Here is a 52,914-nt window from a genome sequence, read left to right as displayed (position 1 = left end):
CGACCGCCATCGGATCGGTGATGTTTTCGCAACGGGTCCACGACTGCACCACCCGATCGCCGGGGTGCCCGATGGTCTCGGGTTCGTCGGCCGGACGGTGATCGAGGATGCCGAGCGCACGGCAGTAATCGTCGTTGTACACCGTGTCGAAATACCGCTGCGGACCATCGGGCACCCCGGCGATCGGGTGGTGCAGTCGTGGACCCGTTGCGAAAACATCACCGATCCGATGGCGGTCGCCGGATGAGCGGGCTCATAACGCAATTCCGCAGCTTCGACATGCCCAGCCGGCTGTTGATGGTCAACCAGTTCGGCATCAACCTCGGCTTCTACATGCTGATGCCGTACCTGGCCGGCTATCTGGCCGGACCCCTCGGCCTGGCGGCGTGGGCAGTGGGCTTGGTGCTGGGCGTCCGGAACTTCTCGCAGCAGGGCATGTTCATCGTCGGCGGCACCCTGGCCGACCGGCTCGGGTACAAGCCCCTGATCGTCGCCGGCTGCCTACTGCGCACCGCGGGCTTCGTCCTGTTGGTCGTGGCGGACTCCCTTCCGGCGATGCTCATCGCCTCGGCCGCAACGGGTTTCGCCGGGGCACTGTTCAATCCCGCGGTCCGGGCGTATCTGGCCGCCGATGCCGGTGACCGGCGGGTCGAGGCCTTCGCCACGTTCAACGTGTTCTACCAGGCCGGAACCCTGCTGGGCCCGCTGGTGGGAATGGCGTTGCTGGCCTTCGATTTCCGGGTTACCGCGGCGGTGGCCGCCGCGGTCTTCGCGGTACTGACCGTGGCTCAGTTGCTGGCCCTGCCGCGACATCGGGCCGAGCCCGAGGCTGAGCGTAGTTCGGTTCTCGAGGACTGGCGAAGTGTCATCGCCAACCGTGGGTTCGTGTTGTTCGCGGTGGCGATGATCGGGTCCTACGTGTTGTCCTTCCAGGTGTATCTGGCGCTACCGCTGCACGCGGCTTCGCTGCGGCCGGGCGACGAAACCGTGTTGGTGGCAGCCGTGTTCGTGACGTCCGGTCTGATCGCCGTGGGCGGTCAGCTCCGCATCACACGGTGGTTTTCGGATCGCTGGGGGCCGCGTCGCAGCCTGGTGGTCGGCGTGCTGGTGCTCGCGGCGGCCTTCGCGCCGATGGCCGTGGTGCCCGACGGAGACCGATTCGGGACCGCCGCGGCGGTGGCCGCCCTCATCGGTTCGTCGGCGTTGCTGGCGCTCGGTTCGGCCGCGGTGTTCCCGTTCGAGATGGACACCGTTGTCGCCCTTTCGGGCGGTCGGCTGGTCGCGACCCACTACGGCTTCTACAACACCGTCGTGGGCATCGGGATCCTGCTGGGCAACCTGGCCACCGGTTCGCTGATCGGTGCGGCGCGCACCGCGGGCCTGGCCGAACTGGTGTGGCTGGGCCTCACGGCGATCGGTCTGGTGTCCGCGGTGGCGCTCTACGTGTTGATGCGCGACGGTGGGAAGTTGGCGCCGAGCGCGTCACTCACTGCATCGGGACCGTCACACCCTCCGACGGCTGGACGATCACGAAGCCGTTGCCGTGGAACGCAACCTGCAACGCTTCGCCAGAGCCCCGGCCGATCAGCGCGCCTGCCTTGAAACTGGTCTTGAGCTGAGTCTGCAGATGAGCCGACCAGGCCACCACGGCGTTGGTGTCGGCGAACGTCGGGGCCTCGGAGGCGTCGAGCACCACCGGTGGGCCGTCGGTGGTCAACGCCACCCATCCGTTGCCGCGCAGGGTGGTGTTGAACAGGCCGCCGGTGGCGATACTGCCACCGCGGACCCGCTCGATGTTCCAGTCCAGACTCGACGAGAACGCCAGCACGTTCTTGCCGCTGACCGACAGTCCGGAGTTGGACAGCTGTAGCAGGTGGACGTCGAATCCCTGATCGGCCAGGAACACGTCACCCTGTCCCTGGCAGCGCATCAGCGGCAGGCCTTCACCGGTCAGCGCCTTCTTGATGAACTTCGAGGCGCCGCCGCCCTCGAAGGCGAAGTCGACGTTGCCCTGGTAGGCGACCATGGAACCCTGGCGGGCCATGAACGGTTCGCCCAGGCGGACCCGCAGCATCTTCTTGTTCTGATTGGCGATCGGAGTCGCCTCTTTCTCGCTGAACCGGCCGTCGACCAGATCCCCACTGATCCCGGCGAATCCGTCGCCCTGCGCTTGGGCGTGGGCTTGCGCCTGTTGCGGTTGGCCCCCGAGCGGTGCCCGGCCGGGCTGTCCTTGATGGGACACCTGATCGGTCCACGAGCGCCCGTCCCACCAGCGGTATTCGTAGCGGCCTTCGGGATCGGGCAACCAGCCGGGCGGGGTGGGTCCGTTCACAATCACTCCTCGGATCGGGTTTCGGGGATCGACCCTAGTGGCAACCCGATATGCCCTGGCATTCTTGGTGCCATGGCAAAGGAAATCGACCCGATCCGTGCCCAGGGCGCTCTCGCGGTCTTGAGGCAGCACCCCGGCATGGTGCTGTTCGCGGTGTCGCCGGCGATCGTCGCGCTGGGCGCCGTGTGGTGGATCGCGGGCCCGGGTTGGGCCGGGCTGCTGCTGGTCGCGCTGGTGCTGGCCGGTGGCGCCGCGCTGCTGCTCAAGCGCAACTGAACCGCCAAGCCAGAATTTGGGGTTCGCCGGTGGTGAACGCCGTCCCATCTGCGGTGTAACGGTGTAATCATGTAATCATGACAAAACATCAACACCATCGCCGGTCCGCGAACGAGGCCGCCGAATGGTTCGCGGGCCGATTGCCCGATGCCTGGTTCGTCGACGACCCGACCGTGATCGTCGACCGTGAAGAGATCACCGTCATCGGCCGACTTCCCGACGCGGAAGAGGCCGAGACAAAGGCCCGGGCCTCCGGCCGGGCGTCGCGGTTCCGGGAAGAGACGCGTGCCGAACGGATGCGCATCGCCGACGAGGCGCAGGACCGGTTCGGCCGCAAGGTCTCCTGGGGTGTGGAGATCGGGACAGAGGACGGCGGCACCGAACGAATCCTGTTCACCCACATCGCCGTACCGGTGATGACCCGGCTCAGGCAACCCGAACGGCTGGTGCTCGACACCCTCGTCGACGCCGGCGTGGCCCGGTCGCGTTCGGACGCGTTGGCGTGGTCGGTGCGCCTGGTCGGTCAGCACACCGAGGAGTGGCTGGACAAGCTGCGCGACGCCATGAAAGCCGTCGACGATCTGCGTGCCGAAGGGCCCGGTGTCTAGATCCGCTCGACCCCGACGTAGACCGAGCCCAGCGCCGAGGTCTGCGACAACGGATCGATCGATTCGCGGTTGGCCAGCAGGTTGCGGTTCACGCCGTACGATTGCGGAGCCCCGCCGTGCTGCGGGTCGAATACTCTTGAGCCCCAGCCATGGTCGAGGACGACGACGCCGCGGCGGGGCCGGTCGCTGAGGGTGGCCGTCACCTCCAGCTGGCCGGTCGGGGAGAACACCCGCACCCGATCGCTCGCCGCGATGCCCAGGGCCGCAGCATCCTCGGGGTGCATCAGCAGCTCGTTGTCCTTGCCGCCGGGATGCAGACCCGGCACTTCGTTGAGCCACGAATTCATCGAATGGCGCCGCCGCCGGTTGCCCAGTACGAACGGAAACCCCTCCGGGGCAACAGGAGCCGCAGACTCGAGCAACTCTCGGGCGCGGACCAGGAACTGTGCCGGCGCCGCCTGAACCTTGCGGTCCGGCGTCCGCAAGGCATCGCGGAACCGGCCGAACCGCCGCGGCCCGAGCACCAGACCGTGTGGGTGCGCCTTGAGCTCGCGCCAGCGCAGCTTGTGGCCGTCGACTTTTCGCGAGGCCAGGATGATCAGCCGGTCCATCCAGTGCGGTCCGAACTCCAGGCCCGGCCACCGAGTGTGTGCCGCCAGCCATCGGGTGGCACGGACGAACCCGTTGAATCCCCTGGCGCCGAACAACGGACGGCGCATGGCCAGTGCCAGATCGGTGAAGATCCGCCACTCCTCGCGTGCATCGTCGGGCGGTTCGACGGCTCTCGCGCCGTACTGCACATATGGCTCGTCGTGCATGCCGCTGGTGAAGGCCAGTAGATCGTCACGTTCCAGCCAGTGCACCGCGGGCAGCAGCCAGTGTGCGTGCCGGTGGCTCTCGCGCTGCACCAGGTCGATGGCCACCAGAAGATCCAGCTGAGCCAGCGCGGCATCGAGCCGGCCGCCGTCCGGCCCGGAGACCACTGGGTTGCCGGAGTTGATCACCAGCGCGCGGATCTGGCCGCGTCCCGGGGTGGTGATCTCGTCAGGCAGCTCGGCCAGTGCGTGTGCTCCGGCCACCAGCTCGCGCCCGGCGAGCCGGCTGGTGTGCGGGCGGGTGGCGGCCAGCCCGGCCAGTCTCAGGGTGTCGACGTAACCCGGCTCGAAGCGGCGCCCGCCCGGGCGATCCATCCGCCCGGTGACGAGGTTGAGCACGTGGCCCAGCCATTCGGCCACGGTCCCGGCGGCGTGCAGCGAGACGCCGGTGCGGGTGATGACCATCGCCCGTGGCGCCGAGGCGAATTCACGGGCCACGCGTTCGATGGTGGCTCGGTCGATGTCGCAGCGGGCGGCCAGGTCCTCGAGGTCGGCGGCGGCGGTCAGGACGCGAAGGGGCTGCACCCCGGTGGCCAGCTCGGCACAGTCGGCGCGGTGTTCCCGCCCTTCGTCGAGGATCACCTTGACCATCGCGAGCAGCAGTGCCCAATCCTGTCCCGGTCGGACCGACAGATGCAGATCGGCGGCTTGCGCGCTCTCGGTGGCCAGCGGGTCCACCACGACGATGCGGGCCCCCTGCTTCTGCCGGGCCAACGCCCGTCGCCAGCCGCCCGGTACCGACTCCACCCAATTCCAGGCGCTGACAGCGGGATTGGCGCCGACGATCAGAAAGTAATCACAGTTGTCGACGTCGGACACCGGCACCATCAGCGGTGAGCCGTACATGGCCTCGGCGACCACGTGCAGCGCGTTCTGGTCCACCGATCCGACCGCATAGCGGTTGTACGTGCCGACCGCATCCAGCCAGGCGTTCATGAACACCAAATTGGACGAGGAGTACCCGGCGGGGTTGCCGTAATAGGCGGCCACCGCATCCGGTCCGCCGTCGTCGATGATGCGGTTCATCCGTCGGGCGATATCGCTGATCGCCTCGTCCCAGCTCGCCTCGACGTACTTGTCGCCGACCCGGCGCATCGGTGCAAGGATGCGCCGCGGATGCTCCACCACCTGGGCGGCGGTGCGACCCTTCGCGCAGAAATCACCCCAGGTGTGTGGGTTGAGTTTGTCGGCGGCGATCTTGACCGCCCGGTTGTCCTGGACGGTCACCTCGAGGCCGCAGGAGGCCAGGCAGTACCGGCAGAAGGTGTGCACGGTACTGGTCGTCATTACACCGACACTACAATTTGTAACGGCTTTGGGGAACTAAACCCGCGTCATCTCCCAATACCGGCCATGGCGGGTCATGAGCTCTTCATGGGTGCCGCGCTCGATGATCCGGCCGGCATCCATGACCAGGATCAGGTCGGCATCCCGGATCGTCGAAAGCCGGTGGGCGATGATGAAACTCGTCCGGTCCCGGCGCAGCTCGGCCATCGCGCGCTGGATCAGCAGCTCGGTGCGGGTATCCACCGCACTGGTGGCCTCGTCGAGCACCAGCACCCGCGGCCGGGCCAGCACGGCCCGGGCAATGGTGATCAACTGCTTCTCACCGGCACTGATGGCGCCGCCGTCGTCGTCGACGCGGGTGGCGTAGCCGTCCGGCAGCGTGTGCACAAACCGGTCCACGTACGCCGCCCGGGCCGCCTGGATCACCTCGTCTTCTGTCGCATCGGCCCGGCCGTAGGCGATGTTGTCGTAGATCGTGCCGCCGAACAGCCAGGTGTCCTGCAGCACCATGCCGATCGAGGACCGCAGTGACTGGCGGCTCACCGTGGAGATGTCCACGCCATCGATCAGGATGCGGCCCGAATCGACGTCATAGAACCGCATCAGCAGGTTCACGCACGTGGTCTTGCCGGCACCGGTCGGGCCGACGATCGCCACGGTGGTTCCCGGTTCGGCCACCAGCGAGAGGTCTTCGATCACCGGGGTGTCCGGCAGGTAGCCGAAGCTCACCCGGTCGAATTCCACCCGGCCGCTGCGGATCTGCAGTGCGGCAGCCGGTTCGAGGGATTGCTCGTCGGCGTCGAGCAGATCGAAAACCCGTTCCGCGCTGGCGATCCCGGACTGCAGTGTGTTGTACATCCCGGCCAGCTGGCTCAGCGGCTGGTTGAACTGCCGCACGTATTGGATGAAGGCCTGGATGCTGCCGAGCGTGATCTGGCCCGTGGCCACCTGCAGTCCGCCCACCACGGCGACGGCCACATAGCCGAGATTGCCGATGAAACTCGTCGCGGGCCCCACCAGACCCGAGAAGAACTGGGCTCCGATACTGGAGCGGTAGACCTCCTCGTTGAGCTCGTCGAAACGCTGCTGAGCGGCCTGCCGGTGCCCGAAGGTCTTGACGATGGTGAAACCGCTGTAGGTCTCCTCGACATGGGCCGCCAACCGGCCGGTGTTGCGCCACTGCGCGACGAACAACGGCTGCGACCGCCGGGTGATCCACCGGATCACCCACAGCGACAGCGGCACGGTGAGGACCGTCAGCAACGCCAGCAGCGGCGAGATGGTCAGCATCATCGCCAACACCGCGAACACCGTCAGTACCGAGGTCAACAGCTGGCTGATGGACATCGACACCGAGCCCTGGACATTGTCGATGTCGTTGGTGACCCGGCTGAGCACCTCGCCGCGTTGACGGGAATCGAAATAGGACAGCGGAAGTCGGTGCAGTTTGTCCTCGACCTCGGAACGCAACGCGATCATGGTCCGCTGCACCGCAACGTTGAGCAATCTGGCCTGTAGCCAGACCAGCACCGCGGCAAGCAGATACAGACCCAGCGCGAGGGCCAGCGTGCGGGCCACCGCGGCGAAGTCCACGCCCTGGCCCGGCACCACGTCCATGCCGGACAACAGGTCGGCGAAGGTGGTATCACCGCGGGCCCGGGCCGCAGCGACGGCCTGCTCCTTGGTCAGCCCCGCCGGCAGCTCGCGCCCGATCACCCCGTTGAACAACAGATCCGTCGCGTGTCCCAGGATCCGGGGCCCGATCACCCCGATCGCGATGCCGGCCACGCCGAGCAGCACCACCGAGATCGCCAGGCCCCGTTGCGGTATCAGGCGCTTGAGCAGCCGCAGGGCCGAACCGCGGAAGTCACGGGTGCGCTCGACCGGCGGGGCCGGGGTGCCGGACCGGCGTAGCACGGGCCCGGTCATCGTGGGTCTCCGGCCGTGATGGCTTGTGACGCCGCGAACTCGGCGTACGTGGGGCAGTCGACGAGCAGGGACTCGTGGGTGCCGACGCCGACGATGCGGCCGTCTTCGAGTACGACCACCTGATCGGCCTCGAGAACCGTCGAGATGCGTTGCGCCACGATGACGACGGTGGCGTCGGCCGACGCGTCGCGCAGCGCGGCGCGCACCCGGGCGTCGGTCTGCACGTCGAGGGCCGAGAACGCGTCGTCGCACAGGTAGATCGCGGGCCGGCGGATCACCGCGCGCGCGATCGCGAGCCGTTGCCGTTGGCCACCGGAGAAATTGATGCCGCCCTGGGCCACCGGACGGTCCAGCCCGTCAGGGTGGGCCGCGACGAACTCGTCGGCCGCGGCGATCCGCAACGCTGTCCACATCTGGGCCTCGGTGAGCTCCTGGCCCGGCGCGGCGCCGTAGCGCAGGTTCTCGGCGACGGTCCCGGAGAACAGATAACCGCGTTGGGGGACCAGGCCGATCACCGACCACAGCTGCTCCAGCTCGAGGTCCCGGACGTCCACGCCGTCGATGCGTACTGCGCCGGAGGTGACGTCGTAGAACCGGCAGATCATCGCGAGCAGGGTGGATTTGCCTGAGCCCGTGGAGCCGACCACGGCGGTGGTGGTGCCGGGGGCGATGTGCAATGAAACCTGCTGCAGCACCGGACGGTCGGCGCCGGGGTAACTGAACGATGCGTCGTCGAACACGATCTCGCCGGCCATGGACACCGGGCGCACGGGGGCCACCGGGGTGGCGATCCGCGGCTGGGCCGTCAGCACCCCGCCGATCCGCTCGGCGCACACCGACGCACGCGGGAACATCACCGCCAAGACCGTGGCCATCAACACCGACATCAGAATCTGCATGAAGTAGGCCAGAAACGCGATCAGCGAACCCACCTGCATGTGGCCCGCGTCGATCCGAAGCCCGCCGAACCAGATCAGCGCGACGCTGGAGACGTTGATCACCAGTGTGGTGGCCGGAAGCATCAGTGCCTGCCATTGCCCGGCTTCCAGCGCGGTGGTCGACAGCGCCGCGTTGGCCTCGGCGAACCGGGTTTGTTCGACCGGTTCTCGGGCGAACGCCCGGATCACCCTGATCCCCGACAGTTGATCGCGCAGTACCCGATTGATCCCGTCGATCAACCGCTGCATGCGACGGAAGATCGGCATCAGGTGTCTGATGATCCAGTAGTTGGCCAGCGCCAGCATCGGCACACTGACCAACAGCAGCCAAGACAGCCCGGCGTCCTGGTGCAGCGCCATCAGGATTCCGCCGACCGACATGATCGGCGCGGTAATCAGGATGGTGGCGGTCATCTGCAGCAGTTGTTGGATCTGCCCGACGTCGTTGGTGGTGCGGGTCAACAGCGACGGGGTGCCAAACCGGCCGGTCTCCTCGGCCGAGAACGTGATGACGTGACCGAAGATCGCCGAGCGGAGGTCGCGCCCGAAACCCATCGCCGCGCGCGAGCCGAAGAACACCGCCCCGATGGCGCACGCCACCTGCAACCCGGTGACCGCCAGCATCACCCCGCCGAGTTCGACGATGCGGCGGGTGTCGCCTTTGGCCACCCCGTCGTCGATGATGGCCGCGTTGACCGTGGGCAGGTACAGCGAGGCCAGGGTACTGATCACCTGCAGCGCCGCGACAACCGCGAGCAGCCGCCGGTACGGCCGCACGTACTGTCGCAGCAGCGCCCTGAGCATCTGGTAACTCTCGCACACCTGCCGATGTCGTCCGGCGCGCCGCCGCTGTCGTGTCGACACGACGAAAGTCCAGGTCAATAGGTATGTCTCGAACAGGCTCAGATGCTGCCGCTACAGTGCATGACGTGACTGTCCGCACGGCCACCATGCCACGAATCACCCACGCCAGAGCCTTGGCGGTCCTGGCTGCGGCCATGATTCCGGTGTTCGCCGGGTGCTCGACCGACGAGCCCGCGTCCCCAGAGGTTCCGCAAACCCAGTCACCGAGTGCCGGCGGTGACATCAAGCATGGCCCCCACTTTCCTCAGTGCGGTGGGGTGACCGATGAGACTGTCACCCAGTTGACCGAGGTCCAGGGGCTGGTCAACACCGCGACCAACTCCTCGGGGTGTCAGTGGTTGCAGGGCGGCAGCATCCTGGGACCCCACTTCTCGTTCACCTGGTTCCGGGGCAGCCCGATCGGCCGGGAACGCAAGACCGAGGAACTGTCGCGGACCAGCGTGGAGGACATCAACATCGAGGGCCACGGCGGTTTCATCGCGATCGGGGAGAACCCCCTGAAGGCCGGCGACGTCAACCTCTGTGAGATCGGAATCCAGTTCGATGACGACTTCATCGAGTGGTCGGTGAGCTTCGACCAGAAGCCGTATCCGGATCCGTGCGAGGTGGCCAAGGAGCTGACCCGCCAGTCGATTGTGAACTCCAAATGAGCGCGCACCGCCCAGTCGCAGCAGTCATGGCCGCATTGGCCCTGTTCGTCGGGCTGACCGGCTGCTCCCGCACCGTGGACGGCACCGCGGCCAAGGAAGGTGCCGGCGGCGGGCCCAGCAACAACAACTCCGAGAAGACGTATCCCAACCTTCTCAAGGAGTGCGATGTCCTGACCACGGACATCCTGGCCAAGACGGTGGGCGCGGACCCGCTGGACATCCAGAGCACGTTCGTCGGCGCGGTCTGTCGCTGGCAGGCGGCCAACCCGGGCGGGCTGGTCGACATCACCCGGTTCTGGTACGAGCAGGGCAGCCTGGACAACGAACGTCAGACCGCCGAGAAGCTGCAGTACGGGATCGAACAACGCCGCATCGCCGGCGTCGATTCGATCATCATGAAGCCCAACGGGCTCAATGGGGCCTGCGGTGTGGCCAGTGACGCGGCGGGCGTGGTGGGCTGGTGGGTCAATCCCCAGGCGCCCGGCATCGATGCCTGTCCGATGGCCACCAAGCTGATGGAACTGACGCTGGCCACCAACTCTTAGCGAGGTATGTGGAATCGGGCCAGCCTCGCGCCGCCGAGCGCGAGGGTGTCCCAGGGCCCGTCGACGTGCAGCACGACGATCGCCGAGGTCGGAAACTTCAGCGAAATGCTCTCCGCTGCAGCGATATTGGATCCATCGGACAGTCCGAGCGCGACCGCCGACATGGCCGGCTCGTGACCGATCACCAGCACTGTCGACGGCTCGCTACCGAAACGTGACGACACCCCGTTGATTTCGTCGATGACGGTACCCGGCCTGGCGTCGTAGATCCGCTCGGCGTACTGCACGGGCGCATCGATGCCGGTGCGTGCCAAGGTCTGGCGGGTCCGGGTCGCCGTCGAGCACAACACGGCGTCCACCGCGGCGACGTTGGCCCGGATCCAGTCCCCGGCCAACGCCGCCTCCCTGATGCCGCGCGCGGCCAACGGCCGGTCATGGTCGGCCACCCCGTCCGGGTAGTCGGACTTGGCATGGCGCATCAGCAGCAGGGTTCTGAACGGGCTGGTCGAGTGGGCCATCTCATCGAGGTTAGGGCATGCCGCCGCAGGTCCCCGGACTTGTCGGCGGCCAGTCCTACACTCGCCTTGCTCGGAAGATGGATTGCCGAGAAACGGACCGAGAAATGGACATGGAGGGGCCGGGGCCGATGCGTTTCCTGCACACCGCCGATTGGCAACTCGGCATGACCCGTCACTTCCTCAGCGCCGGTGACGGGGAAGCCCAGCCACGTTATGCGGCCGCCCGCCGCGAGGCGGTTTCGGCGCTCGGTGCGGTCGCGGCGGCCTCCGGTGCCGAGTTCGTCGTGGTGTCCGGGGATGTGTTCGAGCACAACCAGTTGGCTCCGCGTGAGGTCAGCGTGTCGCTGGAGGCCATGCGCGGCATCGGGGTGCCGGTGTACCTCTTGCCCGGCAACCATGATCCGCTCGACGCGGCCTCGGTCTACACCAGCGCTTTGTTCACCGCAGAGTGCCCGGACAATGTCGTGGTGCTCGATCGCGCCGGCGTGTTCGACGTGCGCCCCGGCCTGCAGATCGTGGCCGCGCCGTGGCGGTCCAAGGCGCCGACCACCGACCTGGTCGGTGATGTGCTGGCCGAGCTGCCGGCCGACGGGGTCACCCGGGTTCTGGTCGGCCACGGCGGCGTCGACATTCTCGACCCGGACAAGGGCAAGCCGTCGTTGATCCGGCTGGCCGCCGTGGAGGACGCGCTGGCCCGTGGCGCCGTCCACTATGTGGCCTTGGGCGACAAGCACTCTCGTACCGAGGTCGGCTCGACCGGCCGGGTGTGGTACTCGGGCTCGCCTGAGGTGACCAACTATGACGACATCGAATCCGACCCGGGTCATGTGCTGGTGGTCGACATCGACGAGGACGATCCACAACGCGCCGTTCGGGTCGATTCCGAACGTGTGGGCCGGTGGCGGTTCGTCACGCTGCGCCGGCCGGTGGACACCGACCGCGACATCGCCGATCTCGACATCAACCTGGACCTGTTGTCCGACAAGGAATGCACCGTGGTGCGTCTGGCGTTGACGGGCTCGCTGACCGTGACCGACAAGGCGGCGCTGGATGCCTGCCTGGAAAAGTACGCGCGGTTGTTCGCGGCGCTGACCGTGTGGGAACGACACACCGAGATCGCGGTGCTACCCGCCGACGGGGAGTTCGACGACCTCGGTATCGGCGGGTTCGCGGCGGCCGCGGTGGACGAGTTGGTGGCCACGGCGCGCTCCGAAGGCGCCGCGGCCGACGATGCCCGCGCGGCATTGGGTCTGTTGCTGCGCTTGGTGGACCGGGGGGCGGCGGCATGAAACTGCACCGCCTGGTCCTGACCAATTATCGCGGCGTCAGCCACCGTGAGATCGAGTTCCCCGACCACGGTGTGGTGGTGGTCAGTGGCGCCAACGAGATCGGCAAGTCCTCGATGATCGAGGCGCTCGATCTGCTGCTGGAGGCCAAGGACCGCTCGGGCAAGAAGGAAGTCAAGCAGGTCAAGCCCACCCACGCTGACGTCGGCGCCGAGGTCATGGCCGAAATCTCCACCGGCCCTTATCGATTCATGTACCGCAAACGCTTCCACAAGAAAGCCGAAACCCAGCTGACCGTGCTGGCGCCGGTGCGCGAGCAGCTCAGCGGCGACCAGGCGCACGAGCGGGTACTGGCCATGCTCGGCGAAACCGTGGACACCAGCCTGTGGCAGGCCCAGCGGGTGTTGCAGGCCTCTTCGACCGCCCCGGTCGACCTGTCCGGTTCGGATGCCCTGGCCCGGGCGTTGGACGTGGCGGCCGGTGAGGCGGTCACGCTGTCCGGTGACGAGCCGCTGCTGATCGAGCGCATCGACGCGGAGTATCTGCGCTACTTCACCGCCACCGGCCGGGCGACCGGCGAGTGGGCCGCGGTAACCAAGCGGCTCGCCGCCGCCGACGACGCGGTGGCGCAGTGCGCGGCCGCGGTGGCCGAGGTCGACGACGCGGTGCGCCGGCATGCCGAACTCAGTATCGAGGTCACCGGTTTGGCCACCGAGCGCGAGCAGGCCCAGGCCGCTCTCGGGACGGCCCGTAAGGCCGCCGACGAGGTCGCCGCCGTGGTGCAACGGCTCAAAGAAGCCGAGGTTGTCGCCGAGGCCGCACGGGTGGCGCAGTGTGCCGCCGCCGACGCGCTCACCGAGCGCCGACGGTTGCGCGCCGAGGTCGACGAGCGCGTGACGTCCATCGCCGAGCTGCAGGCCACGTTGGGCCTGGCCGAGGATGAAACCACCACGGCACGTGCGGTTCACGAGGCGGCCGAGGCGGCGGCCGAGCAGGCGCGGGTGGCCGCCGACGAACATGCGGACCGGGTGGAGGCGGCCCGCACCACGCTGACGCGCATGACCGACCGGGACGAAGCCGACCGGCTGGCGGCGCGGCTGAGCAAGATCGACGCCGCGGTGCGTGATCTGGACCGGGTCAATCGCGAACTGGCCGGGATATCCCTCGATGACGCCGGGATGCGGGCCATCGAGGCGGCGGCACTCGCCGTGGAGCGCGCCGCCGGGCAGGCCGAACTCGCCTCGGCGCGAATCGATCTCGTGGCAGTAGAGGGTCTCGATGTACGGGTGGACGACGCCCGGGTCACCCTGGAGGCGGGCCGGCCGTGGTCGGTCCACACCACCGCCGACACCGAGATCGATCTGCCGGGGATACTCACGGTGCGGGTGGTGCCCGGCACTCCGGCCGCGCAGACTCAGGCCCGTCTCGACGAGGCGCAGGCGACGCTGGCGGCCGCGCTGACTGCGTCCGGCACTGACGATGTGGACGTCGCCCGTGCACTGGACACCCGTCGTCGCGAACTGCTCGGCAGCCGCGACCGGCTGAGTGCCACCGTCGATGCACTCACCGGCGAGGATCAGCTGGCAGACCTACGGTCCCGGCTGGCCCGGTTGCGTGAAACCCAGCCCGACGAGGCGGCGCTGTTCGAACTGGCCGGCCCCACCGACACCGCTGCGGCCCGGGCTGAACTCGACGCCGCGGTGGCCCGGCACCGTCAGGCGGTGGCGGACAGTGAGACCAGTCGCAAGATGCTCGTCGCGGCCGCCCAGAAGCTGTCGGAGAAGTCCAACCGCCTCAGTGGGATGCGTGAGAAGCTCACTTCGGCGCAGGCGGAGTTGACGGTCTGCAAGGGACGCCTTGAGGCAGCGCGGGCCGTGGTCGCCGACGAGGCTTTGGCCATCAAGGCCCAGGCCGCCGATGACGAGGCCACTGCCACCGCCGGCCGGGTCGCTGCGCTGCGTACCGAATTGTCGGCCACCCCACCGGACTCGGTGAACGCTGCCCTGGAGGCGGCGGTGCGCCGGGCCGATCTGTCGGTTGTCCGGCACGACGCCGCGGTCGAGGGGCTGCGGGAGGTGGCCGCGCAACTCAAGGTGTACGGCACGCAAGGGCGTAAGGGGCACCTCGACGCTGCCGAGACCGAACGGGAGCACGCCCACACCGAATATCTGCGGGTACACCGCCGCGCCCGCGCCGCCGAGACGCTGCGCTCGGTGATGGCGCGGCACCGCGATGCCACCCGACAGCGCTACGCCGATCCGTTCCGCCTCGAAGTGCAACGCCTGGGCCGCTTGGTGTTCGGCGAGGACTTCGAGGTGGAGGTCGACAGCAACCTCAACATCTGCACCCGCACTGTGTCCGGACGGACCGTGCCCTACGAGTCACTGTCCGGTGGTGCCAAGGAGCAGTTGGCCATCGTGGCACGGCTGGCCGGTGCCACGATGGTGGCCAAGGAGGACAGCGTCCCGGTGATCATCGACGACGCCCTCGGTTTCACCGACCCCGACCGGTTGACCAAGATGGGTGCGGTGTTCGACGCGGTCGGCGGGGACGGCCAGGTGATCGTGTTGACCTGCAGCCCTGAGCGTTACGCCAGTGTGCAGGGCGCCCACCACATCGCCCTGACCGCCTGACCGGCCGGCCTCGACTCAGAAGTAGGCGTTGGCCGGAACTGGCGTGCCCTGCAACAGATTCTGACCGATTACCCGGGCCTTGTAAGCAACCGGGTTGTGCAGGGTGATGGTGCGGATGTTGCGCCAATGCCGGTCGAGGTTGCGCTGCCGGCTGGCCGCGCTGGCCCCGCCGAGCTCGAGCAGCCGCGTGGCCGCCTCGGGGGCGACATCGTCGAGGTGCACTTTCACCTTGGCGACCTTGAGCTGGGCCTCTTCGGCCAGACGGGCATCGGGCACGCCGTCGACCTCGGAGTCGGTGGCCGCGCCGATGGCCGCAGCCGCGTCGAGAACCGCGGCGCGGGCCACGTAGGCGGTGCTGGCCAGCACGCCGAGCTGCCGCTGCAACAAGGGATCGTCGGTGGGCCGCTCGGTCACGGCATGGCTGAAGTTGCGTTCGCGCGAACGCAACAGGGCCACACCGTCGTCGACGACATTGGCCAGAATCCCGGCCACCACCGCGTGAATGAACAGTTGCAGTGAGGCGTACTGGACCGTCGGCACCGGATCGGCATCGTAGGGGGTGTCGGAGAGCACCTCGTCGGCGGCGACCGCGACATCGGTGAACGTCGTGGTGCCGGTTCCGGTGCGGCGCTGGCCGAATCCGTCCCAGTCGTCGACCAGCCGGACGCCGTCGCGGTCGGTGGGCACCAGGACACTGGCCACCGAGTCGTGGTCGGTGGTGGCCGTCACCGTCAGATAGTCCGAGAACAGCGTCCCGGTGCTGTAGTACTTCTCGCCGTTCAGCCGGAAGCCCGAGCCCGCCGGGTCCGCCAGCAGCCGGGTGTTGAACACCAGGCTGCCGACCGCCAGGGAACCCTTCTCGCTGAACGCATTACCGAAAATCTTGCCCTCGGCGATCTTGCCCAGCCAGCGCGCCGACACCGGATCGCCTGCGGTGCGCAGCCGTTCCTCGGTGAACCAGAAGTGGGTCCGGAAGATGTGGGCCACGATCGGATCGGCCTTGGCCACGTCGATGACCGTCGAAAACAGCTGCGGCACGGTGAATCCGGCTCCGCCGAGGGACTCGGGCAGCCGCAGGGTGCCGAACCCGGCCCGTTTCAGTGCGGCGACCTGATCGAACGGATTCTCATCGTTGCGGTCACGGTCTTTGGCGCCCGAGGCGATCGAGGCCAGCAGAGCATCCCACTCCGGCGTTCCGGGCAACACGTGGGTGATTTTCTCGACGGTGGTCATGGCACCGTTGTATCCGCAGGCGCTACCCACAGGCACGCATTTGGATCAGGCCGAACCGAAGCCTCTGACCCGCATGCCGTAGAGGTAGGTGGTCAGGTACTCCTTGATGACCGGGGCCCGGACCTCCGGTGCGTCGGGGATGGTGATCAGCAGCGCGTAGAGCCCGGCGAAGAACGACGCGCCATTGTGCAGCACGTCCACCTCGTCGGGGATCTCTCCGGCCTCTTTGGCGCGCTGGAGCTCTTCGACCAACGCGACGAGCACCGGATGGTGCGCCCATTCCTCGGTGGGTGGCCGGGTGGTGGAGAAGTGCAGGGCCAGAAAGTCTTTGAACAACGGCCGGCCGAGGCGCCGTTCCAGTTTCTCGAGCATGCGCACCGATTCGGCCAGGGTGGCCCCGACGTCGTGCGGTTGGTCGAAGAAGCGGAGGAGCTCGGCGGCCATGCGGGCCTCTTCGCGCTGTTCGAGTTCCACCAGGACGTGTTCCTTGGTGGGGAAGTGGAAGAAGAACGTGCCGTGGGCGACGCCGGCGGCCGAGGCGATCGCGGCAGTATCGGCCGCGGCCATGCCCCCGCGTTTGAACTCGGCGACCGCGGCCCCGAGTAACCGTTCCCGGGTCTGCTGACCCTTGCGGCTGCGCGGTGGTGGCGACTGAGCCTTCAGCACAGCCCGATGTTACGACATTCAAAAACTGACTGTACTCAGATTGACTCTTTCCAATGTCGCCAGTGGGCGTTACGGTTTCAACAAAGACTTCTTCTGACTGAAGTCAGTTTTGGAGGTGGGGAGTGCAGATCCTGGAGCAGGTCCAAGACCTGCCGAAAGCCGGCAATATCAAGGCGCAGTGGGTGAGTTTGTGGACCGGGCCGGCGGTCGGCGTCGTCCTGCTGGCGGCGTTCGTGGCGTTCCCCGGCTTCTGGCCGCCGATGTCGCCGACGTGGAGTGCCCAGCAGGTGGCCGGGTTCTATGCCGATCACACGGCGTGGATTCGGTTCAGCCAGGTGACGTTCAACCTGTGCGGAATCCTGATCCTGCCGTTCTTCATGGTGATCGTGGTGCAGATGAAGCGCATGAAGACCCAGAGCCACGTCTTCGCGTACTGCTATCTGACCGCAGTGGTCAGCGGTGCCACCATCTTCGCGCTGTCCAACGTGTTCTTCCTGGTCGCCGCGTTCCGGCCCGGCCGTAATCCCGAGCTGGTGATGTTGCTCAACGACCTGGCCTGGATCGTGTTCGTGGCGCCGGTGGGCATGGTGGTCTCGCAGTTCGCGTTGCTCGCGGTCGCGGTCTACTTCGACAACGGGCCGGACCCGGTGTTTCCCCGTTGGGTGGGTCATTACTCGCTGGCCACCGCCATCGCCATGGTTCCGGCCGCGGGTGCGGCGGTGTTCCAGACGGGGCCGCTGGCCTGGGACGGTCTACTGTCCTTCTGGCTTCGCAACGGAGCCTTCGCGCTCTTCGTCATTGTGATGTTCTTCGTCCTGCGGCGCGCGGTGCTCCGGCAGGCCGTCCAAGAGGGCGTGACCGCCCCGGAGGTGCCCGCGTGAGCGTGCTGACCCCCGGTCCACGCACCCTCGCCAGAGGTGAAACGCCGCCGGGCAAGCCCGATGTGCGGTTGATGACGTGGTTCTTCCCGCTGTGGTACGGCGCGTTCGGCGTCATCATCTGCATCCTGACCCGGGTGACACCGCCGCCGCGCCCCGATGTCACCGCAGCCGACAAGGTGGCGTTCTTCACCGAGCACGGCGTCACCATCAAGATCGGGTTCTGCCTGCTGTTGATCCTGCTGGGTGGTGCGGCCATGACCAACGGTCTGGTGGCGTACCAGATCAAACGCATGTCGGTCGGTTCGGTGTTCGCGTACGGCTACATCGGCGGCATGAGCGTGGGTGCGCTGCCGGGGTTTCTCCTGGTCTCGGTCTGCTTCCTCACCGCGGCCTTCCGGCCCGACCGCGACCCCGAGCTGATCAGCCTGCTCTATGACCTCGGAATGCTGTCCTACAACGGCTCTTTGGGTTGCTTCACGGCCGCCTACCTGGTGTTCGCGATCGCCATCCTCTACGACAAGAACCAGATCTTCCCGGCCTGGTTCGCCTACGTGACCATCTGGCAGATCATCACCGAGGTGATCGCCACCCAGATGTTCGTGTTCGAGTCCGGGCCGTTTGCCTGGAACGGCTCGATCGCGTTCTGGTGGGCGGTGGTGGTGTTCTCGGTCTGGCTGTCGGCGCTGATCGTGCTGCTGCGGCAGGCGGCCGTACGTGAATCGGTAGACGAGCCGGGGCCGGAGTGAGGCGGACAATGTCGAGCAATCCTGTGGTGACACAACAAGATCCGCCCGTCAAGACGGCGTCGTCCCACCTGCCCGGCGATGGGCACATGTGGGTGATGGTGCTCGGTGATCTGGTCATCTTCGGTGGCTACTTCATCGTGTTCATGATCTACCGCACCATGCAGCCGGACGAATTCCTGCGGGCCCAACAGCATCTCGACATCAACATCGGGGTGCTCAACACGGTGATCCTGCTGACCAGTTCGTGGCTTGTGGCCCGCGCCGTGCTGGCCGCCAGGGCCGGCCGGCACGAGGCGGCCATCCGGCTCACTTACGCCGGCGGCGTCGGCGGTGTGTTGTTCATGGTCTGCAAGGGCTATGAGTGGATGGTCAAAATCCAGGCCGGGCATACCAACTCCGAGATGTTCTACTCGTTCTATTACGTGCTCACCGGCGTCCACCTGGTCCACGTGTTGATCGGGTTGATCGTGCTGGGCGTCATCGTGCGGGAGCTGCGCAACCCGTCGCGTCGCCGGGCCTCGGTGGTGGAATCGAGCGCGATCTACTGGCACATGGTCGACCTGCTCTGGGTGATCATCTTCGGCCTGCTCTACGTGGTGAGGTGATCATGACCGAGAGAGCTGTGACCCAGACCTGGCTGGTGCTGGTCGCCATCACCGTCGGCTCGTGGTGGCTGGCCCCGGCCCAGTACTCGGCCACCCTGGCGGCCAGTGTGCCGATCACCGTGCTGGTGCTGGCGCTGACGCTGGTCAAGGCCCGGCTGATCATCAGGCAGTTCATGGAGGTCCGTACCGCGCCGAGGTGGCTCAAACTGGCCACCGACGGCTGGCTGGTGGTGCTGTTCGGTGCGGTCCTCACGATCTATCTGATCTGAGCCGGGCGCGGCACAATGGAGCGCGATGACCATGAACGCCAAGCGCAGGCGAGTGCACGACAGGCTGGCCGCGCTGCCGGGGGTTCGGGCGGTGCGACGCCCGGTCAGCCCTGGTTCTGACGAGCAGTTCGACCTGTTCTACGTGCGCACCGGGCGCAAGTCGGCGCAGCCCGTCGTGCTCATCCCCGGCGGTCCCGGTGTCGCATCGATCCAGCCGTACCGTGCGTTGCGCCGGCGAGCGGCCGCCGCCGGGTTCGACGTGATCATGATCGAGCACCGGGGCGTCGGAATGTCACGGCACACGGACGCCGGCGCGGATCTGCCACCGGCGGCCATCACCGTCGAACAGGTGATCGACGACATCGCCGCCGTGCTCGACGACGCCGGTGTGCACCAGGCGATGGTCTACGGCACCTCGTACGGCAGTTACCTGGCCGCGGGATTCGGGGTGCGCCACCGCGACCGGGTGGCGGCGATGGTACTGGACTCGCCGGTGCTGTCCACGGCCGACATCGAGGCCATGCGCGCCGCCATCCGGGGCCTGTTGTGGGAGGGAAACGACCCCGAGACCGCGGCGCTGGCGCCGAAGGTCCGCCGACTGGTGGCCGAGGGGACACTGGCGGCCAAGGGTGGGGAACTGATCGGCCTGCTCTACGGTTTCGGCGGTGCCGCGCTGCTGGACCGCCAACTCGACCTGTTGTTGCGCGGACGCACCGTGGTGTGGTCGGCGCTGCGCCGCCTGAGCGGGCTCTCGACACGGAAAGCGCCGTACCGCAACGAAGTCGATCTGGTCGGGCGGATCGCCTTCCGCGAGTTGAACTATGCCGGAGTGCCCGACGGTCTGCCCTTGGATCCTGCCCTGGACATGGCCGACATGATCGGCAGCGCGAAGTTCTACGAACCGTTCGAGGCCGAGCCCTTCGACCTGACGGCCGAGCTACCGGGCTTCGACTGGCCCACCGTCGTGCTGTCCGGCGGCCGCGACCTCACCACCCCGCCGGCCATCGCCGAACGGATCGCGCAGCTGGTCCCGGCGGCAGTACTGGTCCGGATGCCGACGGTGGTCCACAGCGTGCTCGACACCCGCGAGCGTGCCGCCTTCGCGGTGATCCGAGCCGTGAAGGAAGGTGCGGGCGAACAACTTTCGGCTGTCGCCGCCGAACTCGACGCCCTACCGGCGCGCGCCGTCGTCCGCACGGCGGTCCGCGCGATCTCGGTGGCCATCGCGGTGGAGGCGGTCACGTTCGGCTACTTGAGGAAGCCGATCTTCGTGTAATCGGCGTCGGCCAGGCCGAAGGCCCCGAAGTTGGCCAGGTTGCTGCGCACGGCGACGTTGCCGGGGGACTGGAACAGCGGAAGGCTGAACACCTCGTCGAACAGCATCGTGTCGAGTTCGTTGGCCAGCGTGCGCGCCTTGGCCGGATCCAGCTCCTCCAGTGTCTGCTCGATCTTGGCGTCGATCTCCGGGCTGCCGATCTTTCCGAAGTTGCTGGCCCCGTCCTGGGCGTAGATCTGGGTCAGCGAGCTCAACGGGAATGCGTCACCGAGAAAGGCGAACTGGGCAATGTCGAAGTCGCCCTTGATGATGTAGTTGCTGAAGAACCCGGTGCCCGGTTTCGTGTCGAGCTGCAGGTTCACCCCGATCTGGCCCAGCATGTTCTGCGCGATCTGGGCCACCTGCCGGGTGCTGCCGGCGTCATAGAACACGTTGCGGATGACCAGTTCCTTGCCGTCCTTCTTCCGGAACTGCTGTCCTTCGGGCACTTTCCAGCCCAGCGCGTCCAGCTCGGCCCTGGCCTGATCCGGGTCGAAGGCCACCGAGGCGGCGTTGTCCTGATAGCCCTGCTGGCCCGCGACGTAGATGTGGTTGTTCAGCGGTACCGGGTTGTCGGTGAGACCCCGCTGGGTGATGTTGGCGATCGCCTGACGGTCGATGCCCTTGGCGACTGCGCGGCGCAAGGCCGGGTCGGCCAGGATCGAGCCGGGGGCACCGTTGAACGTCAGGTGATACCAGCTGGCCGACGGCGCCCGCCGGATGCTGATCCCCGCGGTCTTGCGGGCGATCGTCAGCTCGTCCAGGGATGCGGTGCCGGTGGCGTCGATGGTGTTGTTCTGCAGTGCCGGGATCCGCGCGGCGTCATCGAGCACCAGGAAGGTGATGGTGTCCAGTAGCGGCGGGGTGCCCCACCATTTGGGGTTGCGGCTCAACGTGATCCGCTGGGCGCCCCGGTCGACGTTGGACACCAGGAACGGGCCGGCCGATGGCCCGGGCTGGCTGAGCTGCGCCTTGTTGAAGGCTTCGGGCGTGGCCGTCATGCTCTTGGGCAGTAGCCGACCGTTACCGGCGAACATGCCCTTCCAGTCGGCGTAGGGCTTCTCGAAGGTCATCACGGCCTGGCGGTCGTCGACGCCGCGGGTCACCGAGGCCACCCGCTCGAAGCCGTTGGGCGCGGCGATGATGAACGCCGGGTTCTTTCCGCTGTTGGCCTCGGCCTGGGATTTGATGTCCTCCCAGGTGATCGGGGTGCCGTCGGACCACACCGCCTTGGGATTGATCGTGTAGGTGACTACCTGGGGGTTGGTGCCCGTCAGTTCGACGTTGGTGAAGTAGTCGGTGTTCACCGTCGCCGACCCGTCGGCGGCGATGACGAAGGCCCGCGGCAGTGTCGGCTTGGTGATCGAGCCGACGTCGCCGGTGTTGCCGTCGATGTGCAGCGGGTTGAAGTTCGACGGGAACTCCGTCAGGGCCAGCCGCAGATTGCCGCCTTGGCGCAGGTTCGCCACATCCTGTGGGTTGATGTCGTTGGTGCTGCCGACCTCGGCGTTACCGCCGGCCGAGGGGGCTTCCCGATCGCCGCCCGAACAGCCGGCCAGCGCGAGTGCGGTGATCGCCGTGACGACGGCGAACCGCTGGAGCTTGAACACCTTCAACCCGTTCATTCCGTCGATGCTAGAGGCAGCTACCCCTCGGATGCGGCAATACCTAACCGGCGGCGGGCCCGGGGTGCGGTCTGGCCTGCGGCACCGCGGCCAGCAACCGGCGGGTGTACGCGTGCTGCGGATCGGTGAACACCGCGTCACCGGAGCCTTGTTCGACCACCGCGCCCTTGTACATCACGGCGACGTCGTGGGCCAGGTGCTTGACCACCGACAGGTCATGGGACACGAACAGATAGGCCAGGCCGAACCGGTCCTGCAGATCCAGCAACAGGTTGATGATCCCGGCCTGAATCGAGACGTCCAGCGCGGAGACCGGTTCGTCGAGCGCGATGATCTTCGGCTGCAGGGCCAGTGCGCGGGCGATCCCGATGCGCTGTTTCTGGCCACCGGAGAACTCCGCCGGGTAGCGGCCGGCATCGGCGCGGCGCAGGCCCACCAGCTCGAGGAGTTCGGCCACCCGATCGTCGATACGGGGTTTGTCGAAACCGTTGGCCGCCAACGGCTCTGCCAACACGTCCGACACCGGTAACCGCGGGTCCAGCGAGGCCACCGGGTCCTGGAACACCACCTGCAGGTCGGTGCGCAGCCCCCGACGGGCCCTACGGTTCAGCGTGGCCACGTCGGACCCGAGCACCTCGATCGAACCAGATTGCGGCGCAGTCAGATTCAGGATCTGGTGCAGCGTGGTGGACTTGCCCGATCCGGATTCACCGACGATGCCGAGCGTGCGGCCGCTGTGCAAGTCGAAGCTGACCTTGTCGACGGCCCGGACCTCGCCGACCTGACGACGCAGCACCACACCTTTGGTCAGCTTGTAGGTCTTGGACAACTCGCGCACCCGCAGCACCACCGGGGCGTCGTCGCGCGGCGTGGGCGGTGGGGCCGCGTCGCTCACGTGGTAGATGTCGGCCGCGCTGCGGCCGGCGACCTGCTCGGTGCGGATGCAGGCGGCGTGGTGGTCGGGTGCCAGCTCGATGAGGTCGGGTTCTCCTGCCTCGCACTCATCGATCGCCAGCGGGCAGCGCGGCGCGAACGGGCAGCCGTGCGGTGTCGTGGTCAGCGACGGCGGTGCACCCGGGATCGGCACGAGCCGGGTGCCCTGCGGGGCGTCCAGACGGGGAACCGAACCGAGCAGCCCGACGGTGTAGGGCATCCGGGCCTGCTCGTACAGCCGGGCCACCGGGGCATCCTCGACGGCCCGGCCGGCGTACATCACCAGCGACCGGTCGGCGAACTCGGCCACGACGCCCAGGTCGTGGGTGATGATCAGCACCCCGGCCCCGGTGACGTCACGGGCGGTCTTGAGCACGTCGAGAATCTGCGCCTGCACCGTGACATCCAGCGCGGTGGTGGGCTCGTCGCAGATCAGCAGGTCGGGGTCGTTGGCGATGGCGATGGCGATGACCACGCGCTGGCGTTCCCCGCCGGAGAGCTCGTGCGGGAAGGCGCGGGCCCGCTGCTGGGGTTGGGCGATGCCGACCAGATCGAGGAGCTCGACCGCACGGCTGCGTGCCGCACGCCGGCTCAGGTCGCGGTTGTGGGTTTCGAGCGCCTCGGCGATCTGGTCGCCGACGGTGTAGACCGGCGTGAGCGCGGACATCGGATCCTGGAACACCGTGCCGATCGTGTTGCCGCGGACCTGTGACAGCTGGGCGTCGGAGCGCCCGAGCAGTTCCTCGCCGCGCAGCCGCACCGATCCGGAGACCTCGGCGAACTCGGGCAGCAGCCCGACGACAGCCATGGCGCCGGCCGATTTCCCGGCCCCGGATTCGCCCACCAGGGCGACCACTTCGCCGGCGTCGACGTGAAAGTTCAGCCCCCGCACCGCATGGACGGCACCGGTGTCGGTGGGGAAGTCCACCCGCAGATCGGATACTTCGAGCAGTCGGGTCATCGGCGTGACCTCCTGCGCCGCAGCCTGCCGCTGCCGGGATCGAGTGCGTCGCGCAAGCCGTCACCGACGAGGTTGGCGCACAGGATGATCAAAACCAGCACCCCGGCCGGGAACAGGAACACCCAGGGGAACGTGGTGGCGGATTTGGTGCCGTCGGCGATCAACGTGCCCAGCGAGACATCGGGCGCCTGGATGCCGAATCCCAGGAAGCTCAAACCGGTTTCGGCCAGGATCGCCAGACCGACGTTGAGTGCGGTGTCGATGATCAGGATCGAGGCCACGTTGGGCAGGATGTGGCGCACGATGATGCGCCGGTTGCTGACGCCCATATACCGGGCGGCCAACACGAATTCGCGTTCCCGCAGGCTCAGCGTCATCCCGCGCACGATGCGGGAGCTGATCATCCAGCTGAACGCCGAGAGCAACACGATCAGCCAGAACACCCGGTCCGACTGGCTCAATCGCGGCGTGACGATCGCGATCAGGATGAAGCTGGGTACCACCAGCAGCACGTCGACGATCCACATCAGGGTGCGGTCACGCCAGCCGCCGAAATACCCGGCGATCGAACCGACCGTGGCGGCGATGATGGTCGAGATGAACGCCACGCACACCCCGATCAGCATGGATTTCTGCATGCCGCGCAGGGTTTGGGCGAAGATGTCCTGCCCCAGGGCGTTGGTGCCGAACCAGTGGTCGAGTGACGGCGGGGTCTGCAGCGCGTAGTAGTCGAGATCGGAGTAGTTGTAGGGAAGCAGTGGCGGCACCGCGTAGCAGGCCACGAACATGACGATCAACAGGGCCAGCGAGATGACCGCGGGCCAGTTGCGCAGGAACCGGCGGAACACCAGGGTGCGCCGCGTGGCGAATTCCTCGGTGTGCAGTCCCGAACGGGCTGCGCTCGCCTCGCCGGTCGTGCCGGAAGTCTGTGTCATGTCACCCGCACCCTCGGGTCCAGTACCGCATAGATGACGTCGGAGAGCAGACCGGCGACCAGGATCACCGTGCCGGTGAACACCGTGATGGCCGCGATGATGTTGGTGTCCTGGGTGGCGATGCCCTGCACCACCCATTCGCCCATGCCGTGCCAGCCGAAGATCTTCTCGACGAACACCGAGCCGGTGACCAACCCGGCCACGCCGTAGGCGAACAGGGTGGCCATCGGGATGAGCGCGGTCCGCAGTCCATGTTTGAACAGGGCCCGGCGCCGGGTCAGGCCCTTGGCCCGCGCGGTGCGGATGAAGTCCTGCCCGAGGACATCGAGCATGGCGTTGCGTTGGTAGCGGCTGTAGCCGGCGATCGCCATCAGGGCCAGCGTGAGCGTCGGCAACACGAGGTGCTGCAATCGGTCGACGAACTGCGCCCACGGCCCGCCGACGGGCACCGGCGCCGTCTCCCCGGTGTACTCGAAGATCTGCACGCCCAGGATCGAATTCACGTTGAGCGCGGCCAGGATCAGCATGTTGGCGATCACGAACGACGGCGTGCTGATCACCAGCAGCGACAAGACGGTGATCACGCGGTCCGACAGCCGGTACTGGCGGATCGCGCCCCAGGCACCGACCACCACACCGATCACGGCGCCCGAGATGGCGCCGATGACCAGCAACCGCAGCGTCACGCCGATGCGCCGCCACAGTTCGTCGGCGACCGGCTGGCCGGTGACCGTGGTGCCGAAGTCGCCGCGAACCGCCCCGGCGGCCCAGTCCACATAGCGCAGCGGAATCGGCTTGTCGAGACCGAGCTCGGCGGCCTTCGCGTCGATCGTGGACTGCGGGGGCCGAGGGTTGCGCTGTTCCAGGCTGTCGAGGGGTTTGAAGTTCAGCGACGTCAGTGCGAACGTCAGGAACGAGGCCAGGGCCAGCAACACGATGTAGTTGAGCAGCCGGCGCGCCAGAAAGCGCGTCATCCGGTTGTCCCCGCCCACGGCTGCATGGCACACAGGGTAAAACAGCGAGCAGGCAAAGCCGGTCAGCGCCCGGCGGCGATTGGCAGCTGGTTCACATCGTGGGCATAGAAATCAGGCGTTCACTCAAATCCATGAAAGTCAGCGAACTCAAGGACATCAAGGTGATCGCTGCGGCTGCCGGTGGTGCGGCAGTGGTGGCTCTGGGCGTCTTCGGCGCGGTCACCGACATGCATGTGGGCGGCGATTCCGCCGCAGTGGCCTCGGGATCCCACATGAACCTGGGGCAGACCGTCACGGAGACGACGCCGCCGAGCGTGCCGGCGATCTCGATGGCGGTGCCTGCGCTCAAGGGCAACACTCCACCGCAAGGATTCGCCACGACGCATTGAGCGGTTTCAGCTTCGACCGGGACGGCTATCCGTCGTCTCGGAGGTGAGCTCATTGCGTAAAGCGAAGGAAAACAATCAACGAAATCTGAAGTTGGTCTCGGCCGGGGTCGGCGCGATCGGCGGGTTAGCCACCGTGGCGTTCGGCGTCGCGCTGGGCGGTGGCCTCACCGGGGCCCAGCACCGGGTCGAGCCGCCTGACATCACCACAGGACAGACCGTCACCCCGACCACGGCGCCGACGACTCCGGAGATTCCGAACGCCTCGCCGACGGTCTCGGCGACGACGCCGTCCGGGTTTGCCACACCGCACTGATCGACGCAGACTCCCGGATGCCGGACGGTGGCTTTCGGGTTTACCGGCCGCGCGCCTGCCGGTAGGTAAGTCGGTATGGCAGGACACGAACGCAGCAAGCGGACCAGGTACGCGATGGCCGGTGTGGGTGCGCTCGCACTCGCCGTGATGGGGGCATTCGGGGCGATGGTGACAGAGGCTCCGATCAGCGGTGCGGTGATCGGGCCGGTGATCGGGCCGAGGCCGGCCGCCTCCGTCGGCGAAACGGTAACGAAGTCAACGACTCCCAGCGAGCTGGAGACGTCGGTGGCCACTCCACCGGTGAAGGCGGAACCGCCCGACGGTTACGGCGGCTGACGGGTCGATTCGGCCGCGGTCGGGTCCGCGCGAGCGGCCCCCACGAGACGCCGTCGTCAACCCCGAATCCGGGCACAACCGTCGGTGCCCAGACCATGCGCGCCCGGCCCGGGCATGCCCGGCGGTGGCCCGCCCATCCCCGGCGGCCCGCCATGGTGCCCGGAACCGACCGCATCGGTCGCGGCGTAGACGGCGGCGCCGCCGAGCCCGGCGATTGCCGTGGCGATCCCGACCGCGGCGACGGTGTGACGCATGCTCATGTCTCCAACGGTGCAGATGGTGCCTGTGAGTCGACTGTGTAGTGGCTCTGTCCCGCATATGGGGCCGCAGATCGCGTTTCTTCACAGCCGGCGCATAGAAACGGCACAGGCTTGACCTATCGACGGGTCAGATAATGGACCGGTGAGCACTGTGACCAATGGGGCGACCAACGGGACCAATGGCACCGATTCCGACTCCGGGCGCGCCGTGATGCGTCGCGCCGACGGCAATCCGATCCAGGTCCTCGTGGTCGACGACGAGCCGGTGCTGGCCGAACTCGTGTCGATGGCCCTGCGCTACGAGGGCTGGGACATCGCCACGGCCGGCGACGGCGCCGGCGCGCTGGCCGCGGCCAAGGAAAACCCGCCCGACGTGGTCGTCCTCGACGTGATGCTGCCGGACATGAGTGGGCTCGACGTGCTGCGCAAACTGCGCGAACAGATCCCGGGCCTGCCGTTGTTGCTGCTCACCGCCAAGGATTCGGTCGAGGACCGCATCGCGGGGCTGACCGCAGGCGGTGACGACTACGTCACCAAACCGTTCAGCCTGGAGGAAGTGGTGTTGCGGTTGCGGGCGCTGCTGCGTCGCACCGGGGTCACCAGTGAGGACGGCGGCGCCAAGATCGTCGTCGGTGATCTGGTGCTCGACGAGGACAGCCACGAGGTGACCCGCGGCGGTGATCCGATCACCCTGACGGCCACCGAGTTCGAGCTGCTGCGCTTCATGATGCGCAACGCCAAACGGGTGCTGAGCAAGGCGCAGATTCTGGACCGGGTGTGGAGCTACGACTTCGGTGGCCGGTCCAACATCGTCGAACTCTATGTCTCGTATCTGCGCAAGAAGATCGACAGCGGACGCGACCCGATGATCCACACACTGCGTGGTGCGGGGTATGTCCTCCGGCCCGCCCGCTGAGGTGACGGCCGCGCCGACGAGCGCCACCCGGTGGTGGTCTCCGCGCACCTGGTCGCTGCGGGCTCGGCTGGTGGTCACCCAGGTGCTGTTGCTGGCCGTGGTGTGCGCCAGCATCGGAGTGGCCACAGAGTTTGCGCTGCAACGGTTTTTGATGAACCAGCTCGACGATCAACTGATCGAGGCGGGCCGGCGTTCGGCGGCGATCTTCGAACTCCCGCCCCCGCCGCCGGGAACTCCGCCACCGCCGGGGATGCGCCGTCATCACCGGGTTCCGTTCGACCCCGAGGAGGGGCCGGGTCCGGGATTTCTCAATGCGCCGGGGCAGGCCGCGCGCACGGTCGGGGCCGTGGTGTCACCGCACCGGCCGGTGGACGCCGGGGTGATCACCACCGAAGGTGAGCGGGTCGAGATCAGCGCGGCCGCGGCCGAACAGCTCGCGGCGATCCCGGCGACCCGGGTTCCCGAAACCGTGGACCTCGACGGGCTGGGGCGCTACCGGTTGATCGGCCTGCATCCGCGGCACAGCAACGTGGCGACCATCGTCACCGGCCTGCCGACGGCCGTCGTCGACGACACCCTGCTGTGGGTGCTCGGCATGTTCTGTGTGCTCGCGGCGATCGCGCTGATCGCCGCGACCACCGGCGGCATCCTGGTCATCCGGCGCCAACTCGCCCCGCTGTCGCGGGTTTCGGCGGCGGCCCGCGAGGTGGCCGATCTCGAGCTGGACCGCGGCGAGGTGAAGTTGCCGACGCCGATCGTGCCGGTCGATGAGGCCAGTGCTCACACCGAGGTGGGCCAGCTCGGCACGTCGTTGAACCGGATGCTCGACCGGATCGCCAGTGCGCTGTCGGCTCGGCACGCCAGCGAGACGCGGGTGCGGCAGTTCGTCGCCGACGCCAGCCACGAATTGCGGACACCGCTCGCGGCGATCCGCGGCTATACCGAACTGGCCCAACGCAAGCGGGATGACCTGCCCGCGGATGTGGCCCACGCGATGAACCGGGTCGAGTCCGAGACAGCACGGATGACCCAACTCGTCGAGGACATGTTGCTGCTGGCCCGCCTCGACGCCGGCCGGCCGCTCGAGCGCGACAGCGTCGATCTGTCCCGCCTGGTGGTCGACTCGGTCAGTGACGCCCACATCGCCGGTCCCGACCACCAGTGGGCACTGGACCTCCCCGACGATCCGGTGGTGGTCGACGGCGATGAGGCCCGACTGCATCAGGTGCTGGCGAACCTGCTGGCCAACGCACGCACCCACACCCCGGCGGGTACCTCGGTGACCGTGTCGCTGAGGTCTGACCCCGACACCGACGCGGATGCGGTATTGCTCACCGTCGCCGACGACGGTCCCGGCATACCGGCGTCGCTGGTGCCCGACGTGTTCGAGCGGTTTGCCCGCGGTGACTCTTCCCGGTCCCGCCGTGAGGGCAGCACCGGGCTGGGGCTGGCGATCGTGGCCGCGGTGGTCAAGGCGCACGGCGGCACCATCGCGGTGCACAGTGTCCCGGGATCAACCGAGTTCACGGTGCGATTGCCCCAGACCTGCTCACAGGTCTCGCACAGGACGGACAAATCGGGCACCTAGCGCGCGCCGCAACCATGAGAATGTGACCCTTGTTGCCGACGATCCCGCTGCCGACGTGCAGGACGCGGCACCCGATCAGCCGAAGCCCCGCAACTGGACCCCGATCGCCCGACGCTTCGCCCTCGGTGTCCTGTTGGCCGGCACCGCGGTGCTCTACCTGTGGAACCTGTCGAGCAGTGGCTGGGCGAATGCGTTCTACTCGGCCGCCGCGCAGGCCGGAGCGCAGAACTGGACCGCGATGCTCTTCGGGTCCAGTGACGCCGGAAACGCCATCACCGTGGACAAGACGCCCGCAGCGCTGTGGATCATCGATCTCTCGGTGCGCGCGTTCGGGCTGAGCCCCTGGAGCGTGTTGGTGCCCCAGGCGCTGATGGGGGTCGGGGCGGTCGGGGTGCTCTACGCCGCGGTGCGCCGGGCCGCCGGCACCGGGGCCGGATTGCTGGCCGGCACCGTTCTGGCCCTGACGCCGGTGGCGGCGTTGATCTTCCGCTTCAACAACCCCGACGCCCTCCTGGTGCTGCTGCTCGTCGTGGCGGCCTACTGCGTGCAGCGGGGAATCGAAAAGGACGCGAGCCGTTGGTGGTTCGTCGCCGCAGGGGTGGCCGTCGGCTTCGGATTCCTGGCCAAGATGCTGCAGGCATTCCTGGTGTTACCGGCGTTCGCCGCTGCGACGATGGTCGCCGGGGATCGTCGGTTGGGTCGCCGCGTGCTCGATCTCGTCACGGCCAGCGTGGCCATGGTGCTCAGCGGTGGCTGGTATCTGCTGTTGGTGGAACTCTGGCCGTCTTCGGCACGGCCCTACGTCGGCGGCTCACAGCACGACAGCATCGTCGAATTGGCCTTGGGCTACAACGGTCTGGGCCGGCTCACCGGGGAGGAGACGGGTGGGCTGGGCAACCTCAACTTCGACGTCGGGCCCGGCCGGTTGTTCGGGGCCCAGATGGGCGCCGACATCGCCTGGCTGCTGCCCGCTGCGCTGATCTGCCTGGCGGCCGGGCTCTACCTGAGCCGTCGCGCGCCCCGCACCGATACCACCCGTGCGGCGCTGATCCTGTGGGGCGGTTGGCTTGTGGTCACCGCAGTGGTGTTCAGCTTCATGAACGGCATCGTGCATCCGTATTACACCGTGGCGCTCGCGCCGGCGGTGGGCGCGGTGATCGGTATCGGTGCCACGCTGTTGTGGCGCCGGCGCCGCGACATCCGGGCCGCCACCGCGATGTCGGGTGCGGTGGCGGTGACTGCGATCCTGGCGGCCGTGCTGCTGGCCCGGGCCGACGACGAGTTCGCCTGGCTGCGTGCCGTCGTCGCGGTCGGCGGGCTGGGCGCCGCAGCGCTTCTGCTGCTGGTGAATTGGTTGAACCGGCCGATGGTGCGGACGACGGCGGCGTTGGCCATCGCCACATGTTTGGCCGGCCCGGCCGCATATTCGATCGCCACCGCGGCGAGTCCGCACAGCGGGGCCATCCCGTCCGTGGGGCCGTCTCGCGGCGGCGGTTTCGGGGGCATGTTCGCCGCACCCGAACCCGGGCCGTCACTGACGGCGGTCCTGTCGGCCGGGGCCGACCGATACCGATGGGCCGCGGCGGTCGTAGGGTCGTCGAACGCCGCGGGTTATCAGTTGGCCACCCGCGCACCGGTGATGGCCGTCGGCGGCTTCAACGGCACCGATCCGGCGCCCACCCTGGCGGAGTTCCAGCGATTCGTCGACGAGGGCGCGATCCACTTCTTCATCGAATCCCGCATCATGGCAGGCGGATTCGGCGGACACACGCCCAGCGGAAGCCGCTCGTCCATCGAGATCGACGAATGGGTGCAGGCCAACTTCCGTCCCGTCACGGTCGACGACGTGACGATCTACGACCTGACGCACCGTGCGGCGAAGACATAGCCGGCGCATAGCTTCGCCCCACTCAGATCACAACCCCGCGGAGAACGATGAAGTCATGACAACCTTGGTCCAAGAGCCCGAGCAGCGGTTCCAGTTCGCCTCGCGGCCGAACGCCGCGGCCCTCGCGCGGGCCGCCGGAGTGCCCGTGCTCGACGTCGTCGTCCCGGTGTACAACGAGCAAGCCGCACTGGCACATTCGGTGCGACGGTTGCACTGCTACCTCCGAGAGAATTTCGCCCTCCCGGCTCGCATCACCATCGCCGACAATGCCAGCACCGACGACACGCCGCGGATCGCCGCCGAACTGGCCGACGAACTCGACGACGTGCGGGTGGTCCGGTTGGAGGAGAAGGGTCGAGGCCGCGCCCTGCATGCGGTCTGGTCCACCTCGGACGCCCCGGTGCTGGCCTACATGGACGTCGACCTGTCCACCGATCTGGCCGCACTGGCCCCGCTCGTGGCGCCCCTGATCTCGGGACACTCCGACCTGGCCATCGGGACCCGGTTGGGCCGTGGCTCGCGGGTGGTCCGCGGGGCCAAGCGGGAGTTCATCTCACGGTGCTACAACCTGATCCTCAAATCGACTCTGGCGGCCCGCTTTTCGGATGCGCAGTGCGGGTTCAAGGCAATCCGTGCCGACGTCGCGCAGCGGCTGCTACCTCACGTCGCCGACACCGGATGGTTTTTCGACACCGAACTGCTGGTGCTGGCCGAACGCAGCGGCCTGCGAATCCACGAAGTGCCGGTGGACTGGGTGGACGATCCGGACAGCCGGGTCGACATCGTCGCCACCGCGACCGCCGATCTCAAAGGCATCGGCCGGTTGCTGCGCGGCTTCGCCAACGGCTCGATCCCGGTGAACACCATCGCCGCCCAGCTCGGATCGTCGCGTAAGTCCGCCGCCCCGAGTTCGTTGCTGCGCCAGGTGGTGCGTTTCGGGGCGGTCGGGGTGGTCTCCACGCTGGCCTACCTGTTGCTGTTCATCGCACTTCGGGCCGGTCTCGGTGCGCAGGCGGCCAACCTGGTCGCCCTGCTGGTGACGGCAGTCGGAAACACGGCGGCCAATCGGCGGTTCACCTTCGGCATCGCCGGAGCGGGCAACGTCACCCGGCATCACCTCGAGGGGCTCACGGTCTTCGCGATTGCGCTGGCCATCACCAGCGGATCGCTCGGGCTCCTGCATCTCGTGGCGCCCGTCCCGCACCGAGGTGTCGAACTCGCCGTCCTGGTGGCGGCAAACCTACTGGCCACGCTGGTGCGCTTCGTCCTGTTGCGGGGATGGGTATTCCATCCGGCGCGCACCCGACGCGGCACCGCACTGAACGGGAAGACAGGGATATGACAACCACCGTCGACGCGGCACCCGACGCCGCGGAATCCTCCGCAACCGCCCCGAACACCGTGACTGCGCGGTGGGTCCGGCCGTCCTATTGGGCGCTGCTGGCCGGCACCGCGGTGCTCTACCTGTGGGCGCTGGGCTCGTCGGGCTGGGCCAACAGTTACTACGCCGCGGCCGCCCAGGCCGGCACCCAGTCCTGGAAGGCCTGGCTGTTCGGCTCGCTGGATGCCGGCAACGCCATCACAGTGGACAAACCGCCTGCCGCGATGTGGGCCATGGGCTTGTCGGGACGGCTGTTCGGGTTCAACGAGTTCACCATGCTGTTGCCGCAGGCCCTGATGGGTGTGGGTGCGGTGGCCCTGCTTTATGCCACCGTGCGGCGCACCAGCGGAGCCGGGGCCGCCCTGATCGCCGGGTCGGCGCTGGCGCTGACGCCGGTGGCGGCCTCGATGTTCCGCTACAACAATCCCGATGCACTGTTGGTGCTGCTGCTCGTGCTGGCCGCCTACTTCATGGTGCGCGCCGTCGGCGCGGTGTCGGTGCGGGCGAGCACCGGATGGGTGGCGTTGGCCGGCTGCGCACTCGGTTTCGGGTTCCTGACCAAGATGCTGCAGGCCTTCCTGATCGTGCCGGGGCTGGCCCTGATGTTTCTGGTCGCCGCGCCCGCGGCCAGTGTGTGGAAACGGTTGGGCACCTTGCTGATCGGGGCCGCCGCGATGATCGTCTCGTCGGGTTGGTACATCGCACTGGTGGCATTGTGGCCGGCCGGCTCCCGGCCCTACATCGCCGGATCGACCGACAACAGCCTCCTGCAACTGGCCTTCGGGTACAACGGCTTACAACGCATCCTGGGACAGAACGGGCCGGGACCCGGTGGGCCCGGCCCCGGCCCGGGTGGACCCGGTCACGGTCCCGGCCGCGGCGCCAACCTGATGTTCGGCGGTGATCCGGGCATCGGCCGGATGTTCGGACTGTCCATGGGCACCGAGGTGTCGTGGTTGTTGCCCGCCGCGCTGATCGGTTTGGTGGCCGCGTTGTGGTTGACCCGCCGTAGCGCGCGGACCGCCGGTCTGCGGGCCGGCCTGCTGATGTGGGGCGGTTGGATGCTGGTCACGGCTGCGGTGTTCAGCTTCATGGACGGGATCATCCATCCCTATTACACCGTGGCGCTGGCGCCTGCCGTGGCAGCATTGGTGGGCATATCGGTGTCCGAATTGTGGCGCCGGCGCACAGGATTGGCGGCTCGGCTGGTCCTGGCGGTGATGCTGGCCGCCACCGGTGGCTGGGCGTTCGTGTTGCTGAACCGGACCCCGGACTGGCTGCCCGCGCTGCGCTGGATCGTGCTGATCGGTGCGGTGCTGACCGCGGTGGCACTGGTGCTCGCGGTCCACCGGCCGGGCAAATGGCCCGTGGCGGTGGCCCTGGCCGCTGTGCTCTTCGGCTTCGGTGCGACCGCGGCCTACACCATCGAGACCGTGGCGAAGGTGCACGGCGGTGGGCCCATGGCCACTTCGGGTCCGAACCGGGACTCCGGTTTCGGCGGACCAGGTGGACCGGGTGGGCCGGGTGGACCGGGTGGGCCGCCGCCTGGCTTCGGCCGAGCCGATGACCCGGCCCTGGCCGCGCTGATCGCCGGTGCCGACGGTCGTTGGGCCGCAGCGAGTGTGGGCTCGATGATGGTCAGCGACCTCGAACTCAAGACGGGGGAGTCGCTGATGGCGATCGGCGGATTCACCGGCAGCGACAACTCGCCGACATTGGCGCGGTTCCAGCAATACGTCGCCGACGGTCAGGTGCGGTACTTCCTGGACCGGCCCGAAGGCGGACGCGGCGGACCACCCCGCGAGGCCCGCGGCAGCGCCGGCCAGATCACCGCGTGGGTGAAGGAAAACTTCACCAAGACGATGGTCGGTGACACCCCGGTGTACGACCTGCGGGCACCGCTGAACTCAGCGTGATTCTGCTGCTGGCCCTCTCGTCTGCGCTTCGCTAGCGTCGGTTCATGTCTGTCACCGATCAGTACCTGGCCAACAACGAGGCCTACGCGAAGAGCTTCACCGGTCCGTTGCCGATGCCGCCGAGCAAGCACGTCGCAGTGGTGGCCTGCATGGACGCCCGCTTGGACGTGTACCGCATTCTCGGCCTGGGCGACGGTGAGGCACACGTCATCCGCAACGCCGGCGGCGTCATCACCGACGACGAGATCCGCTCACTGGCCATCAGTCAGCGGCTGCTGGGGACCAAGGAGATCATCCTGATCCACCACACCGACTGCGGCATGCTGACGTTCACCGATGACGGGTTCAAGCAGCAGATCCAGGACGACACCGGGATCAAGCCACAGTGGGCGGCCGAGGCGTTCGTCGACCTCGAGGAGGACGTGCGTCAGTCGTTGCGCCGGATCGAGGCCAGCCCGTTCGTCACCAGGCATGAATCGTTGCGCGGCTTCATCTTCGACGTCGCGACCGGCAGGCTCAACGAGGTCGCGCTCTAGAAATCGGCGCGGGCCAGGGCGGTCAACGCGTCGGCGGTGCGATCGCAGAACGCCTCCCGGTCGGCCAGGCCGCGCGTCATGGCCCGCACCACGGTGCTGGCCACCAGGAAATCGAACACCGCGTCCGCGCGGGCACCGTCACCGTCGAGCACGTCGACCATCAGGGCGCGCACGTCGTTCTCCGAGCGCAGCACCAACCGCTCGTAGCTCGTCTCGTCGAGGTGATAGGCGGCCAGCAGGCCGGGTAGGGCGGCCCGGGTGACCGGATTGGCCAGCCAGTCCAGGAACATCGCGACCCAGCCGCGAAGGTCGGTGCGCAGATCGCCGGTGGGGGCGGGGATCGGGATGGTCTCCGCGTGACCGAATGCGGCGTCTTCCACCAGCGCTTCCTTGGTCGGCCACCGCCGGTAGATGGTGGGTGCGCCCACTCCGGCCCGACGGGCCACCGCCAGCACCGTGGTGCCCTGATAGCCGGCCTCGACCAGCAACTCGCGCACAGCGGTCAGCACGGCGGCGTCCTTGGCCGGATCGCGGGGGCGCCCGGGTGCGGGGCCGGAACTGGTCACGACAAAAACCTACCGCTAGCGGGCGACACCTGTTACGTTACGACTCGTAACGTAATTACGGGAAGGATCGCCGATGCTCACCCCGCACGACGAATTGCTGTGCCACCAGCTGCCGACCACGTTCGACCATGTCTCCCAATCGGATCTGCGATGGACCGAACGCATCGTGATGTACGGCTTCGACCGCTCCGGGGAGATCAACGTGATGACCGGGCTGGCCCGCTATCCCAACTGCAATGTCACCGACGCCTACGCGATGATCACCACCGGCGACGGCAAGGCTCGGGTGGTGCGGATGTCCACGGAGCTCCATCCGGAATCCGGCGCGCTGGGCACCTATCGCGTCGGGCCGTTCACCTACCGCATCGAGGAACCGTTGCGCACCGTGCGGGCCGTCCTGGAACCGAACGAGCAGGGTGTCAGCCTGGACCTGCGGCTGCGCGGGCAGTTCCCGGCGTACGAACAGACCGCGGCATTCCACCGCAGCCGCGGCCGCGTCAACGAGGACGCCCGCCGGTTCTATCAGAACGGTGATCTGGAGGGCTGGATCGAGATCGACGGGCAGCGCATCGACATCGACTCCTCGCGTTGGTGGTTCGGCCGCGACCACTCCTGGGGTATCCGCAACGGACCCGGTGGCGGCAGCCTGCCCGAGGGTGCCAACCTGCAACCGCCGGAGATTCCCGACGGCGTTCTCTATTACATGGGGATCTTCGAATTCGACGACGAGCTGGTGCATTTCGCGCAACGCGAGACCAGCACCGGGGCACGCTGGCAGTTCGAGGGCGAGGTCCTCTATCCGCTACGCACCGGCCGCGTGGCCGACGGCATCATCGACGTCGAGCACGACTTGACGTTCCGCGACGATCTGCGCGTGATCAGTGGCGGCACGTTCACCGTGCACCGCGCCGACCGGACCACCAACACCATCGAGGTCACGCCGATCACCGATTTCTGGCCCGGGCTGGCCGGCTACGAGGAGGTCAACGGGTATGCCTCCGGACATTGGCGCGGAACGGATTTCATCGACGGATTCACCGCCGACATCACCGATCTCGACGTGGTCCGCCCGGTCAGCTTCCTGTCCGAGACGCTGTGCGAGGTCAAGATGGGAGATAAAACCGGACACGGCCTGGTCGAGATGGTGTTCGTCGGGGCCTATCCGCGATACGGATACACCGGATGGTGAGGCCGCCTGCCGACGACCTCCCGGCTGCCTTCGAAGCCATTGCCCGGCAACGGATTCCCGAGGCGTCCCGCGCCACGGTGGTCAACTGGACCCCGAGCCCGGCCGGGTTCTCCACCGAGACCTTCCTGTGCGATCTGCACGATCTGGACGACGGCAGCCGCCTGAGGCTGGTGTTCCGCCGGCCACCGGAATTCCAGATCCTGCCGGACTATGACCTGCGCCGGCAGTACCTGGTGATGGATCGCCTTGCGGCGTCACCGGTTCCGGTGCCTCGTGTTCGTTGGATCGACGCGGACGGCGAGGCGCTGGGTACCCAGTACCTGGTGATGGACCGCATCGACGACGTCGTCGGCGTCAGCGACATGCCGCCCTACCATCAGGCCGGCATCTTCGCCGAGACCGACGACGCCGGCCGCGCCAGGCTGTGGAACGGCTGCGTCGACATGATTGCGGCGGTACACCGCCTCGACCCGCAGCAGTACCGCCTCGGGTTCCTCGGTGACCCAACACCAGCTGCGCTCACGGAGTTCCTGCGCTACGCCATCGGCTGGGCCTACGGCGACAAGCCGATCCACCCGGTCTTCACCAAGGCGCTGAACTGGCTTCAGGCCCACGACTACACGCCGGAGCGGATCGGGCTGTGCTGGGGCGACGCCCGGATGTCGAACGTGCTGTACCGCCCGGACCTCACCCCGGCCGCGGCACTGGACTGGGAGATCGCCTACCTCGGCGACCCGGCCGCCGACCTCGCCTGGCTGTTGATGACCGACTGGATCAGCAGCCCGCTGCCCGACAACGCGTCGGCGCCCGGCACCCCGAGTCGGGCTGAAACCATCGACCGTTACGAGCATGCGGTGGGGCATCGGATCGGCAACATCGCGTTCGGCGACGTCACCGCCCCGCTTTTGCTGGCGGTCGCGATGGTCCGGCTCAACCGCCGGTTCGACATCCCCGGGATGGACCTGGCCGATGTCTGCGCCCGCCGCCTCGAGGTCGTGCTCGGCAGCTGACCCTGGCCGCGGGGCTGAACTAGATTGCCCCCGATGCGCTCGATTCCGGTAGCCGAGAACCCACCGTTCCCACGCGGTATGGCGCTGGTGGTCGCCGGTGCGCTGTTCATGGAGATTCTCGACGCCACGATCATCGCGCCGACCATCCCGCTGATCGCCGCGTCGTTCGGCGTCGCGGCGATCGACGTCAACGTGGCGATCTCGGCGTACCTGGTCACGGTTGCGGTGCTGATCCCGGCGACCGGGTGGCTGGCCGACCGGTTCGGCACCCGGCGGGTGTTTCTCGGCGCGATCGTGGTGTTCACGGTCGCCTCGGTCGGCTGCGCGCTGAGCACATCGCTGCCAATGCTCGTGCTCATGCGGGTGTTGCAGGGGATGGGCGGGGCCATGATGGTGCCGGTCGGGCGGCTGGCGGTGCTGCGCCACAGCAGCAAGTCCGATCTGGTGCGGGCGATCGCACTGCTGACCTGGCCGGCCTTGACCGCACCGGTGCTGGCGCCGGTGCTGGGCGGGGCGATCGCGACGCTGGGCAGCTGGCGGTGGATCTTCGCGATCAACATTCCGATCGGCCTGATCGGAATTGCCTTCGCGCTCAAATACGTTCACGGCGGCCCGCAATCCCAGGCCCGATCGCTGGACTGGCCGGGGCTGCTGCTACTCGGCTCGGGGATAGCTGGAGCCCTGATCGCCCTGGAGCACATCCGGGTTTCCGGGACGCAGTGGGCACTGGTCGCCGGGTGCGGTGCCGCGGCGGTACTCCTGCTCGGCGCGGCGCTCTGGCGACTGCTCACCGCGCCGGCGCCGCTGATGCAGCTACGGGTGCTCCGCGTGCACACCCTGGGAATCACCGTGCTGGCCGGATCGCTCTACCGCATGGTGATCACCGCGGTGCCGTTCCTGCTGCCGCTGCAGTTCCAGCTGGAGTTCGGCTGGACTCCACTGGCCGCGGGGGTCATGGTGGCCGCCCTGTTCGCCGGCAATCTGACCATCAAACCGGCCACCACGCCGCTGATGCGCCGGTTCGGCATCCGCGGTGTTCTGTTGGTCAACGGGGTGGCCTCGGTGGGGTGTTTCGGCCTGCTGGCCGCTCTGCGTCCCGGGCTGCCGGTGGTGGTGATGGCCGTTGTGCTGTATCTCAGCGGCGCGCTGCGATCGATCGGCTTCACCGCGTACAACAGCCTGGCGTTCTCCGATGTCGACGGTGACGAGTTGACGCACGCCAACACGCTCAACGCCTCGGTTCAGGAATTGGCGGCCGGACTCGGCGTCGCCGTGGCGGCACTGCTGCTCGGCCAGCTCACCTCATATTCGTGGACGTACCTGGTGCTGGGGGCGTTGCTGGCGCTGACCCTGATCGCCACCGTGCGACTGCCGCATCGGGCGGCGGCCCACGTCAGCGGGCACCGAGGCTGAAGTATCCGGCCTCGACATCGGGCTGGCTCGGCATTGACACCGCGTCGCCGGGGCGGATAGATTCCGGACTATGCTTGCAATTCTGGCCATTCCTACCAACTTAATGGGGAAGCGATGACCACCGCGCAAAAGTCAGACGCCGGCCGCGCCGGGCACTACGAGCTGAGCCACCTGCGGTCGCTGGAGGCCGAGGCCATCCACATCATCCGTGAGGTCGCCGCGGAGTTCGAGAAGCCGGTGCTGCTGTTCTCCGGCGGCAAGGACTCGATCGTCATGCTGCACCTGGCGGTCAAGGCGTTCGCGCCGGGCCGGCTGCCGTTCCCGGTCATGCACGTCGACACCGGCCACAACTTCGACGAGGTCTACCAGGCTCGCGACGAGCTCGTCGAGCACTACGGTGCGCGCCTGGTCGTCGCCAAGGTGCAGGACGACATCGATGCCGGCCGCGTGGTGGAGACCATCCCGTCGCGCAACCCGATCCAGACCGTCACCCTGCTGCGCGGCATCCGGGAGAACAAGTTCGACGCCGCCTTCGGTGGGGCCCGGCGCGACGAGGAGAAGGCCCGCGCCAAGGAGCGCGTGTTCTCCTTCCGCGATGAGTTCGGTCAGTGGGATCCCAAGGCGCAGCGCCCCGAACTGTGGAACCTGTACAACGGGCGGCATCACAAGGGCGAGCACATCCGGGCCTTCCCGATCTCCAACTGGACCGAGTTCGACATCTGGTCCTACATCGGCGCCGAGAAGATCAAGCTGCCCTCCATCTACTACGCGCACCAGCGCAAGGTTTTCGAGCGCGACGGCATGCTGCTGGCGGTGCACAAGTACATGCAGCCCCGTAAGGATGAACCGGTGATCGAGAAGACCGTGCGATTCCGCACCGTCGGTGACGTGACCTGCACCGGCTGCGTCGAATCAACGGCCGCAACGGTTTCCGAGGTCATCGCCGAGACCGCGGTGTCCCGGCTCACCGAGCGCGGCGCCACCCGCGCCGACGACCGGATCTCCGAGGCCGGCATGGAAGATCGCAAGCGCGAGGGGTATTTCTGATGAGCACACTGCTTCGCATTGCCACGGCGGGTTCCGTCGACGACGGCAAGTCCACGCTGATCGGCCGGTTGCTGTTCGACTCCAAGGCCGTCATGGAGGATCAGCTGGCCGCCGTCGAGCGGACCTCCAAGGAACGCGGTCACGACTACACCGACCTGGCTCTGGTCACCGACGGCCTGCGCGCCGAGCGGGAACAGGGCATCACGATCGACGTGGCCTACCGCTATTTCGCCACGGCCAAGCGGAAATTCATCATCGCCGACACCCCGGGGCACATCCAGTACACCCGCAACATGGTGACCGGAGCCTCCACCGCACAGCTGGTCATCGTGCTCGTCGATGCGCGCCACGGCCTGCTCGAGCAGTCGCGCCGCCACGCATTCCTGGCCTCGCTGCTCGGCATCCAGCACATCGTGCTGGCCGTGAACAAGATGGACCTGATCGACTGGGACCAGGAACGTTTCGAGGCGATCCGCGACGAGTTCCACGCATTCGCCGCCCGGTTGGACGTGCACGACGTGACGACGATCCCGCTGTCGGCTCTCAACGGCGACAACGTGGTGACCAAATCCGATGTCACGCCCTGGTACGAGGGGCCGTCGCTGCTGAGTCATCTCGAAGACGTCTACATCGCCGGTGACCGCAACCTGGTCGACGTGCGTTTTCCGGTGCAGTACGTAATCCGGCCGCAGACCCACGAGCACGCCGACCACCGCAGCTACGCCGGCACCGTCGCCAGCGGCGTGCTGCGCGCCGGTGACGACGTGATCGTGCTGCCGGCCGGAAAGCCGACCCGCATCACCGAGATCCACGGCCCCAGCGGCGTCGTCGAAGAGGCCTTCCCGCCGATGGCTGTGTCGATCAGCCTGTCCGACGACATCGACATCTCGCGCGGCGACATGATCGCCCGGCCCAACAACCAGCCCCGGATCACCCAGGAGTTCGACGCCACGGTGTGCTGGATGGCCGACGAATCCTCGCTGGAACCCGGCCGCGAGTACCTGATCAAGCACACCACCCGGACCACCCGGGCCAGGGTCACTGGCCTGGATTACCGGCTGGACGTCAACAGCCTGCACCGGGACAAATCGGCCAGCGCGCTCAAACTCAATGAGCTGGGCCGTATTTCACTGCGGACGCAGAGCCCGTTGCTGCTCGACGAGTACAGCCGCAATGCGGCCACCGGCTCGTTCATCCTGATCGACCCCAACACCAACGGCACCGTGGGTGCGGGCATGGTGTTGCGCGACACCCGCAACGAGTCGGCCAGCCCTAACACGGTGCGCCACGCGTCGCTGGTCTCGGCGGGCGAGCGGCTCAGCCGCGGCCGCACCGTGTGGTTCACCGGCCTGTCCGGCTCGGGCAAGTCCTCGGTGGCGGTGCTGGTGGAGCAGAAGCTGATCGAAAAAGGTTTCCCCGCTTACGTTCTGGACGGAGACAACCTGCGACACGGACTCAACGCCGATCTGGGCTTCTCGATGGCCGACCGGGCCGAGAACCAGCGCAGGCTCGCCCACATCGCCGCGATCCTCGCCGATTCCGGGCAGATCGTTCTGGTGCCGGCGATCAGCCCGCTCGAAGAGCACCGCGCGCTGGCGCGGCAGGTGACCACCGACGCGGGCCTGGACTTCTTCGAGGTGTTCTGTGATACCCCGCTGGAAGACTGCGAACGTCGCGACCCCAAGGGCCTGTACGCCAAGGCCCGCGCCGGTGAGATCACGCACTTCACCGGAATCGACAGCCCGTACCAGCGACCGAAGAACCCGGATCTGCGGCTCACGCCCGAACGCAGCACCGATGAACTGGCCGACATGGTGATCGAGCTGTTGGGATTGCCGGGGTGAACGATCACGAGCTCGCCGCCCGGCTCGCCACCAAGGCCGGGGATCTGCTGCTCGATGTCCGTGCCGACTTCGCCGACGCGCCAGCTGCCGAGCGAAAAGCCGCCGGAGACAAGCAGTCCCACGAGTTCCTGATGGCCGAACTGGCGAGGCTGGTTCCTGGTGACTCGGTGTTGTCCGAGGAGGCAACGGCCGATGAGCGGTCGGACCCGGCCCGGTTGAGCGCCGAGCGGGTCTGGATCGTCGACCCGCTCGACGGCACCCGCGAGTTCTCCGAACTCGGCCGCGACGATTGGGCCGTGCACGTGGCGCTGTGGCAGGCCGCGGAACTCGTGGCCGGGGCGGTCGCACTGCCGGCACAGAACACCACGCTGTCCACCCCCGAGGTGGCCGCGCCGCGGCCCTTCGACGGTCCGCCACGGGTCGTGGTGTCGCGTACCCGCCCGCCCGCCGTCGCGTTGGCGGTGCGCGAGGCGCTCGACGGAACTCTGGTGGAAATGGGTTCGGCGGGCGCCAAAGTCGCGGCGGTGATCCGTGGAGTGGCCGATGTGTACGTGCACGCCGGTGGTCAGTACGAATGGGATTCGGCCGCACCCGTGGCGGTGGCGCGGGCGGCCGGCCTGCACACCTCGCGCATCGACGGCTCTGCGCTGGTCTACAACTCGGCGGACCCGACCCTGCCCGATCTGATCGTGTGCCGTCCCGAACTGGCCGACCGGGTACTGGCGGTCACCGCGGGATAGGTCTCCCGGATCGCTGCCTACACCGGTGGTTTCGGCATGTCCGGTGGCGGCTCGTCGCCGACGCCGGGGCAGGCGACGATCAGATCGTGGCCGATGGTCATCGAGTCCTGGAGCCCGCCGACGTAATCGCGATCAGGGAAACCATTCGGCGGGGCACTCGGACTTGGGACGCTCGGTGTGGTAGCTCCACACGACCATCGGAGCCGCGATGAGGGCCGCGATGGGCAGCAGAATCACGAACGTGAACTTGGCCTTGGACCAATCCCGGACCGCCATGGTCGGAGCTTATGTCGGGGCTCATGTCGGGGCTCATGTCGGGGCTCGTGCCCGGGCGGCATCAAACCGCGTCCGGGCCGGCGATTGTCGAGCTGGCAGAATCTGAGGGCATGCGGATGTCGGCGAAGGCGGAGTATGCCGTCCGCGCCATGGTTCAGCTCGCCACGGTTGCCGACGGTGAGCTGGTCAAAACCGATGACCTGGCCAAGGCACAAGGTATCCCGGCGCAGTTTCTCGTCGACATCCTCTCGGCATTGCGTACCGATCGACTGGTCCGCAGCCATCGCGGCCGCGACGGTGGTTACGAGCTGGCGCGCCCGGCCGGCGAGATCAGCATTGCCGACGTATTGCGTTGTATCGACGGACCGCTGGCCAGCGTGCGCGATATCGGGTTGGGCGACCTGCCGTATTCGGGCCCGACGGCCGCGCTGACCGATGTCTGGCGGGCCCTGCGGGCCAGCATGCGCTCGGTGTTGGAGGAAACCAGCCTGGCCGACGTGGCGGCCGGCGCCCTGCCTGGTCACGTCGACACGTTGGCAAATGCGTACCGCGATCAGGAACACGAGCGCGGGCACCGTTAGTTGGCGGTCGGTGGTGGTGGTTCGAAGGGTTGGTACCACCACCAGTCGGCCCGTTCCCCGGTGGGCCCGCGGTACGGCGGTACTGCCGGTGCCGGCGTGGTGGGTGGACGGGCCAGCGACCGGGAGTGCAGTTCGCGGCCGCGGTCATCGGTGACGCGGAGTTGATCGGCGGGGCCGGTGATGGTGATCAGGCCGTGGTGATGGGCCCGGTGATGGTAGGGACACACCAGCACCAGATTCCACAGTTCGGTCGGGCCACCGTTCTCCCAATGTTGAATGTGGTGAGCATGTAAGCCGCGGGTGGCCCCGCAGCCGGGGACCACACAGCAGCGGTCACGATGCTCCAAGGCGCGGCGTAGCCGTCGGCTGATGGTGCGCGTCGTGCGGCCGGCACCGATCGGCTGGCCATGGCGTTGCAACCACACCTCACAGGTGGCATCGCAGAGCAGGTATTGGCGTTCCTCATCGGTCAGCAGCGGACCCAGGTGCAGCCAGGCAAAGGGCTTGTCGGCATCGGCATGAACGATGACGCTGGTGTGCTGCCCGTGCGGGCGGGCGGCCACCTCGGTGTCCCAGCCGGCGGTGATCAGACTCATGAACGCATCGACATTGTTGGGAAACGGCGGCGCGGAATCCGAGATCACCTCGCCGGTGTCGGTGTCGATCTCGTGGTTGCGTTTCCAGTCGGCGACGAGCGCATCGTGGTGTGCGGCCCGGGCGGCATCGAATTTCGCCGCTTCCACGCGGGGCAGCCGGATCCTGTAGGTGGTGTAGCCGTCCTCGCCCTCGGTTCGGGTGAACGACCGCTGCGGTTCGGGTTTCGGCGTCGGTTCGGGGTGCGGTTCGAGTTTGACCGCGGTGCGCAGCTGGCTCACGGTGGCGTTCTCGGCCAGTTCCAGATGATGCTCATCAGAACCGGCCGCCGCGCCCTTGGCCAGCACCCCGACCTGATCCAGCGACAGCCGACCTTCGCGCAGCGCCTCGGTGCAGCGGGGGAATTCGGATGAGCGGCGGGCCACCGCGGTCAGCGTGTCGGCGTTGGCCGGTGAGATACCGGTTTTCCACGCCACCAACGCGGGGATCGACCGGGCTCCGGTGATCCCGCCCAACTCGTCGCGATCGATCTCGGCCACGATGTCCACGATGCGCCCGTCGATGGCATTGCGCTGTCCACAAAGCTGGGACAACTCGTCGAACAACACCTCGAGACGCTCACGGGGCGGGACCCGCTCGTCCGAAGAAGCTGTCACCGAGGACATGACGCCATCATCACACCGACCACCGACAAAAAATCGCGCCGCGACGCCGAGCTCGTCAGCCCCCGTACGGCCGGGTGATGATCTCCAAGGCATGGCCGGAGGGATCGCGGAAGTACACCCCGCGGCCGCCGTCGTGGTGGTTGATCTCGCCGGGGTGCTGACCGTGCGGGTCGGCCCAGTGCTGGATGCCCCGCTGTTCGATCTTGCCGTAGATCGCGTCGAACTCATCCTCGGAGATCAGGAATGCGTAATGCTGTACCGCGATCTCGGCATCTGGCGGCGCCTGGGCGTAGTCCAGGCTGACCCCGTGATTGAGCGTCACGGCGAGAAACGGCCCGAACTCCTGGGCATCCGGCAGTCCGAACAACTCGGTGAAGAAGTCGGCGGAGGCCTGCCGATCCTTGGCGGCGACGATGGTGTGGTTGAACGTGATGGCCATATCGGTCCAGTAAACCGCTGGACGCGCGGTACCGGCAACGGTGCAGGATGGGGGACATGCCCAGCCCTCAGATTCTGGCCGGCCCACGGGTGCGGTTGCGCCCGCCGGTCGTCGAGGACGCGGAGGCTCTGTACGCCGAGATCGCCTCCGACGGCGAGGTGACGCGGTATCTGTCCTGGCGACCGCATTCGGGGGTGGCCGAAACACGTCGCGTCATCACCACATTGTTCAACGTCGGTGACGAGTTGACCTGGCTGGTCGAGATCGATGGCGACGTGCGGGGCTGTGCGCCTTCCGGCGCCTACAGCCGTACTCGGTGGAGGTCGGCTACTGCTTGGCCCGGTCGTGGTGGGGGCGTGGCCTGATGTCGGAAGCAGTTTCGTTGATGTTGGCCGAGGTACAGGCCGACCCGACGGTGTACCGGGTGTCGGCCTACTGCCATGTGGACAACGCCGGCTCGGCCGCGGTGCTGCGGCGGTGTGGTTTGTCACTGGAGGGAAGGCTGGCGCGCTACGGGATGTTTCCCAATCTGAGTGACGAGCCCCAGGACGTGTTGTTGTTCGGAAAGGCGGTGCGGTGATGGGCACATTCGATATTCGTGGGCTGCGGCATCCGGTGATCGTGGCGCCGATGGCCGGTGGGCCCTCGACACCGGAACTGGCCGCCGCCGGTAGCGCTGCGGGTGGCCTCGGATTCGTTGCGGCAGGGTATCTGAGCGCCGACACGCTGGCTGACCGGATCACCGCCGCACGCGGTTTGACCACCGAGCCGCTGGGGGTGAATCTCTTTGCGCCCCAACCCAGTGCGGGGACACCCGAGCAGATCGAGGCCTACGCTGCAGACTTGGCCGCAGAAGCCCGACGTTACGGGGTGGCGCTCGGCGAACCCCGTTACGACGACGATGGGTGGGCCGCCAAACTCGACGTGGTGCTCGACCTGCGTCCCGAGGTCGTGTCATTCACGTTCGGTTTGCCGAGCGAGGCGGAGATCGCCCGGTTGCGCGGCGCGGGCATCACCACGGTCGGCACCGTGACGACGGTGGACGAGGCTCGCCTGGCGGTGAGCCGCGGGCTCGATTCACTTGTCGTACAGGGCCCCGCAGCCGGCGGCCACCGCGGGACGTTCGACCCGGCCGCGGCCCCGGCGAGCCAACCGCTGGACGAGCTGTTGGCCCAGGTGCTGGCGGCCGTCGAGGTGCCGGTCGGAGCGGCCGGGGGATTGATCAGCGCCGACGATGTCGCAGGTGTCCTGGCGGCCGGTGCTGCGGCGGCGCAACTGGGCACCGCCTTTCTGCTGGCTGACGAATCGGGCAGCAGCCCGGTGCACCGTGCGGCGTTGCAGAGTCCGGAGTTCACCGAAACCGTGGTCACCCGAAGCTTTTCCGGCCGCTATGCCCGTGGGTTGCGCAACCGCTTCGTCATCGAGCACGACGCGCAGGCCCCGCTGGGCTATCCCGAGATCCATTACCTCACCAGCCCGGTGCGCAAGGCCTCCGTGGCAGCCGGGGATCCGCAGGCCACCAACGTCTGGGCCGGCACCGGCTGGCGCAGCGCCCGCACCGGGTCGGTGGCCGAGATCATCGCCGCCCTGACCCCGAACCGCTGACCCCGGACCTTGAGCAGCTCACCGCTCGGCTGGGTTCACCCGCTCCACCACGACATCGCCGTCATTGGAGCGTGCGGTGACCTCGGCGACCGCCGTGGCGGGGTCCGTCGTCTCCGAAACCCGCACCTGTGTCGAAGAATCGGACTGGGCGTGCACCAGATACGGTCCGCGCTCGGGCAGCCCGATCACCACGTCACCGTTGCGGCTGACGGCATCGACCCGCCGGGGTGCGGCTTCGCGAAAGTCCACGGCGATGTCGCCGTCGGAGGTGGTGGCACTGAACTGCTCGGTGACGGCGACGGGGGTGCGCGAGACGATATCGCCGTTCACCGTGTGGATCTCGACACGGCGGGCCGCGCCGTCGAGGATGATCGCGCCTTCGTCGGTGCGAGCGATCAACTCGTCGACATCGGCATGCGAGAACAACGCACCGATCTCCTGTTCGGTGTGCACGCTCAATCGCCTGGCCTGCTCCGGTGGCAGAGCAATCGTGATCTCACCGCCGCGGGCCCATTCCAGCACCGGAGACGGTGTGCCTTCGATCGAGATACGGGTCTCGTCACCGTCGGTGGTGGTCTGGAGCCGGTGCTCGCCGCTGCGGGCGGTGTTCACCAGACGCAAATCCGCAGTGGCCGACCGAGTTTCGCGGTCCGCGCTGATACGGATGGCGATCGGGATGCGGTCCGTGTCGATCACCAGCGATCGCATCGTGGTGGGCAGGGCGCGGTGATCGGTGACGACACGGACGTTGCTGACGCCCCAGGCCGCCACGCCGAGCGCCGCTACGGTGCCGGCCACCAAGAGGACGGTTACGGCGATCAGGGTCACGCGGAACGCGGTGCGCCCACCGGGACTCAACTGTGGCGGCGGGTTGACCGGCGGCGGGGTGGCGATGGTGGTCACGATGAAGGTCCTTCCCGGTACGGATGTTCGGTCTAGGTCTCGAGATAGCGCAGCACCGCCAGCACGCGGCGGTTCTCGCTCTCGTCAGGAGCGAGATCGAATTTCGTGAAGATCGAGGCGATGTGCTTTTCGGCCGAGCCGATCGAGATGTGCAGCGCGGTGGCGATCGCCGAGTTGGTCTTGCCCTCGGCCATCAGCTGCACGACCTCACGCTCGCGAGGGGTGAGCTGGTCCAGGGCGCTGCGTTTGGCCGAACGTACCAAGATCTGTGACACCACCTCGGGATCGAGCACCGTGCCCCCGCTGCCGACCACCTCCACGGCGTCGAGGAACGCCGGCACGTCGGCCACGCGGTCTTTCAGGAGGTAGCCGAAACCTTTTGTGTCCGAGGCGATCAAGTCGGCGGCATATCGCTCTTCGACGTAGTGTGACAACACCAGCACGGGGGATTCCGGGTTCTGGCTGCGCAGCAGGGCCGCGGCGCGGATGCCCTCGTCGGTGAAGGTCGGGGGCATCCGGACGTCGAGGATGGCCAGGTCGGGGCGATGTTCGTTGACCAGGCGCAGCAGATCGGTGGCGTCTGGGACACCGGCCACCACCTCGTGCCCGGCGTCGGCCAGGATCCGCTCGATGCCGGCCCGCAACAGTGCCGAGTCCTCGGCGATTATGACGCGCATGGCAGCACCGCCGTGACGATCGTCGGGCCCGTCGCGGGGCTTGACACCTCGAAGGTCCCGCCGGCGGCGCGGACGCGTTCATCGAGCCCACGCAGGCCGGTGGCGTTGTCACCGGTGTCGACGGCCGCGCCGCCCCGACCGTCGTCGAACACCGAGACGTGCAGCACGTCGGCGGCCTCGTCGAACCGGACGGTGACCACCGCCTGTGCGGCCGCGGCGTGTTTGGCGACGTTGGTCAACGCCTCGGCGACCACGAAGTACGCCACCGATTCCACTTCGTCGGGCAACCGGCGGGGCAGGTCGATGTGCAATGTGGTTGGCACCCCCGAGGTTTCGGACCGCTGCACGACCGCCGACAGCGCGGCGTCCAGACCGCGGTCCGACAGGATGGTGGGGGCGATGCCGCGTACCACGTTGCGCAGTTCGACGAGAGCACTCTTGGCCTCGTCATGGGCCTCGGCGATCAGCGCCTTGGCCGCCGGTGGATCAGAGTCGAGCTTTGTCTGCGCCAACCCGATCGTCATCGCCAGGGAAACCAGCCGCGGTTGCACGCTGTCATGAAGATCGCGCTCGATGCGGTGTCGTTCGGTCTGTGCCGAGGACACCGCGCCTTGGCGCGCGTCGGCGAGTGCGCTCACCTGGTGCTGCAGCGCAGCGGTCGGCGACGGCGCCAACAGCCATCGGTCGATCGCGGCGTCCACGGCCGGGGCGAACACCACGATGGCCGCCGCGGCGACGATGGCCACGAGCGCCAGCAGCCACGCGATCGGCGGTGAGACGAAGCTCAACCCGGCATCCACATCGCTCTGGCGGATCGCCACGGAGGTGGCCGGCGCGGCGAACGCGAACACCAGCAACGCCAACGCGACGCCGGTGGCCAGCATGTCGTAAAGCATGCGCAGGTAGTGGTGGCAGACGCCTTTCCAGAACCGGGCGCCGCTGATGTCGAGCCACAGCTGATGCGCCCAGCCCTGAAAACCGTCGTGCGGCGACAGGCGGCGCGGGGGGATGCCGATCCCCAGACCGAAGACCGCCTCGCTGCGGATGCGCTCGAACCACTCGACGCCGCGCATCAGATAGACGAACACGACCGCGGCGAGCAGAAATCCGATCACCGAGGGAATCGAGGAGACCCCGATGACCATGATGGACAACGGGATCCAGAACCACACCAGCGCCACCGCGGCACCGGTGATCATCGACGCGGTCGGGACCACGCCGAGGTGGCGCGTCCTCGGCGCCGGCGGTGCGGGGGCGGGCAGGGCGGTTTCGCTCATTGCGACCATGCCTTCAACCTACGAAGTTGCGCGCTCCGGCGACACAGCGTTTACCCGAGAACCAGGCGGGGGTTTACCCCCGGTGTTTCCTGGCGCACGTTATTTCGGTGCGGTGAGCTCCAACGCGATCCTGTCCGGGTCGCGGAACTCCAGGATGTAGGAGGGTCCGATGTCCTTGACGGGTTCGTGCGCGATACCCAGATCGTCGAGATGCTGTGCGGCATCGTTGAGTTCCTGGAGGCTTTTGAGCCGGAAGGCCAAGTGATCCAGCCCGGTTCGGTTCTCGTCGAAGTCATCGCGGCCGACGGGGCGCAGGCCGATCAAGGTTCCTCCGGCGTCGTAGATCACGCCACCGAACAGGAAGCTCAACCGGTTGCGGGTGGTGGCATCGGCGTCGTGCGGCAGCTCGATGAGAACAGGCCAGCCGAAGACGCTTTCGTAGAACTGCCGGGACCGCTCGATGTCGGTGACCGTGAGCCGCACATGCGCGACCGAGGATGTGGTGATGGCCATGGCTTCATGCTGCCACCTCGACGTGCCAGAATCTTTTGCGTGCGTGTGGGAATGACGATGCCGGTCATGGAACCTCGGTTGGATGCGACGACGCTGCGGTCCTGGGCGCACCTCATCGACGGCGGTCCGTTCTCGTCGCTGTGCTGGGGTGAACGCATTGCGTTCGACAACCCCGACAGCCTGACCCTGTTGGGTGCCCTGGCGGCGTGGACTGACCGGGTGCGGCTGGTCACCACCGTGATCGTGCCTCAGCTGCACGATCCCGTGCTGCTGGCAAAAGGCCTGGCCACCGGCGATCTGCTCAGCGGCGGGCGGTTGACGGTCGGCATCGGTGTCGGCGGCCGCCACGAGGACTATCACGCAGTCGGAGCCGATCCGGCCTCCCAGACGCGCCGTGGCATGGCCGAGCGGGTGGCGGTGATGAAGCGGGTGTGGGCCGGTGAGAAGGTCACCGAATCGGTGCTTCCGGTCGGGCCGCCACCGGTGCAGGCCGGCGGTCCGCCCCTGCACGTCGGCACGATCGGTCCCAAGACCGTGCGCGACGCGGCCGCGTGGGCCGACGGGGTGGCCGGCACGACCCTGGATCTGGATCTGACCCGTCAAGCCGAACTGTTCGACATCGCCCGCACCGCCTGGGCCGAGGCCGGTAAACCCAAGCCGCACCTGGCCACGTCGTTCTGGTTCGCGCTCGGCGAACCGGAGGCGGCCCGTGCCCAGGTGCACCGTCACCTGCGTCGGTACATGAACTGGATTCCGGCCGAGTACGTCGATGCGATGGCGCCGATGACCGGCTGGGCGGGTAGCGAAGAGCAACTGGTCGAGGTACTCGGCAAGTTCGAGGACATCGGCACCGACGAGGTGCACCTGATCCCGACCAGCTCCGACATCGACCAGTTGCGTCGGGTGGCCGAGGTGGTGAAGGTCTTCGGCTAGGCGTGCCGGTCGTCGACATCCAGCAAAAAGTGATCAAGATCATGCCAGCACGTACGGCGTTGTCTGGATCTCTCGGGCAACAGGCGTCGGAAGCGTCGATCGGTAGGCCGGTATCCGCGGCGGGCTCGCCGGCCCGACGGCTGAGAACGTCCTGTTACCAGGCCCAGTAGCAGTTGGTGGGTTAGCTGTTCACCCGGTGGTTGTCCACTGTTCGGCTTCGGCGGACGGGCTGTCTCAGCACGCAGGTGCGCGGTGGCGGGTGGCACCGAGCCGCGCCCGCTACAGCAAACCCCACCAGGGGTGGGACGAAGTCGGCGGGCAGCCCAGTTTCGGTCTAGCGTGTGCCTGGGCTCGTCGTCAGACGGCACCGGTACAACACAGTTGGGGACATCATGATCCAGAAGAGTTTGATCGCCACCACCCTTGCCGCGGGCGCCGTCGGTGCCGCGCTGGCGCTGTCCGCGCCGGCCTCGGCCGATTCGAAGGGCAACAGCACCGTCGGGTGCTCGCCGTGTGACCGGGTGTCCTCGGCGATCACTGATGCCGTCACCGACGCCGCCACGGGCGCCGTCACCGGTGATGTGGCTCTGCCCGAAAGTCCCATCGTGGACAAGTGGACGAACTTTCCGGGTGAGACGGCGGAGAAGTGGACCGGCTTCCCGGGCAAGACGGCGGAGAAGTGGGCGACGTTCCCCGGCAAGACGGCCGAGAAGTGGGGAGGCTTCCCGGGCAAGGTCCTCAAGAAGTGGACCGGCCTGGGCTGATTCCCGGCCGCACGGTCGCCTGCACCCTGACCAGCTGAGGGAATTAGCTGGAATTTCGGTGATCGTAACTGTTCTCGCGAGCGCAGCTCACCCTTTGAAATGGACGCGGCCCGATCCACCGATCAAAGGAGCTCGCCCCCATGGCTGCGCCCGCGAGGCAGTTGCACCTCAGCGCATTCCTGCGCAACATCGGCCAGCACGAGGCGGCCTGGCGGCTGCCGGAAACCGATCTGTCGGGCGTCACCGACATCGGGCACTACATCGAGCTGGCCCGCATCGCCGAGCGCGGCCGGTTTGACGCCGTCTTCTTCGCCGACCATCCGGTACTCAAGGGGCAGACCGAGTTTCGCCCGTTCGACGCCCTCGACCCGGTCACCCTCGTGGCAGCGCTGTCCGGAGCCACCACCAATGTGGGGCTGATCGCCACGGCGTCAACCACCTACAACGACCCGTATGGTCTGGCGCGGCGGT

At 67.6% G+C, this 52,914-nt stretch carries 52 protein-coding genes and 2 pseudogenes; 33 read left to right on the top strand and 21 right to left on the bottom strand.

Annotation, left to right across the window (positions count from 1 at the left end):
- Positions 1-172 (bottom strand): annotated as a pseudogene (locus A5699_RS29085) (pyridoxal-5'-phosphate-dependent protein subunit beta); the annotation flags it as partial.
- Positions 173-243: 71 nt separating this feature from the next.
- Between A5699_RS29085 and A5699_RS11440 the strand changes: the two are divergent.
- The gene (locus tag A5699_RS11440) at positions 244-1,602 is read left to right on the top strand and encodes an MFS transporter (RefSeq protein ID WP_231965686.1); all 1,359 of its coding nucleotides are present in this window, start codon (positions 244-246) and stop codon (positions 1,600-1,602) included.
- Here A5699_RS11440 and A5699_RS11435 read toward each other — a convergent pair.
- Positions 1,487-2,332: an AIM24 family protein gene (locus A5699_RS11435; protein WP_067769275.1), complete on the bottom strand. Its 846-nt coding sequence runs from the start codon at positions 2,330-2,332 to the stop codon at positions 1,487-1,489. The genes A5699_RS11440 and A5699_RS11435 overlap by 116 nt on opposite strands.
- 72 nt (positions 2,333-2,404) lie before the next feature.
- Here A5699_RS11435 and A5699_RS11430 point away from each other — a divergent pair, with 72 nt between their 5' ends.
- Together A5699_RS11430 and A5699_RS11425 are read left to right on the top strand one after the other, a co-directional pair.
- Positions 2,405-2,608 carry a hypothetical protein gene (locus A5699_RS11430; RefSeq protein WP_067769251.1) on the top strand — a complete coding sequence of 68 codons (204 nt, stop codon included), beginning with the start codon at positions 2,405-2,407 and terminating at the stop codon, positions 2,606-2,608.
- A 77-nt stretch (positions 2,609-2,685) separates the two neighbouring features.
- Positions 2,686-3,216, top strand: a complete 531-nt coding sequence (locus tag A5699_RS11425; RefSeq protein WP_067769249.1) for a hypothetical protein — start codon at positions 2,686-2,688, stop codon at positions 3,214-3,216.
- Here the strand turns inward: A5699_RS11425 and A5699_RS11420 are convergent.
- Genes A5699_RS11420 through A5699_RS11410 form a run of 3 tightly spaced genes read right to left on the bottom strand, consistent with a single transcriptional unit; the run spans position 3,213 to position 9,049 of the window.
- Positions 3,213-5,378 (bottom strand): molybdopterin-dependent oxidoreductase, encoded by a 2,166-nt coding sequence (locus A5699_RS11420; protein ID WP_067769247.1) that lies wholly within the window; start codon positions 5,376-5,378, stop codon positions 3,213-3,215. The two genes, A5699_RS11425 and A5699_RS11420, sit on opposite strands and share 4 nt — an antisense overlap.
- 36 nt (positions 5,379-5,414) lie before the next feature.
- Positions 5,415-7,307, bottom strand: a complete 1,893-nt coding sequence (locus A5699_RS11415) for an ABC transporter ATP-binding protein (RefSeq protein WP_067769245.1) — start codon at positions 7,305-7,307, stop codon at positions 5,415-5,417.
- Entirely contained in the window at positions 7,304-9,049 is a 1,746-nt protein-coding gene (locus A5699_RS11410; protein WP_067769273.1) for an ABC transporter ATP-binding protein, read from the bottom strand. Before A5699_RS11410 ends, A5699_RS11415 begins: the two co-directional genes overlap by 4 nt.
- Positions 9,050-9,195: 146 nt before the next feature.
- Between A5699_RS11410 and A5699_RS11405 the strand changes: the two genes are divergently transcribed.
- A complete protein-coding gene (locus A5699_RS11405; RefSeq protein ID WP_067769271.1) occupies positions 9,196-9,759 on the top strand; it encodes a DUF3558 domain-containing protein in 564 nt (187 codons plus the stop codon).
- Positions 9,756-10,304, top strand: a complete 549-nt coding sequence (locus A5699_RS11400) for a DUF3558 domain-containing protein (RefSeq protein WP_067769242.1) — start codon at positions 9,756-9,758, stop codon at positions 10,302-10,304. Before A5699_RS11405 ends, A5699_RS11400 begins: the two co-directional genes overlap by 4 nt.
- Here the strand turns inward: A5699_RS11400 and A5699_RS11395 are convergent.
- Positions 10,301-10,822, bottom strand: coding sequence for a histidine phosphatase family protein (locus A5699_RS11395; RefSeq protein ID WP_197508259.1), 522 nt, complete (start codon positions 10,820-10,822; stop codon positions 10,301-10,303). The genes A5699_RS11400 and A5699_RS11395 overlap by 4 nt on opposite strands.
- Positions 10,823-10,950: 128 nt before the next feature.
- On the opposite strand from A5699_RS11395, the gene A5699_RS11390 reads away from it, so the two are divergent.
- Both A5699_RS11390 and A5699_RS11385 read left to right on the top strand, forming a co-directional pair.
- Positions 10,951-12,111 carry an exonuclease SbcCD subunit D gene (locus tag A5699_RS11390; protein WP_067769267.1) on the top strand — a complete coding sequence of 387 codons (1,161 nt, stop codon included), beginning with the start codon at positions 10,951-10,953 and terminating at the stop codon, positions 12,109-12,111.
- Positions 12,108-14,741, top strand: a complete 2,634-nt coding sequence (locus tag A5699_RS11385; RefSeq protein WP_067769240.1) for an AAA family ATPase — start codon at positions 12,108-12,110, stop codon at positions 14,739-14,741. The genes A5699_RS11390 and A5699_RS11385 overlap by 4 nt, the downstream gene beginning before the upstream one ends.
- Positions 14,742-14,756: 15 nt before the next feature.
- Here A5699_RS11385 and A5699_RS11380 read toward each other — a convergent pair whose 3' ends face one another.
- Together A5699_RS11380 and A5699_RS11375 are read right to left on the bottom strand one after the other, a co-directional pair.
- Positions 14,757-15,974, bottom strand: coding sequence for an acyl-CoA dehydrogenase family protein (locus A5699_RS11380; RefSeq protein ID WP_067769265.1), 1,218 nt, complete (start codon positions 15,972-15,974; stop codon positions 14,757-14,759).
- A 45-nt stretch (positions 15,975-16,019) separates the two neighbouring features.
- Entirely contained in the window at positions 16,020-16,640 is a 621-nt protein-coding gene (locus tag A5699_RS11375) for a TetR/AcrR family transcriptional regulator (protein WP_067769238.1), read from the bottom strand.
- A gap of 122 nt (positions 16,641-16,762) precedes the next feature.
- Between A5699_RS11375 and A5699_RS11370 the strand changes: the two genes are divergently transcribed.
- Genes A5699_RS11370 through A5699_RS11350 form a run of 5 tightly spaced genes read left to right on the top strand, consistent with a single transcriptional unit; the run spans position 16,763 to position 20,417 of the window.
- On the top strand, positions 16,763-17,521 hold the full coding sequence (locus tag A5699_RS11370; RefSeq protein ID WP_067769236.1) for a hypothetical protein: 759 nt from the start codon (positions 16,763-16,765) through the stop codon (positions 17,519-17,521).
- The gene (locus A5699_RS11365; RefSeq protein WP_067769234.1) at positions 17,518-18,267 is read left to right on the top strand and encodes a hypothetical protein; all 750 of its coding nucleotides are present in this window, start codon (positions 17,518-17,520) and stop codon (positions 18,265-18,267) included. Before A5699_RS11370 ends, A5699_RS11365 begins: the two co-directional genes overlap by 4 nt.
- Before the next feature lie 8 nt (positions 18,268-18,275).
- Complete coding sequence (locus A5699_RS11360; protein WP_067769232.1) at positions 18,276-18,872, top strand: cytochrome c oxidase subunit 3; 597 nt, start codon at positions 18,276-18,278, stop codon at positions 18,870-18,872.
- Between the two features lie 2 nt (positions 18,873-18,874).
- Positions 18,875-19,141 carry a cytochrome C oxidase subunit IV family protein gene (locus tag A5699_RS11355; RefSeq protein ID WP_067769263.1) on the top strand — a complete coding sequence of 89 codons (267 nt, stop codon included), beginning with the start codon at positions 18,875-18,877 and terminating at the stop codon, positions 19,139-19,141.
- A 25-nt stretch (positions 19,142-19,166) separates the two neighbouring features.
- Positions 19,167-20,417, top strand: coding sequence for an alpha/beta fold hydrolase (locus A5699_RS11350; RefSeq protein ID WP_067769230.1), 1,251 nt, complete (start codon positions 19,167-19,169; stop codon positions 20,415-20,417).
- Here A5699_RS11350 and A5699_RS11345 read toward each other — a convergent pair.
- From A5699_RS11345 to A5699_RS11330, 4 genes are read right to left on the bottom strand one after another with little or no spacing between them, the layout of a single operon-like run.
- On the bottom strand, positions 20,390-22,081 hold the full coding sequence (locus A5699_RS11345) for an ABC transporter family substrate-binding protein (RefSeq protein ID WP_067769228.1): 1,692 nt from the start codon (positions 22,079-22,081) through the stop codon (positions 20,390-20,392). The two genes, A5699_RS11350 and A5699_RS11345, sit on opposite strands and share 28 nt — an antisense overlap.
- A 43-nt stretch (positions 22,082-22,124) precedes the next feature.
- A complete protein-coding gene (locus A5699_RS11340; RefSeq protein ID WP_067769226.1) occupies positions 22,125-23,975 on the bottom strand; it encodes an ABC transporter ATP-binding protein in 1,851 nt (616 codons plus the stop codon).
- Entirely contained in the window at positions 23,972-24,910 is a 939-nt protein-coding gene (locus A5699_RS11335) for an ABC transporter permease (RefSeq protein ID WP_067769223.1), read from the bottom strand. The genes A5699_RS11340 and A5699_RS11335 overlap by 4 nt, the downstream gene beginning before the upstream one ends.
- Positions 24,907-25,884, bottom strand: coding sequence for an ABC transporter permease (locus A5699_RS11330; RefSeq protein ID WP_067769261.1), 978 nt, complete (start codon positions 25,882-25,884; stop codon positions 24,907-24,909). Before A5699_RS11330 ends, A5699_RS11335 begins: the two co-directional genes overlap by 4 nt.
- Before the next feature lie 131 nt (positions 25,885-26,015).
- Between A5699_RS11330 and A5699_RS11325 the strand changes: the two genes are divergently transcribed.
- The 3 genes from A5699_RS11325 to A5699_RS11315 all read left to right on the top strand — a co-directional run bounded on the left by A5699_RS11325 (position 26,016) and on the right by A5699_RS11315 (position 26,922).
- On the top strand, positions 26,016-26,273 hold the full coding sequence (locus tag A5699_RS11325; protein ID WP_067769221.1) for a hypothetical protein: 258 nt from the start codon (positions 26,016-26,018) through the stop codon (positions 26,271-26,273).
- Positions 26,274-26,316: 43 nt separating this feature from the next.
- Positions 26,317-26,586, top strand: a complete 270-nt coding sequence (locus A5699_RS11320) for a hypothetical protein (RefSeq protein WP_082957664.1) — start codon at positions 26,317-26,319, stop codon at positions 26,584-26,586.
- Between the two features lie 75 nt (positions 26,587-26,661).
- Positions 26,662-26,922: a hypothetical protein gene (locus A5699_RS11315; protein WP_067769217.1), complete on the top strand. Its 261-nt coding sequence runs from the start codon at positions 26,662-26,664 to the stop codon at positions 26,920-26,922.
- A 56-nt stretch (positions 26,923-26,978) separates the two neighbouring features.
- Here A5699_RS11315 and A5699_RS11310 read toward each other — a convergent pair whose 3' ends face one another.
- A complete protein-coding gene (locus A5699_RS11310) occupies positions 26,979-27,182 on the bottom strand; it encodes a hypothetical protein (RefSeq protein ID WP_067769215.1) in 204 nt (67 codons plus the stop codon).
- 211 nt (positions 27,183-27,393) lie between these two features.
- Here A5699_RS11310 and A5699_RS11305 point away from each other — a divergent pair, with 211 nt between their 5' ends.
- From A5699_RS11305 to A5699_RS11280, 6 genes are read left to right on the top strand one after another with little or no spacing between them, the layout of a single operon-like run.
- Positions 27,394-28,098: a response regulator transcription factor gene (locus A5699_RS11305; protein ID WP_067769256.1), complete on the top strand. Its 705-nt coding sequence runs from the start codon at positions 27,394-27,396 to the stop codon at positions 28,096-28,098.
- Complete coding sequence (locus A5699_RS11300; RefSeq protein ID WP_067769259.1) at positions 28,076-29,686, top strand: cell wall metabolism sensor histidine kinase WalK; 1,611 nt, start codon at positions 28,076-28,078, stop codon at positions 29,684-29,686. Before A5699_RS11305 ends, A5699_RS11300 begins: the two co-directional genes overlap by 23 nt.
- A 22-nt stretch (positions 29,687-29,708) precedes the next feature.
- Complete coding sequence (locus tag A5699_RS11295) at positions 29,709-31,574, top strand: glycosyltransferase family 39 protein (protein ID WP_067769213.1); 1,866 nt, start codon at positions 29,709-29,711, stop codon at positions 31,572-31,574.
- Positions 31,575-31,629: 55 nt separating this feature from the next.
- The gene (locus tag A5699_RS11290) at positions 31,630-32,916 is read left to right on the top strand and encodes a bifunctional glycosyltransferase family 2/GtrA family protein (RefSeq protein WP_067769211.1); all 1,287 of its coding nucleotides are present in this window, start codon (positions 31,630-31,632) and stop codon (positions 32,914-32,916) included.
- Positions 32,913-34,871 (top strand): glycosyltransferase family 39 protein, encoded by a 1,959-nt coding sequence (locus A5699_RS11285; protein ID WP_067769209.1) that lies wholly within the window; start codon positions 32,913-32,915, stop codon positions 34,869-34,871. The genes A5699_RS11290 and A5699_RS11285 overlap by 4 nt, the downstream gene beginning before the upstream one ends.
- Positions 34,872-34,915: 44 nt before the next feature.
- Complete coding sequence (locus A5699_RS11280) at positions 34,916-35,407, top strand: carbonic anhydrase (RefSeq protein ID WP_067769207.1); 492 nt, start codon at positions 34,916-34,918, stop codon at positions 35,405-35,407.
- Here the strand turns inward: A5699_RS11280 and A5699_RS11275 are convergent.
- Positions 35,404-35,973 carry a TetR/AcrR family transcriptional regulator gene (locus A5699_RS11275; protein ID WP_067769205.1) on the bottom strand — a complete coding sequence of 190 codons (570 nt, stop codon included), beginning with the start codon at positions 35,971-35,973 and terminating at the stop codon, positions 35,404-35,406. The two genes, A5699_RS11280 and A5699_RS11275, sit on opposite strands and share 4 nt — an antisense overlap.
- 73 nt (positions 35,974-36,046) lie before the next feature.
- On the opposite strand from A5699_RS11275, the gene A5699_RS11270 reads away from it, so the two are divergent.
- The 6 genes from A5699_RS11270 (at position 36,047) to A5699_RS11245 (ending at position 43,216) form a co-directional block, all read left to right on the top strand.
- The gene (locus A5699_RS11270; protein ID WP_067769202.1) at positions 36,047-37,162 is read left to right on the top strand and encodes a hypothetical protein; all 1,116 of its coding nucleotides are present in this window, start codon (positions 36,047-36,049) and stop codon (positions 37,160-37,162) included.
- Positions 37,156-38,172: a phosphotransferase family protein gene (locus A5699_RS11265; protein WP_067769200.1), complete on the top strand. Its 1,017-nt coding sequence runs from the start codon at positions 37,156-37,158 to the stop codon at positions 38,170-38,172. The genes A5699_RS11270 and A5699_RS11265 overlap by 7 nt, the downstream gene beginning before the upstream one ends.
- A gap of 78 nt (positions 38,173-38,250) precedes the next feature.
- The gene (locus tag A5699_RS11260; protein WP_067769198.1) at positions 38,251-39,585 is read left to right on the top strand and encodes an MFS transporter; all 1,335 of its coding nucleotides are present in this window, start codon (positions 38,251-38,253) and stop codon (positions 39,583-39,585) included.
- 114 nt (positions 39,586-39,699) lie between these two features.
- Positions 39,700-40,632 (top strand): sulfate adenylyltransferase subunit CysD, encoded by a 933-nt coding sequence (cysD, locus tag A5699_RS11255; RefSeq protein WP_067769196.1) that lies wholly within the window; start codon positions 39,700-39,702, stop codon positions 40,630-40,632.
- The gene (gene cysN, locus A5699_RS11250; RefSeq protein WP_067769194.1) at positions 40,632-42,476 is read left to right on the top strand and encodes a sulfate adenylyltransferase subunit CysN; all 1,845 of its coding nucleotides are present in this window, start codon (positions 40,632-40,634) and stop codon (positions 42,474-42,476) included. Before cysD ends, cysN begins: the two co-directional genes overlap by 1 nt.
- Positions 42,473-43,216, top strand: a complete 744-nt coding sequence (locus A5699_RS11245) for a 3'(2'),5'-bisphosphate nucleotidase CysQ (RefSeq protein WP_067769192.1) — start codon at positions 42,473-42,475, stop codon at positions 43,214-43,216. The genes cysN and A5699_RS11245 overlap by 4 nt, the downstream gene beginning before the upstream one ends.
- A gap of 132 nt (positions 43,217-43,348) precedes the next feature.
- On the opposite strand, the gene A5699_RS29080 is transcribed toward A5699_RS11245, so the two are convergent.
- A complete protein-coding gene (locus A5699_RS29080) occupies positions 43,349-43,492 on the bottom strand; it encodes a hypothetical protein (protein WP_157561201.1) in 144 nt (47 codons plus the stop codon).
- Between the two features lie 110 nt (positions 43,493-43,602).
- On the opposite strand from A5699_RS29080, the gene A5699_RS11240 reads away from it, so the two are divergent.
- Positions 43,603-44,073, top strand: a complete 471-nt coding sequence (locus tag A5699_RS11240; protein WP_067769253.1) for an RrF2 family transcriptional regulator — start codon at positions 43,603-43,605, stop codon at positions 44,071-44,073.
- Here A5699_RS11240 and A5699_RS11235 read toward each other — a convergent pair.
- The gene (locus A5699_RS11235; protein ID WP_067769190.1) at positions 44,070-45,332 is read right to left on the bottom strand and encodes an HNH endonuclease signature motif containing protein; all 1,263 of its coding nucleotides are present in this window, start codon (positions 45,330-45,332) and stop codon (positions 44,070-44,072) included. The two genes, A5699_RS11240 and A5699_RS11235, sit on opposite strands and share 4 nt — an antisense overlap.
- Before the next feature lie 55 nt (positions 45,333-45,387).
- Positions 45,388-45,771 carry a VOC family protein gene (locus tag A5699_RS11230; protein WP_067769188.1) on the bottom strand — a complete coding sequence of 128 codons (384 nt, stop codon included), beginning with the start codon at positions 45,769-45,771 and terminating at the stop codon, positions 45,388-45,390.
- A gap of 47 nt (positions 45,772-45,818) precedes the next feature.
- Here A5699_RS11230 and A5699_RS11225 point away from each other — a divergent pair.
- Positions 45,819-46,351: pseudogene (locus A5699_RS11225) on the top strand (GNAT family N-acetyltransferase).
- Positions 46,351-47,376, top strand: a complete 1,026-nt coding sequence (locus A5699_RS11220; RefSeq protein ID WP_067769186.1) for a nitronate monooxygenase — start codon at positions 46,351-46,353, stop codon at positions 47,374-47,376. Before A5699_RS11225 ends, A5699_RS11220 begins: the two are co-directional and overlap by 1 nt.
- 18 nt (positions 47,377-47,394) lie before the next feature.
- On the opposite strand, the gene A5699_RS11215 is transcribed toward A5699_RS11220, so the two are convergent.
- From A5699_RS11215 to A5699_RS11200, 4 genes are all read right to left on the bottom strand, one after another.
- A complete protein-coding gene (locus A5699_RS11215) occupies positions 47,395-48,279 on the bottom strand; it encodes a DUF4097 family beta strand repeat-containing protein (RefSeq protein ID WP_067769184.1) in 885 nt (294 codons plus the stop codon).
- A gap of 32 nt (positions 48,280-48,311) precedes the next feature.
- Positions 48,312-48,956 (bottom strand): response regulator transcription factor, encoded by a 645-nt coding sequence (locus tag A5699_RS11210; RefSeq protein WP_067769182.1) that lies wholly within the window; start codon positions 48,954-48,956, stop codon positions 48,312-48,314.
- Positions 48,944-50,242 (bottom strand): sensor histidine kinase, encoded by a 1,299-nt coding sequence (locus A5699_RS11205; protein WP_067769180.1) that lies wholly within the window; start codon positions 50,240-50,242, stop codon positions 48,944-48,946. The genes A5699_RS11210 and A5699_RS11205 overlap by 13 nt, the downstream gene beginning before the upstream one ends.
- A gap of 90 nt (positions 50,243-50,332) precedes the next feature.
- Positions 50,333-50,746 carry a VOC family protein gene (locus tag A5699_RS11200; protein WP_067769178.1) on the bottom strand — a complete coding sequence of 138 codons (414 nt, stop codon included), beginning with the start codon at positions 50,744-50,746 and terminating at the stop codon, positions 50,333-50,335.
- Positions 50,747-50,797: 51 nt separating this feature from the next.
- Between A5699_RS11200 and A5699_RS11195 the strand changes: the two genes are divergently transcribed.
- The 3 genes from A5699_RS11195 to A5699_RS11185 all read left to right on the top strand — a co-directional run.
- Positions 50,798-51,679 carry an LLM class flavin-dependent oxidoreductase gene (locus A5699_RS11195; RefSeq protein WP_067769176.1) on the top strand — a complete coding sequence of 294 codons (882 nt, stop codon included), beginning with the start codon at positions 50,798-50,800 and terminating at the stop codon, positions 51,677-51,679.
- 392 nt (positions 51,680-52,071) lie between these two features.
- Positions 52,072-52,443, top strand: a complete 372-nt coding sequence (locus A5699_RS11190; RefSeq protein ID WP_067769174.1) for a hypothetical protein — start codon at positions 52,072-52,074, stop codon at positions 52,441-52,443.
- Between the two features lie 140 nt (positions 52,444-52,583).
- Positions 52,584-52,914, top strand: a 331-nt coding sequence (locus tag A5699_RS11185; protein WP_157561198.1) for an LLM class flavin-dependent oxidoreductase, incomplete at its 3' end; no start/stop codon positions are given.

This window comes from Mycobacterium sp. E802, from assembly GCF_001666875.1.
In the GTDB taxonomy this organism is placed as follows: Bacteria; Actinomycetota; Actinomycetes; order Mycobacteriales; family Mycobacteriaceae; genus Mycobacterium.
The sequence above is the reverse complement of the archived record's forward strand: the minus strand, read 5'-3'. Positions and strand labels throughout refer to the sequence as shown.

Coding starts and splice junctions, on each gene's coding strand:
- A5699_RS11440 (WP_231965686.1), top strand. CDS start 244: ATGAGCGGGCTCATAACGCAATTCCGCAGCTTCGACATGCCCAGCCGG.
- A5699_RS11430 (WP_067769251.1), top strand. CDS start 2,405: ATGGCAAAGGAAATCGACCCGATCCGTGCCCAGGGCGCTCTCGCGGTC.
- A5699_RS11425 (WP_067769249.1), top strand. CDS start 2,686: ATGACAAAACATCAACACCATCGCCGGTCCGCGAACGAGGCCGCCGAA.
- A5699_RS11420 (WP_067769247.1), bottom strand. CDS start 5,378: ATGACGACCAGTACCGTGCACACCTTCTGCCGGTACTGCCTGGCCTCC.
- A5699_RS11415 (WP_067769245.1), bottom strand. CDS start 7,307: ATGACCGGGCCCGTGCTACGCCGGTCCGGCACCCCGGCCCCGCCGGTC.
- A5699_RS11410 (WP_067769273.1), bottom strand. CDS start 9,049: ATGCTCAGGGCGCTGCTGCGACAGTACGTGCGGCCGTACCGGCGGCTG.
- A5699_RS11405 (WP_067769271.1), top strand. CDS start 9,196: ATGCCACGAATCACCCACGCCAGAGCCTTGGCGGTCCTGGCTGCGGCC.
- A5699_RS11400 (WP_067769242.1), top strand. CDS start 9,756: ATGAGCGCGCACCGCCCAGTCGCAGCAGTCATGGCCGCATTGGCCCTG.
- A5699_RS11395 (WP_197508259.1), bottom strand. CDS start 10,822: ATGGCCCACTCGACCAGCCCGTTCAGAACCCTGCTGCTGATGCGCCAT.
- A5699_RS11390 (WP_067769267.1), top strand. CDS start 10,951: ATGCGTTTCCTGCACACCGCCGATTGGCAACTCGGCATGACCCGTCAC.
- A5699_RS11385 (WP_067769240.1), top strand. CDS start 12,108: ATGAAACTGCACCGCCTGGTCCTGACCAATTATCGCGGCGTCAGCCAC.
- A5699_RS11380 (WP_067769265.1), bottom strand. CDS start 15,974: ATGACCACCGTCGAGAAAATCACCCACGTGTTGCCCGGAACGCCGGAG.
- A5699_RS11360 (WP_067769232.1), top strand. CDS start 18,276: ATGTCGAGCAATCCTGTGGTGACACAACAAGATCCGCCCGTCAAGACG.
- A5699_RS11355 (WP_067769263.1), top strand. CDS start 18,875: ATGACCGAGAGAGCTGTGACCCAGACCTGGCTGGTGCTGGTCGCCATC.
- A5699_RS11350 (WP_067769230.1), top strand. CDS start 19,167: ATGACCATGAACGCCAAGCGCAGGCGAGTGCACGACAGGCTGGCCGCG.
- A5699_RS11345 (WP_067769228.1), bottom strand. CDS start 22,081: ATGAACGGGTTGAAGGTGTTCAAGCTCCAGCGGTTCGCCGTCGTCACG.
- A5699_RS11340 (WP_067769226.1), bottom strand. CDS start 23,975: ATGACCCGACTGCTCGAAGTATCCGATCTGCGGGTGGACTTCCCCACC.
- A5699_RS11335 (WP_067769223.1), bottom strand. CDS start 24,910: ATGACACAGACTTCCGGCACGACCGGCGAGGCGAGCGCAGCCCGTTCG.
- A5699_RS11330 (WP_067769261.1), bottom strand. CDS start 25,884: ATGACGCGCTTTCTGGCGCGCCGGCTGCTCAACTACATCGTGTTGCTG.
- A5699_RS11325 (WP_067769221.1), top strand. CDS start 26,016: ATGAAAGTCAGCGAACTCAAGGACATCAAGGTGATCGCTGCGGCTGCC.
- A5699_RS11315 (WP_067769217.1), top strand. CDS start 26,662: ATGGCAGGACACGAACGCAGCAAGCGGACCAGGTACGCGATGGCCGGT.
- A5699_RS11310 (WP_067769215.1), bottom strand. CDS start 27,182: ATGAGCATGCGTCACACCGTCGCCGCGGTCGGGATCGCCACGGCAATC.
- A5699_RS11305 (WP_067769256.1), top strand. CDS start 27,394: ATGCGTCGCGCCGACGGCAATCCGATCCAGGTCCTCGTGGTCGACGAC.
- A5699_RS11300 (WP_067769259.1), top strand. CDS start 28,076: ATGTCCTCCGGCCCGCCCGCTGAGGTGACGGCCGCGCCGACGAGCGCC.
- A5699_RS11290 (WP_067769211.1), top strand. CDS start 31,630: ATGACAACCTTGGTCCAAGAGCCCGAGCAGCGGTTCCAGTTCGCCTCG.
- A5699_RS11285 (WP_067769209.1), top strand. CDS start 32,913: ATGACAACCACCGTCGACGCGGCACCCGACGCCGCGGAATCCTCCGCA.
- A5699_RS11280 (WP_067769207.1), top strand. CDS start 34,916: ATGTCTGTCACCGATCAGTACCTGGCCAACAACGAGGCCTACGCGAAG.
- A5699_RS11270 (WP_067769202.1), top strand. CDS start 36,047: ATGCTCACCCCGCACGACGAATTGCTGTGCCACCAGCTGCCGACCACG.
- A5699_RS11265 (WP_067769200.1), top strand. CDS start 37,156: ATGGTGAGGCCGCCTGCCGACGACCTCCCGGCTGCCTTCGAAGCCATT.
- A5699_RS11260 (WP_067769198.1), top strand. CDS start 38,251: ATGGCGCTGGTGGTCGCCGGTGCGCTGTTCATGGAGATTCTCGACGCC.
- cysD (WP_067769196.1), top strand. CDS start 39,700: ATGACCACCGCGCAAAAGTCAGACGCCGGCCGCGCCGGGCACTACGAG.
- cysN (WP_067769194.1), top strand. CDS start 40,632: ATGAGCACACTGCTTCGCATTGCCACGGCGGGTTCCGTCGACGACGGC.
- A5699_RS29080 (WP_157561201.1), bottom strand. CDS start 43,492: ATGGCGGTCCGGGATTGGTCCAAGGCCAAGTTCACGTTCGTGATTCTG.
- A5699_RS11240 (WP_067769253.1), top strand. CDS start 43,603: ATGCGGATGTCGGCGAAGGCGGAGTATGCCGTCCGCGCCATGGTTCAG.
- A5699_RS11235 (WP_067769190.1), bottom strand. CDS start 45,332: ATGTCCTCGGTGACAGCTTCTTCGGACGAGCGGGTCCCGCCCCGTGAG.
- A5699_RS11230 (WP_067769188.1), bottom strand. CDS start 45,771: ATGGCCATCACGTTCAACCACACCATCGTCGCCGCCAAGGATCGGCAG.
- A5699_RS11220 (WP_067769186.1), top strand. CDS start 46,351: ATGGGCACATTCGATATTCGTGGGCTGCGGCATCCGGTGATCGTGGCG.
- A5699_RS11210 (WP_067769182.1), bottom strand. CDS start 48,956: ATGCGCGTCATAATCGCCGAGGACTCGGCACTGTTGCGGGCCGGCATC.
- A5699_RS11205 (WP_067769180.1), bottom strand. CDS start 50,242: ATGGTCGCAATGAGCGAAACCGCCCTGCCCGCCCCCGCACCGCCGGCG.
- A5699_RS11200 (WP_067769178.1), bottom strand. CDS start 50,746: ATGGCCATCACCACATCCTCGGTCGCGCATGTGCGGCTCACGGTCACC.
- A5699_RS11195 (WP_067769176.1), top strand. CDS start 50,798: ATGACGATGCCGGTCATGGAACCTCGGTTGGATGCGACGACGCTGCGG.
- A5699_RS11190 (WP_067769174.1), top strand. CDS start 52,072: ATGATCCAGAAGAGTTTGATCGCCACCACCCTTGCCGCGGGCGCCGTC.